This is a genomic window from Nostoc sp. (genome assembly GCF_036916975.1).
GTDB lineage: Bacteria > Cyanobacteriota > Cyanobacteriia > Cyanobacteriales > Nostocaceae > Nostoc.
This window is the reverse complement of record NZ_JBALFF010000077.1, coordinates 1-57671: the sequence shown is the minus strand read 5'-3', so window position 1 is coordinate 57671 and position 57671 is coordinate 1. Positions and strand designations below refer to the sequence as shown.

At 41.8% G+C, this 57671-nt stretch carries 54 protein-coding genes and 2 pseudogenes (1 of these 56 running past the window's edge); 28 read left to right on the top strand and 28 right to left on the bottom strand.

What is annotated here, in order from left to right:
- Both V7K73_RS18660 and V7K73_RS18655 read right to left on the bottom strand, forming a co-directional pair.
- Positions 1 to 446: the 5' portion of a S1 RNA-binding domain-containing protein gene (locus V7K73_RS18660; RefSeq protein WP_334882053.1), read on the bottom strand. 457 nt of this gene lie to the left of the window's left edge; 446 of the gene's 903 nt are visible here — the first part of the coding sequence; it begins with the start codon at positions 444 to 446; the stop codon falls past the left edge of the window.
- Positions 447 to 595: 149 nt separating this feature from the next.
- Positions 596 to 1336: a dienelactone hydrolase family protein gene (locus V7K73_RS18655; RefSeq protein ID WP_334882052.1), complete on the bottom strand. Its 741-nt coding sequence runs from the start codon at positions 1334 to 1336 to the stop codon at positions 596 to 598.
- A 293-nt stretch (positions 1337 to 1629) separates the two neighbouring features.
- On the opposite strand from V7K73_RS18655, the gene V7K73_RS18650 reads away from it, so the two are divergent.
- Together V7K73_RS18650 and V7K73_RS18645 are read left to right on the top strand one after the other, a co-directional pair.
- Positions 1630 to 2613 (top strand): GntR family transcriptional regulator, encoded by a 984-nt coding sequence (locus V7K73_RS18650; protein WP_334882051.1) that lies wholly within the window; start codon positions 1630 to 1632, stop codon positions 2611 to 2613.
- 341 nt (positions 2614 to 2954) lie between these two features.
- On the top strand, positions 2955 to 3542 hold the full coding sequence (locus V7K73_RS18645) for a Uma2 family endonuclease (protein WP_334882050.1): 588 nt from the start codon (positions 2955 to 2957) through the stop codon (positions 3540 to 3542).
- A gap of 49 nt (positions 3543 to 3591) precedes the next feature.
- Here V7K73_RS18645 and V7K73_RS18640 read toward each other — a convergent pair whose 3' ends face one another.
- The 3 genes from V7K73_RS18640 to clpP all read right to left on the bottom strand — a co-directional run bounded on the left by V7K73_RS18640 (position 3592) and on the right by clpP (position 6599).
- Positions 3592 to 4512 (bottom strand): alpha/beta fold hydrolase, encoded by a 921-nt coding sequence (locus tag V7K73_RS18640; RefSeq protein ID WP_334882049.1) that lies wholly within the window; start codon positions 4510 to 4512, stop codon positions 3592 to 3594.
- A gap of 104 nt (positions 4513 to 4616) precedes the next feature.
- Positions 4617 to 5957 carry an ATP-dependent protease ATP-binding subunit ClpX gene (gene clpX / locus V7K73_RS18635; RefSeq protein ID WP_334882048.1) on the bottom strand — a complete coding sequence of 447 codons (1341 nt, stop codon included), beginning with the start codon at positions 5955 to 5957 and terminating at the stop codon, positions 4617 to 4619.
- Between the two features lie 9 nt (positions 5958 to 5966).
- Complete coding sequence (clpP, locus tag V7K73_RS18630; protein ID WP_334882063.1) at positions 5967 to 6599, bottom strand: ATP-dependent Clp endopeptidase proteolytic subunit ClpP; 633 nt, start codon at positions 6597 to 6599, stop codon at positions 5967 to 5969.
- On the opposite strand from clpP, the gene V7K73_RS18625 reads away from it, so the two are divergent.
- Positions 6550 to 6744, top strand: a complete 195-nt coding sequence (locus tag V7K73_RS18625) for a hypothetical protein (RefSeq protein WP_334882064.1) — start codon at positions 6550 to 6552, stop codon at positions 6742 to 6744. The genes clpP and V7K73_RS18625 overlap by 50 nt on opposite strands.
- A gap of 292 nt (positions 6745 to 7036) precedes the next feature.
- Here V7K73_RS18625 and tig read toward each other — a convergent pair whose 3' ends face one another.
- Complete coding sequence (gene tig / locus V7K73_RS18620; RefSeq protein ID WP_334882047.1) at positions 7037 to 8473, bottom strand: trigger factor; 1437 nt, start codon at positions 8471 to 8473, stop codon at positions 7037 to 7039.
- 918 nt (positions 8474 to 9391) lie between these two features.
- Here tig and V7K73_RS18615 point away from each other — a divergent pair.
- The 4 genes from V7K73_RS18615 (at position 9392) to yhdJ (ending at position 14492) form a co-directional block, all read left to right on the top strand.
- The gene (locus V7K73_RS18615; RefSeq protein ID WP_334882046.1) at positions 9392 to 10459 is read left to right on the top strand and encodes an aspartate-semialdehyde dehydrogenase; all 1068 of its coding nucleotides are present in this window, start codon (positions 9392 to 9394) and stop codon (positions 10457 to 10459) included.
- Positions 10460 to 10568: 109 nt separating this feature from the next.
- A complete protein-coding gene (gene dapA, locus V7K73_RS18610; protein WP_334882045.1) occupies positions 10569 to 11453 on the top strand; it encodes a 4-hydroxy-tetrahydrodipicolinate synthase in 885 nt (294 codons plus the stop codon).
- Between the two features lie 269 nt (positions 11454 to 11722).
- Positions 11723 to 13495, top strand: coding sequence for a ribonuclease J (locus tag V7K73_RS18605; protein ID WP_334882044.1), 1773 nt, complete (start codon positions 11723 to 11725; stop codon positions 13493 to 13495).
- 109 nt (positions 13496 to 13604) lie between these two features.
- Positions 13605 to 14492: an adenine-specific DNA-methyltransferase gene (yhdJ, locus tag V7K73_RS18600; RefSeq protein WP_334882043.1), complete on the top strand. Its 888-nt coding sequence runs from the start codon at positions 13605 to 13607 to the stop codon at positions 14490 to 14492.
- 167 nt (positions 14493 to 14659) lie between these two features.
- Here the strand turns inward: yhdJ and V7K73_RS18595 are convergent, their stop codons facing one another.
- Complete coding sequence (locus tag V7K73_RS18595; protein WP_334882042.1) at positions 14660 to 15853, bottom strand: anion transporter; 1194 nt, start codon at positions 15851 to 15853, stop codon at positions 14660 to 14662.
- Positions 15854 to 16386: 533 nt separating this feature from the next.
- Between V7K73_RS18595 and V7K73_RS18590 the strand changes: the two genes are divergently transcribed.
- Positions 16387 to 16764 carry a Mo-dependent nitrogenase C-terminal domain-containing protein gene (locus V7K73_RS18590; protein ID WP_334882041.1) on the top strand — a complete coding sequence of 126 codons (378 nt, stop codon included), beginning with the start codon at positions 16387 to 16389 and terminating at the stop codon, positions 16762 to 16764.
- A 148-nt stretch (positions 16765 to 16912) separates the two neighbouring features.
- Here the strand turns inward: V7K73_RS18590 and V7K73_RS18585 are convergent, their stop codons facing one another.
- Positions 16913 to 18787, bottom strand: coding sequence for a caspase family protein (locus V7K73_RS18585; RefSeq protein ID WP_334882040.1), 1875 nt, complete (start codon positions 18785 to 18787; stop codon positions 16913 to 16915).
- 200 nt (positions 18788 to 18987) lie between these two features.
- Here V7K73_RS18585 and V7K73_RS18580 point away from each other — a divergent pair, with 200 nt between their 5' ends.
- The 3 genes from V7K73_RS18580 to V7K73_RS18570 all read left to right on the top strand — a co-directional run bounded on the left by V7K73_RS18580 (position 18988) and on the right by V7K73_RS18570 (position 20587).
- Entirely contained in the window at positions 18988 to 19455 is a 468-nt protein-coding gene (locus tag V7K73_RS18580) for a hypothetical protein (RefSeq protein ID WP_334882039.1), read from the top strand.
- Positions 19456 to 19569: 114 nt separating this feature from the next.
- The gene (rpmF, locus tag V7K73_RS18575; protein ID WP_094328804.1) at positions 19570 to 19743 is read left to right on the top strand and encodes a 50S ribosomal protein L32; all 174 of its coding nucleotides are present in this window, start codon (positions 19570 to 19572) and stop codon (positions 19741 to 19743) included.
- Between the two features lie 238 nt (positions 19744 to 19981).
- Positions 19982 to 20587 carry a sulfite oxidase-like oxidoreductase gene (locus V7K73_RS18570; protein WP_334882038.1) on the top strand — a complete coding sequence of 202 codons (606 nt, stop codon included), beginning with the start codon at positions 19982 to 19984 and terminating at the stop codon, positions 20585 to 20587.
- 312 nt (positions 20588 to 20899) lie between these two features.
- On the opposite strand, the gene V7K73_RS18565 is transcribed toward V7K73_RS18570, so the two are convergent.
- From V7K73_RS18565 to V7K73_RS18515, 11 genes are all read right to left on the bottom strand, one after another.
- Complete coding sequence (locus V7K73_RS18565; RefSeq protein ID WP_334882037.1) at positions 20900 to 22282, bottom strand: aldehyde dehydrogenase; 1383 nt, start codon at positions 22280 to 22282, stop codon at positions 20900 to 20902.
- A 186-nt stretch (positions 22283 to 22468) separates the two neighbouring features.
- Positions 22469 to 23623 (bottom strand): hybrid sensor histidine kinase/response regulator, encoded by a 1155-nt coding sequence (locus V7K73_RS18560; protein ID WP_334882036.1) that lies wholly within the window; start codon positions 23621 to 23623, stop codon positions 22469 to 22471.
- 349 nt (positions 23624 to 23972) lie between these two features.
- Complete coding sequence (locus V7K73_RS18555; protein ID WP_334882035.1) at positions 23973 to 24344, bottom strand: type II toxin-antitoxin system VapC family toxin; 372 nt, start codon at positions 24342 to 24344, stop codon at positions 23973 to 23975.
- Positions 24344 to 24553, bottom strand: a complete 210-nt coding sequence (locus tag V7K73_RS18550; RefSeq protein ID WP_334882034.1) for a hypothetical protein — start codon at positions 24551 to 24553, stop codon at positions 24344 to 24346. The genes V7K73_RS18555 and V7K73_RS18550 overlap by 1 nt, the downstream gene beginning before the upstream one ends.
- A gap of 125 nt (positions 24554 to 24678) precedes the next feature.
- The gene (locus V7K73_RS18545; protein ID WP_334882033.1) at positions 24679 to 25632 is read right to left on the bottom strand and encodes a transposase; all 954 of its coding nucleotides are present in this window, start codon (positions 25630 to 25632) and stop codon (positions 24679 to 24681) included.
- Between the two features lie 3 nt (positions 25633 to 25635).
- Positions 25636 to 27351 (bottom strand): urease subunit alpha, encoded by a 1716-nt coding sequence (gene ureC / locus V7K73_RS18540; protein WP_334882032.1) that lies wholly within the window; start codon positions 27349 to 27351, stop codon positions 25636 to 25638.
- Between the two features lie 13 nt (positions 27352 to 27364).
- Positions 27365 to 28033 (bottom strand): Coq4 family protein, encoded by a 669-nt coding sequence (locus tag V7K73_RS18535; RefSeq protein WP_334882031.1) that lies wholly within the window; start codon positions 28031 to 28033, stop codon positions 27365 to 27367.
- A gap of 31 nt (positions 28034 to 28064) precedes the next feature.
- Positions 28065 to 28379, bottom strand: a complete 315-nt coding sequence (locus V7K73_RS18530) for an urease subunit beta (RefSeq protein ID WP_334882062.1) — start codon at positions 28377 to 28379, stop codon at positions 28065 to 28067.
- A 14-nt stretch (positions 28380 to 28393) separates the two neighbouring features.
- Positions 28394 to 28696, bottom strand: coding sequence for an urease subunit gamma (gene ureA / locus V7K73_RS18525; RefSeq protein WP_334882030.1), 303 nt, complete (start codon positions 28694 to 28696; stop codon positions 28394 to 28396).
- Between the two features lie 40 nt (positions 28697 to 28736).
- Entirely contained in the window at positions 28737 to 29576 is an 840-nt protein-coding gene (locus tag V7K73_RS18520) for an urease accessory protein UreD (protein ID WP_334882029.1), read from the bottom strand.
- A 247-nt stretch (positions 29577 to 29823) separates the two neighbouring features.
- Entirely contained in the window at positions 29824 to 31125 is a 1302-nt protein-coding gene (locus V7K73_RS18515; RefSeq protein ID WP_334882028.1) for a dihydrolipoamide acetyltransferase family protein, read from the bottom strand.
- 595 nt (positions 31126 to 31720) lie between these two features.
- On the opposite strand from V7K73_RS18515, the gene V7K73_RS18510 reads away from it, so the two are divergent.
- Positions 31721 to 32191 carry a hypothetical protein gene (locus V7K73_RS18510; protein WP_334882027.1) on the top strand — a complete coding sequence of 157 codons (471 nt, stop codon included), beginning with the start codon at positions 31721 to 31723 and terminating at the stop codon, positions 32189 to 32191.
- A gap of 165 nt (positions 32192 to 32356) precedes the next feature.
- Here the strand turns inward: V7K73_RS18510 and V7K73_RS18505 are convergent, their stop codons facing one another.
- Positions 32357 to 32806 (bottom strand): YlqD family protein, encoded by a 450-nt coding sequence (locus V7K73_RS18505; RefSeq protein WP_012412623.1) that lies wholly within the window; start codon positions 32804 to 32806, stop codon positions 32357 to 32359.
- Between the two features lie 42 nt (positions 32807 to 32848).
- The gene (locus V7K73_RS18500; protein ID WP_334882026.1) at positions 32849 to 34828 is read right to left on the bottom strand and encodes an AMP-dependent synthetase/ligase; all 1980 of its coding nucleotides are present in this window, start codon (positions 34826 to 34828) and stop codon (positions 32849 to 32851) included.
- Between the two features lie 229 nt (positions 34829 to 35057).
- Between V7K73_RS18500 and V7K73_RS18495 the strand changes: the two genes are divergently transcribed.
- Positions 35058 to 35303, top strand: a complete 246-nt coding sequence (locus tag V7K73_RS18495; protein ID WP_334882025.1) for a hypothetical protein — start codon at positions 35058 to 35060, stop codon at positions 35301 to 35303.
- Positions 35304 to 35411: 108 nt separating this feature from the next.
- Here V7K73_RS18495 and V7K73_RS18490 read toward each other — a convergent pair whose 3' ends face one another.
- Positions 35412 to 35834 carry a CVNH domain-containing protein gene (locus V7K73_RS18490; RefSeq protein WP_334882024.1) on the bottom strand — a complete coding sequence of 141 codons (423 nt, stop codon included), beginning with the start codon at positions 35832 to 35834 and terminating at the stop codon, positions 35412 to 35414.
- A 477-nt stretch (positions 35835 to 36311) separates the two neighbouring features.
- Here V7K73_RS18490 and V7K73_RS18485 point away from each other — a divergent pair.
- The 7 genes and pseudogenes from V7K73_RS18485 to V7K73_RS18455 all read left to right on the top strand — a co-directional run.
- Positions 36312 to 36833: pseudogene (locus tag V7K73_RS18485) on the top strand (RidA family protein); the annotation flags it as partial.
- A gap of 12 nt (positions 36834 to 36845) precedes the next feature.
- Positions 36846 to 37100, top strand: a complete 255-nt coding sequence (locus tag V7K73_RS18480; RefSeq protein WP_334882023.1) for a hypothetical protein — start codon at positions 36846 to 36848, stop codon at positions 37098 to 37100.
- The gene (locus V7K73_RS18475) at positions 37097 to 37519 is read left to right on the top strand and encodes a type II toxin-antitoxin system VapC family toxin (RefSeq protein ID WP_334882022.1); all 423 of its coding nucleotides are present in this window, start codon (positions 37097 to 37099) and stop codon (positions 37517 to 37519) included. Before V7K73_RS18480 ends, V7K73_RS18475 begins: the two co-directional genes overlap by 4 nt.
- A gap of 310 nt (positions 37520 to 37829) precedes the next feature.
- Positions 37830 to 38303, top strand: coding sequence for a hypothetical protein (locus tag V7K73_RS18470; RefSeq protein ID WP_334882021.1), 474 nt, complete (start codon positions 37830 to 37832; stop codon positions 38301 to 38303).
- Positions 38304 to 38498: 195 nt separating this feature from the next.
- Positions 38499 to 38792, top strand: a complete 294-nt coding sequence (locus V7K73_RS18465) for a hypothetical protein (RefSeq protein WP_334882020.1) — start codon at positions 38499 to 38501, stop codon at positions 38790 to 38792.
- 42 nt (positions 38793 to 38834) lie between these two features.
- The gene (locus V7K73_RS18460) at positions 38835 to 41714 is read left to right on the top strand and encodes a pentapeptide repeat-containing protein (protein ID WP_334882019.1); all 2880 of its coding nucleotides are present in this window, start codon (positions 38835 to 38837) and stop codon (positions 41712 to 41714) included.
- A gap of 190 nt (positions 41715 to 41904) precedes the next feature.
- On the top strand, positions 41905 to 42051 hold the full coding sequence (locus V7K73_RS18455) for a hypothetical protein (protein ID WP_334882018.1): 147 nt from the start codon (positions 41905 to 41907) through the stop codon (positions 42049 to 42051).
- 85 nt (positions 42052 to 42136) lie between these two features.
- Here the strand turns inward: V7K73_RS18455 and V7K73_RS18450 are convergent, their stop codons facing one another.
- Positions 42137 to 42793: a (2Fe-2S) ferredoxin domain-containing protein gene (locus tag V7K73_RS18450; protein WP_334882017.1), complete on the bottom strand. Its 657-nt coding sequence runs from the start codon at positions 42791 to 42793 to the stop codon at positions 42137 to 42139.
- Between the two features lie 60 nt (positions 42794 to 42853).
- Positions 42854 to 43111 carry an Asr1405/Asl0597 family protein gene (locus tag V7K73_RS18445; RefSeq protein WP_334882016.1) on the bottom strand — a complete coding sequence of 86 codons (258 nt, stop codon included), beginning with the start codon at positions 43109 to 43111 and terminating at the stop codon, positions 42854 to 42856.
- A 386-nt stretch (positions 43112 to 43497) separates the two neighbouring features.
- Between V7K73_RS18445 and V7K73_RS18440 the strand changes: the two genes are divergently transcribed.
- From V7K73_RS18440 to V7K73_RS18425, 4 genes are all read left to right on the top strand, one after another.
- Complete coding sequence (locus V7K73_RS18440; RefSeq protein ID WP_334882015.1) at positions 43498 to 44052, top strand: Dps family protein; 555 nt, start codon at positions 43498 to 43500, stop codon at positions 44050 to 44052.
- A gap of 559 nt (positions 44053 to 44611) precedes the next feature.
- Positions 44612 to 47878 (top strand): carbamoyl-phosphate synthase large subunit, encoded by a 3267-nt coding sequence (gene carB / locus V7K73_RS18435; protein WP_334882014.1) that lies wholly within the window; start codon positions 44612 to 44614, stop codon positions 47876 to 47878.
- Positions 47879 to 48490: 612 nt separating this feature from the next.
- The gene (locus tag V7K73_RS18430; RefSeq protein WP_334882013.1) at positions 48491 to 49447 is read left to right on the top strand and encodes an RNA polymerase sigma factor, RpoD/SigA family; all 957 of its coding nucleotides are present in this window, start codon (positions 48491 to 48493) and stop codon (positions 49445 to 49447) included.
- A gap of 234 nt (positions 49448 to 49681) precedes the next feature.
- Entirely contained in the window at positions 49682 to 50026 is a 345-nt protein-coding gene (locus tag V7K73_RS18425) for a DUF760 domain-containing protein (RefSeq protein ID WP_334882012.1), read from the top strand.
- A 478-nt stretch (positions 50027 to 50504) separates the two neighbouring features.
- On the opposite strand, the gene V7K73_RS18420 is transcribed toward V7K73_RS18425, so the two are convergent.
- Entirely contained in the window at positions 50505 to 50711 is a 207-nt protein-coding gene (locus V7K73_RS18420) for a hypothetical protein (RefSeq protein WP_334882011.1), read from the bottom strand.
- A 49-nt stretch (positions 50712 to 50760) separates the two neighbouring features.
- Entirely contained in the window at positions 50761 to 51165 is a 405-nt protein-coding gene (locus V7K73_RS18415; protein WP_334882010.1) for a hypothetical protein, read from the bottom strand.
- 163 nt (positions 51166 to 51328) lie between these two features.
- On the opposite strand from V7K73_RS18415, the gene mutT reads away from it, so the two are divergent.
- The 4 genes and pseudogenes from mutT (at position 51329) to iscB (ending at position 54819) form a co-directional block, all read left to right on the top strand.
- Entirely contained in the window at positions 51329 to 51754 is a 426-nt protein-coding gene (mutT, locus tag V7K73_RS18410) for an 8-oxo-dGTP diphosphatase MutT (protein ID WP_334882009.1), read from the top strand.
- A 164-nt stretch (positions 51755 to 51918) separates the two neighbouring features.
- Positions 51919 to 52383: a CBS domain-containing protein gene (locus V7K73_RS18405; protein WP_334882008.1), complete on the top strand. Its 465-nt coding sequence runs from the start codon at positions 51919 to 51921 to the stop codon at positions 52381 to 52383.
- A gap of 78 nt (positions 52384 to 52461) precedes the next feature.
- Positions 52462 to 53127 carry a phycobilisome degradation protein NblB gene (gene nblB / locus V7K73_RS18400; RefSeq protein ID WP_334882007.1) on the top strand — a complete coding sequence of 222 codons (666 nt, stop codon included), beginning with the start codon at positions 52462 to 52464 and terminating at the stop codon, positions 53125 to 53127.
- A gap of 408 nt (positions 53128 to 53535) precedes the next feature.
- Positions 53536 to 54819 (top strand): annotated as a pseudogene (gene iscB, locus V7K73_RS18395) (RNA-guided endonuclease IscB).
- A gap of 389 nt (positions 54820 to 55208) precedes the next feature.
- Here iscB and V7K73_RS18390 read toward each other — a convergent pair.
- Both V7K73_RS18390 and V7K73_RS18385 read right to left on the bottom strand, forming a co-directional pair.
- A complete protein-coding gene (locus V7K73_RS18390; RefSeq protein ID WP_334882006.1) occupies positions 55209 to 55874 on the bottom strand; it encodes a PEP-CTERM sorting domain-containing protein in 666 nt (221 codons plus the stop codon).
- A gap of 441 nt (positions 55875 to 56315) precedes the next feature.
- The gene (locus V7K73_RS18385) at positions 56316 to 56834 is read right to left on the bottom strand and encodes a DUF456 domain-containing protein (protein WP_334882005.1); all 519 of its coding nucleotides are present in this window, start codon (positions 56832 to 56834) and stop codon (positions 56316 to 56318) included.
- Positions 56835 to 57671 lie beyond the last annotated feature (837 nt).

Here is a 57671-nt window from a genome sequence, read left to right as displayed (position 1 = left end):
CGCGGAATAAATCCCCGCAAGGAGAGAATATCAACGGTGACACCACCTTTATTTACCCCCATAACCCTAACTTGCACAGTCTGAGCATTTTCTTGCATTTCGGCCAGTCGTTCCCAGATGTGCTGAATTTCCAACTGCTTTCGAGAAAGGGTGACTTGACCTTCTGCATCCTGATCTCGGATAATCAAAAATTGCATTTCCTCTTGCAATGGCAGCACCTCCGATAAATCGGTAACTGCTCTCAAAGAAGCCTCATCGCGTGGCAGAAAAGCTGACGACTTACCACCAATATCGACATAAGCTCCATCATGGTCAAGTTGGAACACTTTGCCATGTACAACCTGTCCCTTTTGAAACTGATAGTCGTGTTTTTCTAGTGCTTTGGCAAAATCGTCCATCGTAAATGACGAATTGGCTGTTTGAGAAAGTTTCGATTCGGAATTCATGACTTTTGAAGATTAATTGTTATTTGATATGGTGCAACTGGGGTTTAGATTGTCATTTATCACTTGTCATTTGTCATTCGTCAGTTGTCTTTTATTACTCACTAATGACTAATGACTAATGACTAATGACAAACTTGGCTGTGTATGCTTCAGTTCAGTTGACTAAAGAGTTGTTTGACTTGCTCCCAAGCATCAGCAGCAGCTTTAGGATTATAACTGGCACGACGGTCACAGAAAAATCCGTGATCAGCTCCATCGTAGCGAAACACACGATGAGGAATTTTATATTTTTCTAACTCTGCTTCAATTTCATCTACTTGTTCGCCTGGGATGCTAGCATCTTCTGTACCAAAGAAGGCATAGAGACTACCCGTTATTTCTCTGGTGCGGGTGAGAGTAGGAGCGCCACCTCCTGGTGTAAGGGTGGTAATTGAAGTGCCGTAGAAGGAAGCTGTAGCTTTAATATCTGGCAAGGTGGCTGCAAGATATGCAATGTGACCACCAAAGCAGAAGCCAATACAGCCAAAACCATCTTTTTTCACTTGAGGCAGATTTTTGAGGTAGTCAATTGCTAGTTGAATATCGCTCAATAACTCTGAGGCTTGAGTTTGCATGGCGTAGTTTCTGCCCGTTTCAATATCTTCGGGTGTGTATCCGGTTTCAAAGCCAGGAGCAATTCGTTGAAAAAGTGCAGGTGCGATCGCAACATACCCAAGTTTGGCAATCCGTTCTGTAACTTCCCGAATGTGAACATTCACACCAAAAACCTCTTGTAATACCACAACTCCTGGGTAAGATCCAGATTTTTTTGGCTCTGCTACATAAGCAGACACTTGAATATTATCGTGCAAAAGATTAACCGTTGTGGTAATTATTGCTTGCTCTGTCATAATAATTTTTACTGGTGCTATGTGATTAGCCGTGTGTTTATTTGATATAACTATGCCATTATGTCTAGTTTTTTCCAATTAAATTATCAATTACCAATAATGAACGCATTAGAAATTTCTACGAGAAAAACTTTATATGTAAATAAAATTTTTTATATGTAATAAATGCAGCTAGACACCAAAAGAGTGCTGAGTTAAAAGTGCTGAGTAGGAAAGCAATACTCCCCACTCCCGACTTCCCACTCCCGACTTCCCACTCCCGACTTCCCACTTAGTATTCAGGAGGTTTGCTGATGATTCAATTCCGTATTCAGCCAGACAGCGAAATTCCCGCATCAACGCAGCTGTTTAATCAAATTCGGTTTGCGATCGCTTCTCGGCAATATCCCCCTGCTTACAAATTGCCAAGCACAAGGGCATTAGCAATGCAAACTGGGTTACACCGTAATACCATAAGCAAAGTTTACCGTCAACTAGAAGAAGATGGATTTGTTGAAAGTATGGCTGGTTCAGGAATTTATGTTCGTCCCCAAGGTCATGAGGGCGGTAGTAGACTGCAATCACCAATACTCAAACAAAATCCTGATGCATATCAAGTTGTCCAGAAAGCACTCGATGATTTGCTCACCCAAGGATGTTCACTCAATCAAGCCAGAGAGCTATTTTTAGCAGAAATTGACTGGCGGTTGCGTTGTAGTGCGCGGGTACTGGTTGCAGTTCCATCTTATGATATGGGTGCTGGTGAGTTGATGGTCTATGAATTAGAGCGATCGCTAAAAATACCAGTCCAGTTGGTAGCAATGGAAGAATTAACAGCTGTGTTAGATAAAACTACCTCTGCAACAGTAGTCACAAGTCGGTATTTTATCAGTAATGTGGAAGCGATCGCAGCCCCTAAAGCTGCACGGGTAATTCCTCTAGATATCTACGACTACAGCAAAGAACTCAGCCTCTTGAAAACCCTACCAAAAGAAAACTGTGTAGGCATAGTTAGCCTCAGTTCCGGGATTGCACGAGCAGCAGAAGTCATCCTCCACGGTTTGCGAGGGGATGAACTATTAGTGATGACTTCCCAACCAAAAGATACTTATAAACTTCAAGCTATGGTTAAACGGGCTGAGGTAATCATAACTGATCAAGCCAGTTTTGCAGCCGTACAAGCAGCCGTACAAGCATGTGATGAAGATATTATTCGTCCACCGAAGCTGATTAAGGTTGAAAATTATATCGGCGCTAACTCAATTAACTTGCTAAAACGAGAACTGGGTTTGGGTTAATCCAAAGATAATTAAAAGAGGGGAAGAATTGCATAGGCAAACACACCTAACAAATAACTCAGGATTATGATTGTAGAAATGCAACCCTATCTTGGTTTGGTAAAAGCACTCAAGTAGATGTATGTCTGCTGTTTTGTGACACTCAGCTATGCCTCTAAACCCTTCAAAATGCAGGATAAAAACATCTATATTGATTCAGCTACTTACTTAGGACTTACGCAAAAAATCTCTCAAACTCTGATTTCTCTGTGTCCTCTGCGCCTCTGCGGTTTGTTATTCCGTAACTAGTGACGTAAGTCCTATTACTAAATCATCCAATAAAGAAACTGTTAGGAGGCAATATGAGTATCCCAATTCTAGACAATCCCATACAAGAGAAACTAGTCACCGTCGCAGATGTTTCTTGGGAGGAATTCAAAGCTATTGAGGCACAGTTAAAAGACAACCGCAATGTCCGACTTTCCTATTTGTCAGGAATATTAGAAATTATGTCGCCCATTGGTGAAAAACATGAGTACGTGAAAAAAACTCTCGGCTACTTGCTAGAAGCTTACATGAGAGAGTTAGGAATCCGGTTCTACGGTCGTGGAGGTTTTACTCTAGAAGAACCTGGGTATGCTTCTGGCACACCAGATGAATCTTACTGCATTGGTAGCAATAAAGAAACGCCAGACATTGTTATTGAAGTTATTGTTACTAGTGGCACCATTAACCGAAAAGAGTTATACAAACCCAAGAAAGTACCTGAAGTTTGTTTCTGGAAATCTAACCAGATAAAAATATTCCATTTAAATGCGGCTGGCGAATATGAACAAGTAAACCGTAGTAGTTTCTTCCCAAATTTAGACCCAGCTTTGTTGCTGCAATATATTGGATATCCTGACCAGTACGACGCTGTTGCGGAATTTGTGCAGGCTATCCGAAAATAGCATCTTGGGATATTAAATTGTCATCAATCAGCAACACCTGAAAAATAAGTTAACTTCCTTGTGGTTCTGATATGGAAACTTGCAAAAACTCTTGTACTAATCGCAAGTAAGTTGGTGTATCTTCCAACATCGGGAAATGGGCTGTGTTAGGAATCATCACAAATTCCACTTTGTCACTCAATGCAGCAGCTTGACGCCCCATCTCGGCTGGAATAATCTTGTCATACTCCCCCGCCACAAGTAGAGTCGGCACTGTCAGCTTGGCAAACTCTTGCGGCATCACTTCAGATTGAGCCTTACTGACTGAAGTAAAAATTGTCCCTAAAGCCGCATCGTAATCTGCTTCGAGAAAATCTTCCAAAAAAGCTTGCCGCTCAGAATGTGGTATAGAACTATGCAGAAATCTAGCCATAAACATCTGGTCAACAAATGGAATTTTGCTTAACCACTTGGGACGGAATTTTACTACATAGCCACCAAATTTATGAAAAGCACTAAAAGATTTTTCGTCGTACTCAAAAACACCGCTACAAGTTAAAATTCCTCGTTCCACTCGTTGGGGATAGCGGTTAAAAAATAAAGTAGCAACAGACGCGCCCATTGAATGAGCATTGATATAAACACGCTGAAGATGCAACCCATCTAACAAAGCTGCCAAATCATCAGCGTATTCCTCTAATTCATAGGTTAACTCTCTAATTGCCTGTGATTCTTCCTGGGGGGACTCAGATTCGGCAACAGTTTCACTTGCTTCGGCTATGGTTGGCTTGCCACCAGAACGGCCAAATCCCCGCATATCGTAGAGTAAACAATCAAATTGCTCCGATAAAGCATTCGCGGTATTTTGCCAATATCTAGCCGAACCAGCCCAACCGTGCATGAAAATCATCACTGGTTTTACCAAAGAACCAGATGGTTTTTTCACCCATTCGTAGTAATGCTCAACGCCACGAACATTAATATAAGGCATTAGTCATTTGTCCTTTGTCAGTTGTCATTAGTCATTTGTCCTTGGTACATAATTATTATTCCTTAGTTTTTGCCCAATGACTAATGACCAATGACTAATGACTATTAGGCTGATTCTGGTTTGGGTAGTGAAGATGGATGTATTATCAGTTCGGCAGTCGATCGCTTCTCGACCATTTCCCGTGTTACTGTACAACGTGTCACATCTTTACGGGATGGTAACTCATACATTACATCCAGCATCAGTTCTTCGACAATGCCCCGCAGCGCTCTAGCACCAGTTTTACGGCGGTAGGCTTCTTGAGCGATCGCTCGTAAAGCATCTGGTTTAAAATCTAACTGCACATTATCCATCTTCAGCAGTTTTTGGTACTGCTTGACTAAGGCGCTGCGTGGCTGAGTGAGAATCGCCATCAACGCTTCTTCATCTAGCGGATCTACTACTGCTACCATTGGCACGCGCCCAATAAATTCGGGAATCATGCCAAATTTTACTAGATCATCTGGTGCTAAATGGCGAAGAGTATCTGCTGCCCGTTTTTCTTTCGATTGGCCTTCTCCAGGTTGCACAAAGCCTATTGCTTTTTTGCCAACTCTCTGATCCACAACCTTTTCTAAGCCTACGAAAGCACCACCACAGACGAACAATATATTACTTGTATCAATCTGGATGCAGTCTTGATAGGGATGCTTACGCCCTCCTTGGGGTGGTACATTGGCGATCGTTCCCTCTAACATTTTCAGCAAGGCTTGCTGCACGCCTTCGCCAGAAACATCGCGGGTAATTGACGGGTTCTCACTCTTGCGAGCAATTTTGTCAATTTCATCAATGTAAATAATTCCTCGTTGCGCTTCCTCTATATCCAAATCTGCCACCTGCAACAGTCGCAGCAAGATATTTTCCACATCTTCTCCAACATACCCCGCTTCTGTCAGCGTCGTAGCATCAGCGACGGCAAAGGGTACATCCAGGATTTTTGCTAGGGTTTGCGCTAAGAGAGTTTTGCCGCAACCAGTCGGGCCAATTAACAAAATATTAGACTTTTGCAGTTCTACAGCATCATCCGCCCCACCTTTGCCACTGGCTTTAGACTGAATCACCGCCAACCGCTTATAGTGATTGTAAACGGCTACTGACAGGACTTTTTTGGCTTCGTCTTGACCAATAACGTGTTCGTCTAGATACTTTTTAATCTCTCTTGGCTTGGGTATTTGATTAAACGAAATACTAGAAGATTGAGTCCGCCGTTTTTGAGGTGGTTCTGCTCTTGGTGCCGGTTGTGCTGCCGCACCATTCGTATCGAGTAACTCCTCGTCTAGTATTTCATTACACAAGTCAACGCATTCATCGCAGATGTAGACTCCCGGCCCCGCGATTAATTTACGCACCTGCTCTTGAGACTTGCCGCAAAACGAACATTTTAAATGGGAGTCGTACTTAGACATACCAGCCTCTTATTTCAGAATGGTGACGTTTTCCCCTGCTGTGGGAAGATTTTGCCTGGAAATGACCTGATCAATCAAACCGTAGTTCTTGGCTTCTTCTGCCGACATGAAAAAGTCGCGCTCAGTATCTGCTTCAATTCTTTCTATGGGTTGACCAGTATGATGAGCCATTAACTCATTCAACTTAGCCTTAATGTAAAGAATTTCTCTGGCTTGAATTTCAATGTCAATGGCTTGACCTTGAGCGCCACCAAGTGGTTGGTGAATCATAATCCGGGAGTCGGGCAGAGACATTCGCTTACCGGCAGCCCCTGCTGTCAACAAAAATGCCCCCATGCTCGCGGCTAATCCAAAACAGATGGTAACAACATCAGGGCGAATTTGTTGTATTGTATCATAGATTGCCATCCCTGCGTAGACCGAGCCACCGGGAGAATTAACATACAGTTGGATGTCTTTTTCTGAGTCTTCAGCGTCTAGAAATAACAACTGAGCCACAATTGAGTTAGCTACAGTATCATCTATTGGCGTTCCCAAAAAGATAATCCGCTCTCGCAGCAGGCGGGAGTAGATGTCGAAAGCCCTTTCTCCCATGCCAGACTGTTCAACCACCATCGGCACGATGTTGCTAGGGCTGTTCAACTGGGAGTTAATGTTGATTCGACTTTGGTTGCTGATGGGGTTATTTCCCGACTGCGATACAAGCATACAAGCTTTCTTTGACGATAATTTAGGACAAATGTTTCAGCAGCAGATGCTGCCTTTTCAGCCAATGATATTTTTATAGGTACGTGTTAACCATTATGCCTCATATAATTTCCTCTCGTGTAACACAGTATCAAGCTCAGGCGATAACATGTGTCACAATTTGCTGAGAATTCATTAATTCTTTAATTATTCTCTCTTCATCCCTGACTGTTCAGGAGTTAAGAGTTATGGGGCATTGGGCATTGGACAATAATTATATAGTTCTTCTCCCTCTGCCTCCCCTGCTCCCTTCTCCCTAGTCTCTTTTAACTTACCCATTTCACCAGTACTTTAACTCAGAACTGGTGAACTCATGGCTGTGGGATTTTTAATTATCCTTCTGTGACTTCTGTTGAAGCTTCGCTGATTTCTTCCTCTGTCTGAGGTGCATCAGCATCAGCATCTGATTCTACGGCTTCCGTTTCCTCTATGGGATTCAACGAGCCTTCGGGTACAAGTTCAACTGAGGAGTGTTCTAAGAGCCAATCGATGGTTTTTTCGGTTAATAGTTCGTTTTCCACGATTGAGCGGAGTTTGTCTTCATCAACGTCTTGTTCCTCCGGGTACTGTTCCAAAAGTTCTGTGACTTTGGCTGCGATTTCTTCTGGTGTTACCTGAATAGATTCGCGTTTACCGACTTCGCGCAACGACAAGAAGCGTTTGATGCGTTCAATTGCCTCAGTACGCGATCGCTCCCGCAATTGAGGAATAATATCTTGAGTAAACAACTTTTTTACATCCAATCCCTGCTGAGACAGGCGCATTGCTGTTTGCGTTAGCATTGCATCCACTTCTTGCTCAATCATGGTTGCTGGTAAGTCAACTTCTACGTGCTTGAGCAGTTCCGTTAACAACGCTTCCTGTTTATTTGTTTTTGTTTTGTCATCCGCCTCTTTTTGATATCGCTCTACCAAAGAAGCGCGTAACTCCTCTAAGGTTTCAAAATCGCTGATTTCTTGGGCAAAATCGTCATTTACTTCTGGTAATTCCTTTTCCTTGAGTTCTTTAAGCGTCACTGTGAAAGTTGCCGCTTTTCCAGCTAAATCTTCGTTAGCATAAGGATCTGGGAACTGTGCTGCAATTTCTCTAGTTTCTTCGGGATTCATCCCCAATATTCCCGAAATAAAGCCTGGAATAAACTTATCTTCCTGCAACTCAACTTGAAAATCAGTTGCTTCGGCTCCGGGAATCGGTTCTAGTTCGGCTGTTTCGTCTTCGCCCTCAATGGCGAATGAACCTTTAAAATCGACTACGGCAATATCACCGATTTGGGCTGAACGTCCTTCAACAGGAATCAATGTCGCCAATTCTTGACGTTCCTTGTCGAGGCTAGCGTCCACTCGTTCTGGCTCGTACTTGACTTCTTCAGCTTTAGCTTGTAAATCAGTGTACTGAACTAGATTCACTTCTGGCTCTACATCGACAGCAGCCGAAATTATTAGAGGTTTTCCAGGTTCATAATTCTTAATTAAATCTTCAAAGGAGGAGCGCAATTGTGGCTGACCTATTGCTGGGATAGCTTCTTGTTTAACCGCTTGCTCAATGCCGTCTTGAATTAATTCTTCCAGCGCTGCTGCCTTGATACGAGTTGTACCCAGCCGTTGTAGCAATATTGGCCGAGGCACTTTGCCTTTACGAAACCCAGGAATATTGGCAGTACTCGCTAAGTTTTTAATGACCTGTTCGTAAGTTTGCTTGGTAATTTCCGGCGTAATCTCTATTTCCAGGCCAATTTGGCTGGCGGGAAGTTTTTCCTGGGTAACTTTCATGCTTCGTCTCTAGTTTTCTGGTATTTTATACTCCAAGTACACACAAGATGCAATAATTGTTTGCGTTTATAGCTTGATGTGTCTTAAGGGAATGGGATGCCAAAAGGCTTTATGACATCCAAGGTTGGATGTTTGTCTTGGGGCAAAGATCCAGTTTACTGCCAATCACCAAGGACTTGACATTTTAGCTTCATAACAATTTAGTTAATGGGGGCATGGGGCATCCCAACTCTTGGAGACGCACTCGCGTTCGGCTTCGCTCAGGGCAAGTGGGCATTGGGCATTGGTTATTAATTAATTCTTGTCCCTCCTCCCTTATCTCCCCCTGCTCCCCAGTCCCCACTCCCTCTGAAACTTAGGAATTAATTATCCAGTGGGCTAACGCCGTGATATCCTGGTTTTCAGCGACTGGTTAGTACTCCCAACTTAAAGTTATAGTATTGAGTCTAGCTACTTACTTAAGTTGTGGTACAAGACCCCATCTATCACCTAACCGTATAGCTCAGTTCTATGCTGTGGTGATTTATATCCACTTCGATCTTAGTATATTCATCATTTTGGTAAGCAACTTTGAAGCGAAGACGTTCGTTGCCTTGCAAGTATGATGCCTGTAAAACGCTTAAGTGCAGATATCTCCATTTTTCTGCTAAATGGCTGTTTGTTGTATAATAATATATAGTTTAAATCGATGGAAAAATTGGATAGCCATTGTTGGAGAGTGCAACATAACTTAAATTATTAAATAACCAAGAAAATAAATGTATAAATATTATTTAGAGATTGACAAAAATAGACTAAATTAGAGAGAAATATAAACCTAATTGAAAATGTATTTCCAGGCTGCGATCGCTAGATAAATATAAGTAAATTTTCAACTGTTCCAAATTGCAAAAAAACCTCTTAAAGGAGGAAGTGAGTTTGTCTAAATCATATCGTGTAGCTATTTTGGGGGCGACTGGTGCCGTTGGTACAGAGTTGCTGGAATTATTAGAAATCCGTAATTTTCCGATTGCTGAGTTAAAGCTATTGGCATCAGAGCGGAGTGTCGGGCGATCGCTGCGCTTTAAAGGAGAAAATATCCCAATAGAGGCAGTGAGCGATCGCGCCTTTGAAAATGTGGATATAGTACTAGCTAGTGCGGGTGGTTCCACATCCAAAGCTTGGGCAGCAATTGCTGTTGAAAAAGGCGCAGTGGTAATTGACAACTCCAGTGCCTTTCGGATGAACCCGGAAGTTCCCTTAGTAGTGCCAGAGGTGAATCCACAAGCCGCAGCTAATCACCAAGGCATTATTGCCAACCCCAATTGCACGACAATTTTAATGACTGTAGCAGTCTGGCCATTGCATAAAATTAAACCAGTGCAACGCATCGTAGTTGCAACCTACCAATCTGCTAGTGGTGCTGGTGCTAGAGCAATGGCAGAAGTTAAAAGGCAAACAAGCGCTATACTACAAGGACAGCCGCCAGTAGCTGAGGTATTGCCTTACCCACTGGCATTTAATTTATTCCCGCATAACTCACCATTAAACGATTTGGGTTATTGTGAGGAAGAAATGAAAATGGTCAACGAAACCCGAAAAATATTTGGTACGCAGCAAATCAGAATCACTGCAACCTGTATACGGGTTCCCGTACTTCGAGCACACTCAGAAGCCATTAATTTAGAATTTGAGACTCCCTTTAGTGCAGAGGAAGCCAGAGAAATTTTAAATTCCTCCCCTGGAGTGAAATTGGTAGAAGATTGGAAAAGTAACTATTTTCCGATGCCAATTGAAGCAACTGGTAAAGACGAAGTTTTAGTGGGAAGGATTCGTCAAGATATTTCTCATCCCTGTGGCTTGGAATTATGGTTGTGTGGTGACCAAATCCGCAAAGGCGCAGCATTAAATGCAATACAAATTGCCGAATTGCTGGTAGAAAAAAATCTACTAAAACCGGCGAAAGCTTACGTTTCCAGCGAGCCATTAGTAAAGATAAACAACTAATGGAAAAGAGCAAATGTGCAAATTACTGTTGAAAGAAATTTGCAGATAGGTTATTACAAGAGAAAACCACCAAGATACAAAAACATGGGTAATCAGGAGTGAAAAAAGGGTGGGAGATTTTGGCAATGTTTTAACCGCTATGATTACGCCGTTTAAAGCAGACGGTAGTGTAGATTATGATGTAGCGGCAGAACTGGCAGCACATCTAGCTAACAACGGAACAGATACATTGGTGGTGTGCGGCACAACCGGAGAATCCCCTACCCTAAGTTGGGATGAGGAATACCAGTTGTTTGTTGAGGTATTGCAGTCGGTGGCAGGAAAAGCCAAGGTGATTGCAGGTTGTGGTTCAAATTCCACCAAAGAAGCGATCGCAGCCACCCAAAAAGCGTCTAAAATAGGAGTACATGGTTCCTTACAAGTTGTTCCTTATTACAACAAACCGCCACAAGCGGGATTGGAAGCGCACTTTCAGGCCATAGCACAAGCCTGTCCCGACTTACCGTTGTTGTTATACAATGTCCCCGGTCGTACCGGACAAAACCTTCAGCCAGAAACAGTTGCCCGGTTAGCTGAGGTTAGCAATATTGTCGGAATTAAAGAATCCACTGGTAGTATAGATCAGGCAAGCGAAATTCGTCGCTTGACACCAAAAGAATTCCACATCTACTCTGGTGATGATTACATGACTTTGCCCTTGTTAGCGATCGGGGCAAAGGGCGTGGTAAGTGTGGCTTCTCATCTGGTAGGAAACCAACTACAGCAGATGATCCAAGCTTTTAATGCCGGGAAAATTGAGGTAGCAAGCGAGATTCATCTGCAACTCTTCCCGTTGTTTAAAGCTTTATTTCTCACTTCAAATCCCATTCCGGTGAAAAAAGCACTGAAACTTCAAGGTTGGGAGGTTGGTTCAACTCGTCCACCCTTATGTGAAGCCGATTTAGAAGTAACTCAAAAGTTAGAAGCGGTTCTGAAAGAACTTAGTTTAATCTAGCCATCACTCGGTTAAACGCTGTTAATCTGCTGGTTTCTAAAGATAGATATAAACAATGTTCATAAGTTGAAATTTAAAAATCTGTGCTAGGACTGATAGACATACTATAAATTCTTCAGTGTACAGTCGATTTTATTGAATAAAAAATTGAAATCTTCAATTAAAACTTGATTGCTTTGGGACTGAATTAAGAGACAAATGATGTTGTCTTAAATACAAGTTCGTTAACTATCAACTAAATTAACCACAAGTAACAATCTAAGGAGAAAATGGCTAAAAACGAAGCTAATAATTCCGCCTTGAAAATTATTCCTTTGGGCGGTTTGCACGAGATTGGGAAAAATACCTGTCTTTTTGAGTATGACGATGAAATTATTCTGTTAGATGCAGGATTGGCTTTTCCCACAGAGGCGATGCATGGAGTAAATATTGTTCTGCCAGATACGACCTATCTGAGAGAAAATCGCCACAAAATTAAAGGGATGATCGTTACTCACGGTCATGAAGACCATATTGGCGGGATTGCTTTCCATCTCAAGCAATTTGATATCCCGGTGATTTATGGGCCAAGACTAGCAATGGCAATGCTAGAGGGTAAATTAGAAGAAGCAGGAGTGCGCGATCGCACAGAAATCAGAACAGTTCTACCACGCGACGTGGTGCGGATTGGCAAAAACTTTTTAGTAGAATATATCCGCAACACCCACTCCATTGCTGATAGTTTTACAGTTGCCATTCAGACTCCCCTTGGTGTAGTCATTCACACAGGGGATTTTAAAATTGATCACACCCCAGTGGATGGTGAAAAGTTTGATTTGCAACGGTTAGCAGAACATGGAGAAAAAGGCGTTCTTTGCCTCCTAAGTGATTCTACTAACGCTGAGATACCAGGGTTTACACCTTCGGAACGTTCAGTTTATCCCAATCTAGAGAGAGTATTTAGTCAAGCCACTGGGCGATTATTTGTCACTACCTTTGCTTCTAGCGTGCATCGCATCAACATGATATTGGATATCGCCAAGAAGCAAAACCGTGTAGTGACGATTGTCGGGCGTTCCATGCTGAACTTGATTGCTCATGCCCGCAATTTAGGTTACATCAAGTGTGAAGATAATCTGCTGCAACCATTGCACGCAGTCCGCAATCTACCTGATGATAAAGTACTGATTTTAACTACAGGTTCTCAGGGTGAAACGATGGCAGCAATGACCCGCATTGCCAACAAAGAACATCCTCACATCAAAATCCGTGAAGGAGATACAGTAGTATTCTCTGCTAACCCAATTCCCGGAAATACGATCGCAGTAGTCAACACCATTGATAAATTAATGATTCAAGGTGCGAAAGTGGTCTATGGTCGGGATAAAGGGATTCACGTCTCCGGTCACGGCTGTCAGGAAGAACAAAAACTGATGATTGCCTTAACTCGACCCAAATTCTTTGTGCCATTTCACGGCGAACATCGGATGCTAGTGAAGCACGCAGAAACGGCTCAGAGTATGGGCATTCCCGCAGAAAACATGATCATTATTCAGAATGGTGATATTGTCGAACTGACTGACGATGCGATTCGCGTCGCTGGTAAAGTGCCATCTGGCATCGAATTGGTGGATACTACTAGTTCGGGTATGGTAAGTGCCAAAGTGCTGCAAGAACGGCAACGCATGGCTTCAGAAGGCATTATTACGATCGCAGCTGCCATTGATTGGAATGGTAAACTATTGGCAAAACCAGAAACTCACCTGCGGGGTGTAGTTACAAGTGTAGAGCGATCGCTCCTACAAACCTGGGTAAAACAACGGATTGAAGAAATCCTCACTGTGCGCTGGACAGAATTTGCTCCTAGCGAAGGTCAAGCAGCAGATATAGACTGGGGTGGATTGCAAGGAACTTTAGAACGAGAATTGCAACGTTCCATCCGTCGAGAATTGCAATGTCAGCCATCTGTGACTTTGTTGATGCAAATTCCTGATGAGCCACCCGTGAAAGTTGCCGATGGCAGAAGACGCCGGACTCGGACTGCTGCTCAAGTGGCATCGTAGAAAATAAGCTCACGCAGAGGCGCAGAGACGCAGAGTTTTTCTGAGGGTCTTTGCGCTTTTGTGTGAGATTGAGAGAAAGCATTTTACTTGTAAACCAAGCCGATTGCTAATGTTTGAACGATATGGAGACGTAGGGCATACTATATTTCATGGTGATGCTCTCAATATTTTATCCAATCAGATTGCTTCTGGATCTGTAGATATTGTTTTCATTGATCCTCCTTATAACATAGGGAAAAAATTTTCAAATTTTCATGACAAATGGGAATCGGATGAGGAATATGTAAACTGGGCATATAAGTTGCTTGATGAGTGCATTCGAATATTAAAGCCGAATGGAACTCTATATGTTATGACAAGTACCCAAGCAATGCCATCTTTTGACCTTTACTTAAGAAAAAAAATGGTAATTCTTAGCCGAATTGTTTGGCATTATGATAGTTCTGGAGTTCAAGCGACAAAATACTTCGGCTCAATGTATGAGCCAATACTCCATTGTGTAAAAGACAAAAGTAGTTACATTTTTAACTCAAATGAGATCAAAATAGAAGCAAAAACAGGCGCACAGAGGAAATTAATTGATTATAGGAAATCCGTACCAAGTTTATATAATACAGAGAAAGTCCCTGGTAATGTATGGTATTTCCCCCGTGTAAGATTTCAAATGAAAGAATATGAAAATCATCCATCCCAAAAACCTGAATCATTGTTAGAAAGAATTATTCTTGCAAGTAGTAATGAAGGTAGCCTTTTACTTGATCCATTCGCTGGTACTTTTACATCTGCTGCTGTAGCAAAACGATTAAGGCGAAATTCTATCAGCATAGAGTCTCAAGAAGAATACATCAAAATAGGTCTTAGACGAGTTCTAGGATGGCAAGAATATAAAGGAGAAAAACTGTTATGTCCGCAAAAGAAAAATACCCAAATAAATAGAACTGGGCAAAACCCTGATATTATACAACGCAATCTTTTCAATGTAGACAGTACAGCATGAATTTATAACAATCGTCATAAGAGATGTAAAAACCAATAGATACTCGATTAGCGAAAATCTTATAAAAGTTACTATTGAGAATGCTTAATTAAATATTGCTGAGGCAGTTAAAGAGATTATTGATACTTATTTATTTTGTTGGTTTTTTGTTATCAAGCCACACATCCTCAATGAACCCATAAGTACACTAAAAGTAGAGTACACACCGTTAGTGGCGCTCCAAACCTTAGATGTTCCCAAAAAGTTAGCTTGTAACCTAAATCAGTAGCAGCTTCTACAACTATCAAGTTGGCGACTGAACCAAACAAAGTCAAATTACCAGCCAAAGTTGATCCGGCTGCCAATAATAGCCAATACTTAGTGTCACCTGAAGGAACTAGGGGATGCAATAAGAGTACAGCCGGAACATTAGAAATTAAATTAGATAAAACAACAGTTACACCCAAAAAACTCGCAGCAGAGTTGATTGCATGGGTAAATGGCTGGAGTAAATTCAACTTTTGTGTGACTCGCGTCAAAATAAACAATCCAGAAAACATTACCAGCAGATTCCAATCAACCTTTTGCAAAATGCGTTGCGGTTTAATGCGGCGAGTGATTAGCAACAAGCTAGCAGCAACTAAAGCAGACTCCCCTAACGGTAAACCGATAGTAAATGCAATTAGTAACCCAATTGTGATAACTAATGTTTTTTTAAATAAGGGTTTAAAAATACGTTGATTGTCAACTGTTACTTCTTGGCAAGGTTTGACTGAGCGCACATCTGGGTAAAGTAGCCACAGTAATATTACTTGAATTATTAAGCCGACAAGGGCAACTGGAGCTAATACACGTAGAAAATCTAGATAGGAGATACCTGAAAAGGAGCCAATCAGGATATTTTGGGGATTACCGCTCAAAGTTGCTACCGAGCCTATATTAGTTGCACCTGCGATCGCTAGTAAATAAGGAATCGGATTTAACCCCAAAGCTTGAGTCAGGCTCAAAGTTAAGGGTGTGAAAATCAACGCTATAGTGTCATTGAGAAAAAAGGCGGAGAGAATACCACTACCAAAAGTTAAAGCAATCAACAAACCTACAGGGCTGCGAGTGATACTCAATATCACCGAGAGCCATCGCCTAAAAAACCCTGCATAGGATAGGTTGGCATTAACTACCATCATGCTCAAGAGAAATACGATGGTATTGGCATCAATAGCCTGCCATGCTTCCTGTAAATTCAGAACACCTAAAGCAATTAAAAAGGCAGAACCAACCAAAGCAATAGTAGCGCGGTTCATGCGTAAACCAGGAATGTAGCCCAATGCTAACCCCAAATAAGTTAGCCCTAAGACGCTATAGATTGCAAATTGGAGAAGCATCACTTTCTTTACCCAGACTTTGCTACGACCGATGTTTCATGGGGAGCCGCTCTGCATCTTAATGATGAAAGCCTAACCTACCAGGCTTTAAACCGCAGCAACGTCTACAGACTTCTCTCTATTTCTACGATATTTAGCCAGCAATAAAAAGGATGCTCTTAGCTGGAGAAGTGGCAATACGGGGGTGAAAGATGCTTGCTAGGATATTACTGATATTTTTACTGAGCAAAAATGCTCTCAAAAATATCTGATATTAAGTTCTGTAAATGTTACACTAAAACCTATCTAATGATGGATGTCTTTATTAAAATTTAAACTACATCAAGTTATGAACAAGATCGTAATATTACACTACCGATCCCCAGAAAATTGCGATTAACTTGACGTAGTAATCAAATAGGTTCTGACTTAAGTCGCTAATCAGGTATTACATTATATCGCGGTCAGAACGAGATTATTCCGGGAAACTTCGTTGCCACATTGTATATATTCATCAAAAAGATGAATAGCCTCAATAACACAGAGGATTAACCATGAAGGTATTCAACAATACCACAAAAAAGATTTTTCTGGCAAGCTGGGTATCAATTAATCAAGCAGATACTAGTGACCATCAAGTAACCCAGCTAAACCCTTCTATTTCCAAGCCTGACTGGGATATTCTCCAACCTTTACGACAGCGTTTAGAAAACATTCAAATCAGCGATCGCCAACTAGCTCACCGCTTGTGCAAACTGATTCCATCTCAGTGTCCCTTTGAGCGAGATGTCAAATTATTTGGGAAAACCTTGTTTCACATTCCGCCCATGTGCAAGCTCAACCCCTTATATGAAGAAGTTGTTGGTTTACGTTTCCGAGCAATGTGCTATCTAGCCGATGAATGCGGCGAAGATGTATCGCAGTACTGCTGAGGGAAAAGTTAGGAGTGAGGAGTGATGAGTGAAGAATTAAAACTCCAAACTCCAAACTCCAAACTCCAAACTCCAAACTCCAAACTCCAAACTCCAAACTCCAAACTCCTAACTCCTAACTCCTAACTATTTATTAGCTATTTATTAGCTATTTTTTTTGCCATTTTTGAATGGCATCCTGAGCATCTTCGTAAGCGCCTGTCTCCTCTGGTACTAAAGCAGCAGTCGCAATTGCAGCATTAAGTTCTCCTTCGGTGGCGCGACGCTTGGCCAGGTCTAATATTTTCTCACTCCATTTATTGATCGATTTTTGGGCAGTATCGAAGCCTGGTTGATCCGGTGGTACTTTTTTGGCAACTTCGATCGCCCGATTGTAGGTAGATGCCTGTCCAGACTTAATTAAGGCATTAGCTGCATCTAAAAGAGTTTTGTTACTTACATACTGTTTGCCCTCTAACCGCCACAGGTTAATTGTTGCTTGTGCTTTGGCATAAGGAGCTTCATCTTTGGTGATTAATCGTGCGGCTGCAATAGCGCTAGCATACTGTCTTTGTTTAGCACGTCCCTCTGCTAAATCTAAAATCATTTGGCTCCAAATCTTAATATTCTCCTGAGCTTGTTCGTAGAGTGGTTCACCAGGTTGAATTTTTCGGGCTGTTGCGATCGCCATGCCCAAATCGCTAGCCTGAGTTTGTCTGAGCGACATTTTCGCCAGGTCTAATACTGCTTGATTGCGATTTTTTGACTCGGAACTAGAAGTTATTTGGGCGCTAGATTGGTTTTTAAATCTAACTGGTGGAGTGCCATCGCTTGGTAAATTCTCGATAACCTGGCGATCGCTCGCCGCACCATTGGGCGATGTGCTTGATATTTGCTTAATTTTAAAAGTTTCTTGATTACGGAGAAAAACTACAGCGATTAAACCTGCTACTAGCAGGCTGCCTCCGCCCCATAAAATAAACTGTTTCCAAAAAGGAATGCTTGGCTGATTGGATGGCAATCGAGAGACGTAACCTTTAGAGGAATTGGGAATAAATCTTCCCTTGGGATTCACTCCTAAAGAAGTTTCCGCCATTGGCTGGGAAACTAAGCCAGTACCTGACTCCTTGACTTGTTGACCTTGAGATTTTTCGACCTTGGGAGCCTTCACCTGTTGGGAGGAGTTCACATTAGGTTCTCCCCATCTGCCCCGTTCTGCTGAAGTTTTAGAATCGTCAAGGGGAGGAGCCGCACGGGCAACAGCAAAGGATTCTTCGGGATAAATCATCGGTTCTGATTGCAAGTCACTTTCCATTGCCAATTTTGGCAAAATTACCTGCGCCCTTGATGGGATTATAGTGGCAGGGTTTTGGACAGGACGCCAGTGGTGGTGACATAATTTTGGCACGATCAGGCTTAGGTAGCTTTCTAAATCTGCCAAATTGCTACCGTTACCAGAACGTAAAGCTTCTAACAAAGCTGCTGTAAAGAATCCGTGACCTAATTCGCTACTTTCATGGGAAAATTGCTCTGGTTGACAAGAAAGAATTGTTGCCAGTTGTAGTTCTTGAGCTAATTCTATTGTTTCTTCACCAACCGGAGCATCCGCTTGAGTGCCAAAAGCGCGGTTGATATCGAGTAGTAACAATACATTTAGTTCAGCAAGTTGCAGACTTTGCATTAGCGATCGCAATTCTATGCCAGTCTCTTGCACTTCGGGGTTACCTTCTGCTGGCATTAAGTAATCTTTGCCCTTGTAGTTGACCCCATAACCGCTAAAAAATAACCACAGATAATCTTCTGGTTGCCAACTTGTCGCTGCCAAATCCTCAAGCAGCAGCAAAATATTCTCTTTAGTGGGATAAGTTGATCTATCCCCAATCGGCGGCGAGGTATCCGTCATTAAAAGACAGTGTTTGGGGAGAAAACCTGCCTCTGTCACCAAAAAATCCTCTAGTGCCTCAGCATCTTCTTGAGCACAACTTAAAGGTTGAAATAACTGATATTGATTGATGCCAATCGCGATCGCCCAGTAATTTGCCATCCCGCTCTGTGTCAGTTATTGTTTGCTTGTCTTAAAATTGCGGTTGGCTTTGTCAAAAAAACAAAGCTAACCTATGTTTTATAGTCTAGGTGATTCTGATCGAATCTTCAGTTAAAATGTAATTTTTATTACGTTTATAGACCGGAAAATACCTTTTACCTAAATTCAATAAAAGATTATCAATAAGGAGATAGAAGGTTATGAGCAAGATTTCTGCTCACCTACCATCATCGATCACTCCCTTTTCAGTTATTAGCCAAATTGCCAGAAGAATCCGGATAATTCCTTTAGTAGTTTTGCTCATATCTACTGTTCCTGCGTGGTTTTTGACGGAAGCGATCGCACCTCAGGCTGTGCGGGCTTACACCGCTAGAGTTGATCTAGCTATTGACCGCTTGCCAGATGAAAACTATGAAACCGTTCTCAGAAGGGCGGAAGCAGCCGCGAGAGCATCTGCTCAACGGAGTTTTGACCAAGATATCTTGGTGACAGATGTTTCAATAATTGTGTCCGTACAAAATCAGGGAGCGATCGCACCAGTTCTGGCATTAGATGTCAGCCGTCCCCAATGGCGATCGCGTCCCGATGCTCAAAATTGGGCGACTTACTTTAAAACTGCGCGATCTCTACTTTTCTTAGAAAATAGCCAGAACTTACCCAAAAAATAGCCGAAACCTTTATATTTCAGTAGGGGCAATTCATTAATTGGGTTTACTGTTGCCCTTGGCGTCAGTGGATGGACTAGAATAGTAAGGTTGTCAAGAATTGCGATATCTGCTGACATGGCTGTTCCTAAGAAGAAAACTTCAAAATCAAAACGAGATAAACGTCGAGCTACCTGGAGGCACAAAGCCGTCGTCGAAGCTCAGAAAGCCCTGTCTCTGGGCAAATCAATTTTGACTGGACGTTCTACATTTGTATATCCAGCTGCTGAAGAAGAGGAAGAAGAATCTTAACAATTCAAAATTCAAAATGAAAGACATTTTCAGACGGGGGTTTAAACCCCGACTGAAACTCACAAGCTCATTTAGATCGAAAAAATTGGTAGTGAGTAATTGCGACTATCCATTAGCTATTACCTATCATTCACGAGTAACGATCAAGTAATCAGATAAATAGTAAAACATCTGGTGCTGTTGGCAACTCAGCAAAAAAGCTTGTATACATCTTGAGAAAACTTATTTTTCTCTAACTATGCTAGGAAAATATTTTCAGAAACCAGGGAAAGAAGAGAGCGATCGCGTCCCTCCTGGTCAACACTTAGCTAAAGGTTTCCCCGTATTAACTTACGGTGCAACTCCCCAAGTCATCATTGAAGAATGGGAGTTTCGAGTTTGGGGTTTGGCAAAACCTGCTACCTTTAGTTGGTCAGACTTTATGGCGCTACCTCGACACGAATTCACAGCAGACTTTCACTGTGTAACGCGCTGGTCTAAACTGGATGTCAAATGGACTGGCATTAAAGTAACAGATTTCATGGGTCTGATTGAGCTAGACCCTAAAGTAGCCCATATTATGGAACACTGCTATGGCGGCTACACTACCAATATTTCTATAGAAGATTTTATGCGCGAAGAAAACTTCTTTGCTTTTAAAGTCTTTGGTGAAGACCTTCCATCTGAACATGGTGGCCCGATGCGGCTAGTTGTTCCCCATCTCTACGCTTGGAAAAGTGCTAAGTGGATTAATGGTTTAGAATTTTTAGCTGATGAAGAACTTGGTTTTTGGGAGCGTAATGGCTACCATCGCCGTGGTGAACCTTGGGCTGAGGAGCGTTATAGTAATGCTTTTGGGTTTTAGGAGTTAGGAGTTAGGAGTTAGGAGTTAGGAGTTAGGAGTTAGGAGTTAGGAGTTAGGAGTTAGGAGTTAGGAGTTTGGAGTTTGGAGTTAGGGACTTCCAAATAAAAAAATGTTCCAAAACTGACGCAAAAACTCTCTCTATTTCTTCTCTCTGCGTTCTCTGCGCGGCAGTCGCTCATGGGGGAAACCCCCAAGACCGCGCTGCCTTGTCTCTGTGGTTCGTTTCTTGGAATAATTTATTTCTTGGAAGTCCCTTAGGAGTTAAAAATTCATAATTCATAACTTATAACTCATAACTCCTAACTTTTACTTTCAACCTAGAAGTTTCTTGATTAGAGGCAATTTGCCCTGGTATGGAGCGTATCGCCATTTTAAATCGAGCCAGAAGGAGTTTTGCAATACACTTTTGTTATGGGAAAAGGTGTCAAAACTAGCTTTACCGTGATAGTTGCCAATACCGCTATCTCCCACGCCACCAAATGGTAAAGAAGAGACACCAACTTGCATCACTGTGTCGTTAATACAAACTCCGCCAGAGGAAGTTTCCTGCAAAACTCGATTTTGTAGGTTTTTGTTTTGAGAAAATAAGTATAACGCTAAGGGTTTAGGTCTAGAGTTAATCAAGGCGATCGCTTCTGCAATGTCAGTATATTCAATGATGGGTAGAATCGGGCCAAAAATTTCTTCCTGCATTACAGAATCTTCTAAGGAGACATTATCAACCACCGTGGGGGCGATATAACGCTCTGAAGGTTGATTTTCCCCACCGATGATAACTTTACCATCTTTGAGAAAGTTAACCAACCTATCAAAGTGTTTTTGACTGATAATTCTGGCATAATCAGGACTGTTTACAGGATTATCGCCATAAAATTCTTTTACGCATTTTCCCAGCCCATCTATTAAATCTTTTTTGATTTTTTTATTAACTAAAAGATAGTCAGGGGCGATACAAGTTTGTCCAGCATTAATAAATTTGCCCCAAGTAATTCGTCTGATAGTCTGTTCAAGATTAATGTCACTATCTACGATACAAGGACTTTTGCCACCCAATTCTAAAGTAACTGGTGTGAGATATTTTGCTGCTGCTGCCATAATAATTTTGCCGACAGATGTACCACCAGTAAAAAAGATATGGTCAAACTTTTCTGCCAATAGTTTTTGACTTGCTTCCACGCCTCCTTCAACTACTGCAATATAAGCAGGGTCAAAATGTTTGGCAATCATCTTAGCAATGACATCAGAGGTATGAGAAGCAATTTCTGAAGGTTTGATAATTGCACAATTCCCGGCTGCGATCGCACCTACTAACGGTGAGATAATTAACTGAAATGGATAGTTCCAAGGCCCAATAATTAAGACAACTCCCAACGGTTCTGGATAAATTCTCGCCGAGTAGGAAAAAAAATCTAACGAAACTGCTGCTTTTTTTGGCTTAGTCCAGTTTTGAAGATGTTTTATAGCGTAATCAATTTCCTTAATTACGCCGATTTCTGTAAGATAAGTCTCCAGTTCTGGTTTATGTAAATCTGCTTGTAATGCCTCTACTATTGACTGTTCATGCTCAATAATTGCTTGCTTGAGATTTTTCAGCTGCTCAATGCGAAAAGTGACATCTTTACTTTTGCCACTATTAAAAAAATTACGCTGATTTTGGATAATATTGCCAACGTTAGATAATTCAGTGGTAATCATTGTTTTGTACCCTAAAAAACTATTGATTTAATCTTAGCGTTGCTATGTGAGTATATTTGATTCGTTATTTTTTAGTATTTGACTTTCTCGCTAAAACATTTATTTTAACATTTGGCTAGAGAGTCATTAAGTTATAAATTATGAATTAAAAGGGTAAACTATTGGATAATTCATAATTTATAATGGCTAATTTTCTGATTTTTTAGTAGGTAGAAGGACAATAAATACACTACCTTTGCCCAACTCAGAATTTAGCAAAATAATGCCTTGATGCGCCTCGACAATCCGGCGAGCAAGGTAGAGTCCTAAGCCACTACCAGAACTCTTGTGGCTACCTTGGCGAAATCGTTCAAATATGGTGGCTTGTTCTTCAGGGAGAATACCTGGGCCTGTATCCGCTATTTCAATTCTAATGTAGTCAACAGAATTGGATATCTCAGAGAACTGAGATTGACTACTTTTATCAAACTCGCGTTGAGAAGTAAAATGAATAGTCACAGACCCAGAATTAGTAAATTTAATCGCATTGCCTATAAGATTGGTGAATAGACGATGCAATTCTAAACGATCGCCCAGTACTGTTTTTGTGCTTGACTCCTCAGTAAAGTCTAAATTTAGGGACAGGGCTTTGTCTTGAGCTAGAGGTGCTAATTCTCCAGTCATCTCCTCTAGCAATTGGCCCAGATTAACTGGTTGAAATGCCAAAGTTTTGCGACCTGCTTCAAAGCGATAAACTTCTAATAAGGTATTGACCATAGAAAGCAGGTTGATGTTGCTACGCGCCATGATGGCGATTACTTCCTGCATTTGCGCTGATAATGTTCCCAACGCTCCTTGCTGAAATAGCATTAACATGCGATCGGCGGCTACCAAGGGAGTGCGTAAATCGTGGGTGAGGCGGGAGACAAAATCTTCTCGCTGACGGGCAATTTCATCACGTTCATCCATACTATGCTTCAAACGTAGGAGCGATCGCACTCTTGCCAGCAATTCATCTACTGTTACAGGTTTACGGATAAAATCATCAGCACCCAAGTCTAATCCGTGGGCAACATTGGGCGTATCGTGGGCAGTTATCAGCAATATGGGGATATATTGTGGCAATTTCATATCACCGCGAATGTGCTTGGTGACTTCGTACCCATCCATATCTGGCATCATTAAATCCAGCAGAACCAAGTCACAAGGAGAAGCTTTCAATTCTTGCAAGGCGGAAATCCCATTTTCTGCGGTGCTAATGGTGTAACCTTGTTCCTCTAAAATAGTTTTGATCAAAAACACGTTATCAGGAGAGTCATCAACAACCAGAATTTTGTCAGAGCCAGAAGATTGTGAAGTCATTATAGATGCATATAGTTTTCTTAGATATTAACGTTAGATATACTTTCTCTAAAAGGTTGTTTGAAAAATCTAATTTATTACTCGCTGGGTGACTAAGTAGGTAGGCAAGATAAAACCAAACTATGTAACGAAAAGTAAAATCTCTGTATTTGGCTCGTAGTTGCGCTTTAGCGCATCTTTATCCGGATGCGCTAAAGCGCAACTACGAACCAGTGATGATTATTTGCGCCCACTTACTTAGAAGTGTTGGGAATTAGTTAGAGCTTGTACTGTGGCGATCGCTACCCCAGAAGGTTACATCCAAGGCACGGACTTTTTTATCTAGCCTCAAAACAAGCGATCGCTCCAATTACACAATTTGCACTGACTGAGTGTTAATTTCTGTTAAATTAGCCAATCTTACATCATTTGTAAATAACATTGCATTTAAATATTTTGCAGTTGCTACAATTATTGCGTCAGGAAGCCTAAGTCTATATTGTTTGCGAAATGCAATTGTTAAATTCTTAATATTATTATCAATACCAACAACCGTAATTTTATTTAAAAAATCAATAATTTGTGTTTCTTCTTCTAGACTTATACTCGGATAAGAGAGCAATTCAATTTCAGTAATCACTGAAATAAAATATTGTCCTGATGGTAGTGGGTTTACCAAACGACCACCCAAAAAATACAAGACTATATTTGTATCTAACAAAAATAAAGGTTGTGTCAACACTACTCATCCCTAGTTTGCTGCTGATATTCCAAAGGGTCTTGAGTTAGTTGAATTACACCTGCGTACTGGTTTAAATTAAAGTCTTGTTTTTGTTGTGATTGATGAACTTCTAATATCTTCTCAATTTGCTGCCAGTCCTGATAATCAATCAACACTGCTACTGGATGCATGGCTTCATCAGTCACAATTTTTTTCTTAAAAGGTAGCATAATTTTCTATATCAGATACAAAGTTTTACTATTTGATTGTAACTCCAAGACAGAAAATCAATGAGGGCAACTTTACTCTCATCTTTAAGAGAAATATCTGACAAAAAGCCGCTCGATATCTACGCTCATTCTCCAGAGGTGAGATTATCTAAAACTTGCTGAAATTCTGCTGTGGAAGGAATTGCGATCGCACTTTTATGAAGCATTTTGAGTACAGATGGTTCTTCTATCCTATTGATAACTTCGACAATGGAGCTTGGCACTTCTCCAAATCGCGTTTCTAGGACTGTAATAATGCTTTCTCTCGCATTTTCGACAATTCCTTCTTCTTTTGCTAGCCTTTCAATACTAGTTACGTACCGCATTCTATCTGCCTCCTCGTAACTTCTTACTTCCGTTTTAAAACTAAGTGCCAACTCTTTTGGCAAAACCATTATCCAGTCGATAAACCGAAATAGTTCCCGAATATCTTCCCGGCTATATCCCCGTTCATACAGCCGTCTGACTAGGCTTAGTTTCCACTGTAGCCGATTTTGTGGGTTTCGTTGCGTTGCCTTGGTCTTGAGATGCGCCATCACAATTACACCAAAGGGGTTGGTTGTTTGCTCTAAGGTTTCCCACCCTTGCTCATAGTCCAACAGTTTCGCCACAGGAAACTCTAAACTGACGCGACATCCGCCCAGCTGATAGCTGTAGCTCTTAGGTCGCCAATTCACTTGTTCATCTGCTAAAACTGCTAAACTAATGACTCGCTTTTTATGGCGGTCAAACAAGCGGTAATTATATGTGTACATCCGTTCGGCAAATTGGCTGTCATATTGCCCTTGAACTTCCACATGAACCAATACCCAAGCTTCTTCTCCATCCAGTAGCCAAACTTTTGCAACTTTATCGACCAAACGCCGCCCAATTTCTGCATCCGGTTCTAGCTGTTGCAGTTCTGTGTCCAGAAATTCATAAGGTCGCGTCCAGTCGATTTCGGCATAAGCTTGGGTGAAAAAGAATTCCAAAAAGCGGGGAAAATATAGCTCAATAACTTCTTTCCAAGGACTATCATAATCAGTAAGTTGCTCAGTCATAAATTAAAACAAAAAGTACCTCTGTGCCATTGGTAAAACTGTTGCAGGTTCACAAATCAGCAACTCACCATCAGCCCTGACTTGGTATGTTTCTGGATCTACTTCAATGTGGGGTAATGCATCATTCAGCTTCATATCCCCCTTACTCAATTGGCGTGTTCCAGAAACTGCAACTGCTGCTTTTTGTAAACCTAGCTGGCTAGGAATTTCATTCTCTAAAGCTGCTTGCGAAACAAAAGTTAATGATGTAGCATGACGCGCCCCGGCAAAACTACCAAACATCGATCGCATATACACTGGTTGCGGTGTGGGAATACTGGCGTTAGCATCGCCCATTTGCGCCCATGCAATCATTCCGCCTTTAATGACTATCTCTGGTTTCACGCCGAAAAATGCCGATCGCCACAAACATAAATCTGCTAATTTCCCCTCTTCCACCGAACCGACATAATCAGCAATTCCGTGAGCGATCGCTGGGTTAATAGTATACTTAGCAACATATCTTTTTGCCCTAAAATTGTCTGCTTTTTGCTCAGTTCCTTGTGGATTAAGACTTCCCCGTTGTACCTTCATTTTGTGAGATGTCTGCCAGGTGCGGATTATCACTTCGCCTACCCTTCCCATTGCCTGAGAATCGGAAGAAATCATACTAAATGCGCCTAAGTCGTGCAAAATGTCCTCGGCGGCAATGGTTTCTCGGCGGATGCGAGATTCGGCAAAAGCGACATCTTCAGCGATCGCAGGGTCGAGGTGATGGCATACCATCAACATATCCAGGTGTTCGTCTAAGGTATTGACGGTGTAAGGACGTGTGGGGTTGGTGGAAGATGGTAGAACATTAGCTTGGCTGCAAACTTTGATAATATCTGGTGCGTGTCCACCCCCTGCGCCTTCGGTGTGGTAGGTGTGGATGGTACGATTCTTGAAAGCGGCGATCGTATCTTCGACAAATCCGGCTTCATTCAGAGTATCAGTATGAATCGCTACTTGGACATCATATTCATCGGCAACACTAAGACAGGTATCAATTGCTGCGGGTGTGGTTCCCCAGTCTTCATGTAGTTTTAACCCCATTGCACCGGCGGCTACTTGTTCTACAAGTCCTTGGGGTTGACTGGCGTTACCTTTGCCCAAAAATCCTAAGTTGACGGGAAAAGCATCAGCCGCTTGCAGCATTCGGTAAATATTCCAAGGTCCGGGGGTGCAGGTAGTGGCATTTGTACCCGTAGCTGGGCCAGTACCGCCGCCGATCATGGTCGTAATGCCGGAGGCGATCGCTACTTCAATTTGTTGGGGACAAATAAAATGAATATGGGCATCGATACCGCCAGCAGTGAGAATCATTCCTTCACCAGCTAAGGCTTCGGTTCCCGGACCGATAATGATATCTATATTGTCTTGAATATAAGGATTTCCAGCTTTACCAATTTTGAAAATCTTGCCATCTTTAATGCCGATATCTGCTTTGACAATACCCCACCAATCGAGAATTAAGGCATTAGTAATTACTAAATCTACAGCACCATCGGCGTTAGAAATTGGGGATTGTCCCATACCGTCGCGGATGACTTTACCGCCGCCAAATTTCACTTCATCGCCGTAAGTGGTGAAATCTTGTTCAACTTCAATAAATAATTCTGTATCTGCAAGTCGGATGCGATCGCCTACTGTTGGCCCATAGGTTTCGGCGTAGGCGCGGCGATCCATTCTGTAATTCATTATCTCATTCCTTTTAATTTAAAATATCTGAATCAATTCCTAATTCAGTTCTCCATTCTAATAAAGGTTTATCCCAATGTTCTTCCCACTTTTGCGCTAATAATGGTTTTGCTTTTGAACCCATTGCGTAACCGACAGCTATCTGTTCTAATAAATTAGGGAGAACATCTGGCGCTTTCACGAGGATGGATAATAACCCGCCTCCTACTAAGAAAACAGCTAAATTTCTCCGGGTTTGGGCTAATTCAAAAGCCTTAAGACCTAGTTCTCCCAGTCCATCAGTTTTAAAACCTGTAACTACATGCCAAATATCATGAGTCTGACGGCTGCGTAACAGCACATAACTCACATCGTCTTCTACTTGCATTTGACGATAAAAACCGGGGTCAAAACCAGATTTTTTAATATAAGATGCGTAGGCATATCCTAATGAGTCTTCAGGATATTGCAGTAATACTTCGATATTAGGATATGGTGCAATATAACGTTCTTGAATCAACAGTGATACTTGCGGTTGACTTTTTAACCACTCAACAGCTAATAAGGTTGCCTGACTGTAACGCAACTCATCTTCCAGATTATAAATATAGTCTAGATTAGTTGGTTCTCTAAACAGACACACCATTGATTTCAATATAGTTTTAAAATCACGGCTGATACGTCGCTGTTCTGCTGTTAACATATAAAATCCTCAATGAATGTCTGAGTCTATTTTAGATTCGTGGCAAGTTTCCGTTAATTTTGGCGTTGAAGCCGTAGATTTGGCGAGTACCAACGAGGGGGATTAGAGTTATTTGTTTTTCGTCGCCTGGTTCAAAACGAACTGCGGTTCCAGCGGGGATATCGAGGCGCATTCCTCGCGCTTGTTCTCTGTCAAAGTTTAAGGCTGTGTTAACTTCATAAAAATGATAATGGGAACCAATTTGTATGGGGCGATCGCCTGTATTTGACACTTGCAATTTTATAGTAGGACGACCAACATTTAGTTCAATTTCACCTGCTGGTGTAATAATTTCTCCAGGTATCATCATAAATTCCCAAATTAACGAATTGGATTATGTACTGTCACTAACTTTGTGCCATCAAGAAAGGTAGCTTCAACCTGCACTTCATGCACCATTTCTGATATCCCTTCCATGACATCATTTCGCGTTAATAAAGTTGTACCATAACTCATTAATTCAGCTACAGTTTGCCCATCTCTTGCACCTTCTAAAATGGCAGCAGAAATATAAGCGATCGCTTCGGGATAATTCAGTTTTAAACCCCTTCCTTTACGTCTTTCTGCTAATAAAGCAGCAGTAAAAATTAATAGCTTATCTTTTTCCTGCGGCGTAAGTTGCATTTCTATCTCCTCTGTGTTCTCTGCGCCTGGAGCGGTTCGTTCAAACCTGCCACACTCTTGGTATACAATTACCACGATTCAAAAAAGAAACTCGCAGCAATTGCCAAACATTAATAAACCAGTTTCTCACCTCAGATGTAGAAGTACCGCGATATCGACACAATAACCCATGTTGTAACCTCGTAACACCCGCTTCTCCTTCCCCATCCCATAAATTTCGCGTTTTTTCGACAATTTCTCCTGAAACTGCACCACCAACCCAAATTAAACTACCTACTATTGGTTTTCCAGCCAAACCGTGTGAACTGTGAAAAGTTTCTTCGCTACCCGGTAAGTATTGGCGATCAATCCATAAAGGAACATTTTGTTGCCAAATTTCGGTGTGCGATCGCCATTCTCCAAGGTAAAATTTTTCTCCTCTAGCAGTGCGACCAAATCGGGTAATTTCCCAACCTAACCAACTGCCCCCGGTTGCTAATTCTACCCGTAAATCTTGCCGATAAATCGCCCCGTTAAATAAAATTGTCTCTTGCGGTAGCCATTCTAAACAAGCACCAGCATCAACTTGCATCTGGATGGTTTGCGTAGCTTGTAAGCCATTGCTGCGGTATATCTTGCTTGCAGCAGCCGTGGTGATTAAGGCTTGGGCTTGGGCTTGGAGGTGGATATTGGAGGATAAGCGATCGCCTCCCACAACTCCCCCAGCCGTGTGTAAAATAACGCTATGACAAACCTTTTGCCCTTCTGGATAAAAAGGGCGTTGTACCTTTAGGGGGGCTTGTTGGTGATTGTAAATTAACTGAGTTGCACCCTGGCGATCGGCATAAACTAAATTAAGTTTGCCATGCCAACCTTCTGCTATTTGCGGATTGCAGGTCATTTATAAATTCAATTAGCTTAATAAATAACTGTTTATCAGGAATCCTACTAAATTCTTCTTTTCAAACTGGCGATCGCCTTGGATTTAAGCATTGGTTTTGGTGTGAGTACAACCCATAAAACTAATTCGCAATTCGCAATTCGCAATAAAAAATTTAAATTTAGGCATTATTTATTGTTAGCGCTACTCTACGAAAAACTGCTATTCGCTGATAGCGCTAACTTTTAAATTTGGTGTCTTTTCAAAATTACATTGTCAAAGATTGAGGATTCGTCTCAATCAATTTCGCTAAATCTTGCAAGAACGCCGCAGCATGAGCACCGTAAATAATCCGGTGGTCAGAAGTAATATTTACTTGCATTTGTTGCCGCACGGCAAATAAACCATCGGGTGTTGCTACTACTTGCGGACGAGATGCCCCGATCGCTAAAATTGAACCTTGTCCAGGCGGTAAAATCGCATCAAATTTATCTACGCCAAACATCCCCAAATTCGATAGGGTAAAAGTACCACTGTTGTATTCTTGGGGCTGTAGTTGTTTTGCTCTGGCACGTTCTACCAAAGATTTCCAAGTCCGCGATAGAGAATAAATATCTACTGCGTCTGCATTTTGCAGCACAGGTGTAATCAATCCGCCATCATCCATCGCCACAGCTACAGAGATGTTGATATCAGAATGATAAACAATACCCTGGTCTGAGTAACTAGCATTTAACAATGGGTGTTTTTGCAACGTCACGGCTACAGCTTTCGCCAGTAGCGTTGTCATGGTTACACCTTTGGATTTAATTTGTTTATAAAGTTTGTCTAACCCATCAGTGGTAATTGTATAACCGACACGGAAGACAGGCACGGATATGGTAGCTACCATGTTCCGCACTACGGCATTTTGGAAGGTAGTTAGAGGCACGATTTGACCAGGAACAGCCGCTACTGCTGGCGTGGGTGCAGGTGTGCGACGTGCTGGGGGTGCAACTGGGGCGCTGGTTGGTACAGGCGCTGGTGGGGCAGATGGGGCGCTGGTTGGTTGTTTGCCCTTATTGGACAATGCTTCTACATCTTCGGCGACAATGCGACCGTGGGGGCCACTACCTTGGAGTGTAGTTAAATCAACTTTAAGTTCTTTGGCTAACTTGCGGGCCCGGGGTGAAGCTACAAGCCTTCCTTCTTTGTGGTTAGACCCGTTTTGAGATGCTAAGGCAGGTGTGGCGGCTGAAGCTGTGGCGGGGACTGGTTCAGGGGAAGCGGTAGTAGTAGCAGCCGCGCCGGAGGAATTGGCAAGAGATTTGGCCTGTTCAATTTCAGCTTCCGTTTCGGCGATGAAGGCGATCGCAGATCCTACAGGCGCAGTTTCACCAGCTTCAACTATGATATGAGCAAGAAAGCCTTCATAAAAGGTTTCTACATCCATATCTGCCTTATCTGACTCTACAACCACCACTGTTTCGCCTTTTTCCACTTTGTCCCCTGGCGATTTTACCCAGGAAACGATTTTGCCTTCGGTCATGGTAGAACTCAGCGCCGGCATAAATACTTCGTGAATGCTCATAGGGTGGTTTGGAAATCAATGGTTTATGGAGTTTAACAGTTTTTATCAGATCGAATTGTATCTTGGTGGGAGAGTTTTGGACTGGAGATTTTATATTTTAGGTTCGGGATTGGGGATTGGGGACTTGTACTGAGCGAACGCGAGTGCGTCTTGTAAAGAAGCCGAAGTATTGGAAATGCGGCATGAGGAAGCTGTGGGGCGAGTTCCAAACTCCAAACTCCAAACTCCAAACTCCAAACTCCAAACTCCTAACTCCAAACTCCTAACTCCAAACTCCTAACTCCAAACTCCTAACTCCAAACTCCTAACTCCTAACTCCTAACTCCTAACTCCTAACTCCAGGAACCTAAATATAACTTAGAGGTCTATAATACAGAGCTATCCTCAATGGTTAACCAATATCTCGATCTGGTTTTAGTGGTTGACTTTGAACAACCATCATGAGTTTCTTAAGGATTAAATGGGATTGCTATTTATATTCCTCATAACCACTGCTTAAAATACAGGAGCTTCTCACAGGTAGAGGATATGGGATACAGTTCAATCTAGAATTCAAAATTGGTCATAAACCTATTTGAAATTCCTGTTTACTTTTATGTCGGCAAAGTTGAAAATCTTTTTGATTGTGATACTAAGTATCTTTGCGACTGCTGGCGCTGGAGTTTATATCATCCGGGGCCAGCCATCTGCACCGATTGTTGAGACTACTGATGCACAAACCCAGCAAGTCGCAGCAATACATCAGTCTCAAGAGGTTGTGGCATACCCAGAGCGTTCCGATTATAAAACTATACCTCTAGAAAAGCTCAACTCATCTCTCCAAGGTAGCGATCCTGCTACCCTCGCCCTGAATGCCTTTGATGACATAGGATCAGTAGGAGGAACGCGAAAGGTAGAGGTAGCTTATCCACAACGAAATCAAGCCTTTGTGACGATTACGCAAATCAAAGGGGGTGATGATTCAGTTGGTATAAAATATCGAGTTGAGATGAATACTTTCGGGCGATCGCTTTTTATTAGCTCACCTCCAGTCTGGCAAATTGTTTGGGCTGGAGTCAGGAGTTAGTTAGGAGTGAGGAGTGAGGAGTGAGGAGTGAGAAGTGAGGAGTGAGGAGTTAGGAATTTAAACTCATAATTGATAACTCATAACTCATAACTCATAACTCATAACTCATAACTCATAACTCATAACTCATAACTCATAACTCCTAACTCATAACTCCTAACTTTATTAAATGTCGCCGCGAATTTCTTCTACAACGCCATCGCGCAGAACAATTTCTACCTGCATTTTGCTAATCAGGTTATCACCGATCTCTACCCGGAAAAAGCCTTCCATTTGGAATTGGTTGACTTCCTGATCTTGCTGAAGAAACTGCACTTGCTGGAGGTTTTGCAGCAATTGATTTTTCTGCTCTAGAAATTCACTTTTCTTTTGATTGACTTGGAGTTGGATATTGTCAATTTGTTGAAGAGTCTGGGGGCCTGGTGGTTGCAGACTCTGCTTTTGAATTGCCGCGATCGCTCTTTGTCCTTCTACGTCTAGCTGTTGCAGTTGCTGATCGAGTTGATTGATTTGCGTTTGCAACTGCTGTTGTACTTCCTCTTTCCAAAGGGGAGTCACAATAACTTTGACGTTAACAACACGTTTCAGGAGCAAGTTAGATTTGGAGACATCCATAAATATTTCACGTTCACTCTTACTAGTTGGGAGGTGGAATCATCAGGCAAACATGCCGTCAATAATATCGTGATAGCGTTCCGTGACGACGTGTCGGCGAACTTTTAGTGTTTGTGTCATCAAGCCATTTTCGATGGAAAACGGTTCCAGAATCAGTTTAAACGTTCCGATGCGGTCATCCGGTCGATAACCTGGACGATTTTGCACTTCCCGATTTAATTCTTGGCGAAATAAATCCTGGATCATTCTACTCTCGAAGTCAATTTTTTGACTATCTGAAGCAGCAACCTGATCGTTGTGGGTATCCAGTGTCAAATTCTGACTTGCTGCCCACCATTTTTCTAAGGCTTCGACATTGGGGACAATTAAGGCTCCCAGGCTGCGCTGATCTTGGCCGACGAGCATAATTTGATCGATGTATGGCGATCGCAAACACACGTCTTCAATCGGCTGTGGCTCAATGTTTTCCCCATTAGTCAATACAATCGTATCTTTTGCTCTGCCAGTTAGCACCAAATCGTCTTGTGGTGTCAGCCAACCCAAATCGCCGCTATCAAACCAACCTTCAGCATCAATTGCTTTCGCTGTCGCTTCGGGATTTTGGTAATAGCCTTGCATAATCTGCGGCCCCTTCAACAATACCAAGCCTCGCTTCTCTACTGGCAAAGGCGCTTTTGTCTCAGGATCTACGATTTTAGCTTCTGTAGCGGGTAGTGGTTGCCCTGATGCACCAATCAAATTTCGCCAAGGACGCCGCACATGGGTAACAGGAGAAGTTTCTGTCAAGCCATAACCTTGCAAAATCTGCACACCAATAATTTCAAAGAAGTTATCTATGTGTCTGGGAAGCGCACCGCCGCCGCTAATCATCTGCTTAATTTCTCCTCCTGTAGCTTCTCGCACTTTGGCATAAACCAGTCGTTCTCCCAGAGCATGGAGGGGTAATAAAGCAGATGCTTGGATCTTAGCTGATAATCGTTCGGCGGCTGAAGCATGAAGATTATTTAAACTCAATCCTTGAACAACTCGCCGCGCTTTGATATATTTCTCGCTATTGCCCATTAAAAAGTTAATTAGACGTTGTTTATTTGCTGGTTGCTCACGGAACTGTTTTTGCACTCCTTCATAAATCGATTCCCACAGGCGGGGTACACCCACCATGTAGTTGGGTTTAAATTGTCTCAAATCTGCTTTTACCGAGCGCAAGTTGGTATAAACTTGCGTGCAACCTTGAGAGAGTAAATAATATTCAACACTTCGTTCGTAGCTGTGCCAGGAAGGTAGAATGCTGAGAACGATATCGCCTACATTTGGTTGCAATACTGTCCCCATAGTTATCACTTGGTGGAGCAAATTGTTATAAGACAGCATCACACCCTTGGGTTTACCTGTGGTGCCAGAGGTGTAAATTAGGGTTGCCAGAGCGTCACGATTTTGCTTGACTGGCACAAAATTATGATTTTTCCCAATTTCGATCAACTGGGTAAAGTTCAGCAACTTTAGGCTTTCATCTGTTGGTGGTGTTTCATCCGAAAGTAATATTATTACCTGAATTGGTAAATCTTTGAGACTATGTTGTAATTTTTTAAGTGTCTTTAAATCCTCAACTACTATTGCCGTACTGCCACTATTAGCAATGATAAAGAGCAGTTCTTCTTTTTCGGCTTGGGAGCTACGCACCGCATCAACGGCTCCAGCAGTCATGATGCCTTGATCGGCAATGAACCAGCGAGGACTGTTGTCAGAAATTAAGGAAATGCGATCGCCTACCTTTACTCCTAACGCCTGCAACCCAGCAGCAAATAGTTGCATTTGCTCTGCCAACTGGGTATAAGTAATCACAATTTCTGGTTTAGCGTGAGGGCTGCGGAGGGCGACAACATCACCAAATCGTCCAGCTGCTAAAGGCCAAATTTCTGGTAGCGATTCCACATTTGTGTAATCTACCAACCGCTTTAATGCCTCACGTTCTTGTTCACTGATGTTAGATAAAAAAGAAGACGTGGTTTGGGTTTTTGACATAACACCTTACCTAAATATCGTAAATGGATCGTTTTCCAGCTTATTTTGTTATTAGGCTACAATAACCGTCCTTATTATCCACATTCTCTTCTGTGTATGATAATTCCAGGAATTCCACGTTTATATTTACAAAAATTTATGTTAAAGTTAATTTACATAGACTGCAAGCAATGATTGTGTTTGCAGCTAAGAACAGCGATCGCCTACGTTTCACAGGAGATGATTACCTATGAATTTGATAGACCCTATAATGCTAACGCTGCTCAACATTGCTGCTTGCATAGCGTTACCTAAGCTTTTAGCTCTTTTTCTGGCTCAGAAAACCAAACTTACTGAAGCGTTGCCGAATGGTTCCAAATTACAAGCAGCTAAAATCAAACTTACCAGTTTTCCTTATTGTACAGCTTATGGATTGACAGGTAGCCAATTCTGTAAATTTAGTCCTAATTTCTGTCCTAATTGTTCTCCGAATTGATGGACAAATTGCCAGTAAATTATTTTAAAATTTAGGTGAGGTAGTTTATCTACTTCACCTAAATTTTGGCAACACAACCAACGTTAACGCAGGGAGCCTAATGTCTACCTATGAATAACGCAAAACTCCATTATTATTGTATATTCCCTTAATCAGAATTGATGTTGATCTATATCTGCCATCAATTCTGCGACAACTTGCCGTTAAGGTAGCTCCAGCAACATCAATATTCCGACAGGAAGCTTGATAACTACTAGCGGATCTGGGATTACTAGTATAAAGCAAAATTCCATTACCATTAAATATTCCCCGAATCAAGATTGATGTTCGGTTGTATGTGCCATTAATTCTGCGACAACTTGCCGTTAAGGTAGCTCCAGCAACATCAATATTCCGACAGGAAGCTTGATAACTACTAAGATCGGTGGGTGCTGCTTTTGCAGCATTAATAGGAATTGTAGCGATGATTGCACCACAAGCCGCAAGAGTCATTAAACGTTGTGAACAACTTAGCTTGGTGAAATAAGACATGAGTTTCCTCCTTTGAGAAATTAAGTTTTATTGCCCTTTTTTTACATGAAAAAGGACAATATAAATACTACCATCTGTGTTCAATAGGTAAGTATGAAAATTTATAACTATATCATTGTGAGTACAACGTTCGCGTAGCATCTCATCGAGAAGCAATCACAAAGACTTTGACGATTTTACATTTTGTTACACGGTGAGCTTACAAGTTTGCTGATGCTTGAAGTAAGATGCCCTAGCGCTCTTTTATATCTCTGAATAGAGAAAAATAAGATGATGAGTTTAAATCTTTTTCAAAGCCTTGCTTTATCAGCAAAATCTAATTCCTCGGCTAACTCTTTTAATATTTGATATCATGTCCGCTTGATTACTTATTAAACCCGAATCACCCCACCCCGATCGCATTTTGGGTGATTATTGGCGATATCGGCATTATGGGATACGTCCAAGGTTGGGGTAAGAGGGACGAACCGCGAAGGCTATGGTGTCAACTTTAAAGATGCAGACCTAACTGGTGCGATAATGCCAGATGGAGAGGTTTACAAACCGATCGCTTCTCAGATGGAAATCGATAAGCAAGAAACATCGTTAGAGAAAGTAATATATATGACTCGTAAAGTAATTAATACTGATAACGCACCTGCTCCAGTCGGCCCTTATAATCAAGCGATCGCAGCTTCAGGTCAATTTGTATTCATCGCTGGACAAATTGCCATCGATCCTCGCCTTGGTGATGTCGTCTACACTGAGGATGTCAAAAAGCAAACCCAGCAGGTATTAGCTAATCTTGAAGCCATCCTCACAGCAGCTGGTGCAACTTTTGAAGATGTGGTGAAGACCACTGTATTTTTAGCTGATATGAATGATTTTGCGGCGGTGAATGCCGTTTATGCTAAATATTTCCCGGAAGATACAGCCCCAGCGCGGGCTTGTGTTCAGGTATCGCGCTTACCTAAAGATGTGTTGGTAGAAATTGATGCGATCGCTGTAATTAATGGTTAGAAAAAAGTATCAATGAGCAAAATCTTAACGGTTACATTTGATGGTTCTGTTTTCCGACCAGATATCCCACTGGATTTAGAACCAAATAAGCGCTACGTAATTACTATCGTTTCTGAAGATATTAACTCATCTGAAACTAAAGCGGCTGATGTGTGGGATGTATTAGAAGATTTAACCGGGACAGTTGATGCACCCGAAGATTGGGCAAGTCAACATGACCATTATTTGTATGGCACACCAAAACGTCAGCCTGAAATTAACACATGACGGGTGAGCAAATATTTTTAGACACTGTTTTTATCCAAGCCTTACTGAATGCACGCGATCAATACCATATCAAGGCTAGAACGCTGTTACCGCTTGTCCAAAGCGCCGTGGAAGTATGGTTAACTGAAGCTGTTTTAATTGAAGTTGGTAATGCTTTGAGTGCTTTTAATCGCACAGCAGCGATCCGATTTATCCAGCAGTGCTATCAAACACCAAATATGTCTGTTGTGAGTGTAGACACAGAACTGCTCAACCGTGCTTTACAGCTCTATCAGTCCCGTTTAGACAAAACTTGGGGGCTAACTGATTGTATCTCGTTTATTGTCATGCAGGATCGGGGCTTAATCATTGCAGCAACAGCCGATCAACACTTTATCCAAGCAGGTTATCGGGCGCTTTTACTGGAAACAGAAGCTTGAGTTATCATGACTTGAAAAATTAGAACTTCAACAGCAGAGTTGGGAATTGGCAATTGCAAGTATTTTTGACCAATTATTCCTTGATGGTACAGAGCAACTAAATTCATTTATGGATAGATAAATTTTAAACTTTGCTTGGTTCAGAGCTACCGGATAAATCCGGGGGCATTAATTGCGAATTGCGTTCGCGGAGCGTGCCGGAGGCTCTATTGCGAATTGCGAATTGGTTTGACTGTTCCCCTCTGATAAATGCGATCGCTTCTACAACTTTGGGAATACTGAAATTAAGTACCCTAAAGGAGTATTAAAAATGCCCAAAAATCGCATCAGTGCCAAGCTATCCCCAGCAGACAAAGAAGCAGTCATGCAAGCGATCGCTACAATTAAAGAAAAGTTACCATTTTTGATTGATTTGACCCCTGAAGACCGACGCACGATAGTCAAGATGGGAGATAAAAGTCAGGCTTTTGTAAGCATTGCCTTAGAAGTGGCGACACAGAACCCTAACTTTTTGCCTCGTTCTTTTGATTTAGAAGAGATGCGGCGGGACTTGGAAATATATGACGACTTGTATCCGGTGCTGTTATCTCTAACCCAACTGCAAGAACTGGTAGATGATACGTGTATAGCGGCTGGTAGTGAAGCTTATGCAGCAGCATTGGCAATTTATAGCTATGCCAAAGCTAGCGGTGATGTTACAGGTTTAGATGCAGTAATTGATGAGATGGGACGCAGGTTTAGCCGCCGTTCCAAAAAAAAGAAACCCGAAGCCGCAGCCAGCTAAAGCATAAAATAGCCGATGCCTGCGGCGGGCTGCGCCTACGCAGCAGTTATTAATTCTGTACAATACAGCTTCTTTCTAGGGGTATAACAATGTTATGCCCCTTTTACGTTTTGTATCCCAAAATTCTTGTAACCTGCGGAGGCAGGTTTTGTTTGTGTAGCCGCGATTTCTAATCGCTAAGGCATTTTTGAGCCTTTGAGCCTGAACGTTAAGCCTTTGAACCTCAACGTTGAGCCTTTGAGCCTGAACGTTAAGCCTTTTATCCTCAGCATTGAGCCTTTGAGCCTGAACGTTAAGCCTTTTATCTTCAGCGTTGAGCCTTTGAGCCTGAACGTTAAGCCTTTGAGCTTGAAAGTTGAGCCTTTGAACCTCAACGTTGAGCTTTTGAACCTCAGCATTGAGCCTTTGAGCCTGAAATTAGAAGTTTATCTAAATAAATTATTAAATTTACTACTGGTTTTCAAGAAAAATCTAATAAAACCTTGTTGAAATATATTAACTCAGTACATCTACCAGCGTCATACAACAACTATGAGCAATACTTCTGGATTTTCAGTCAGCAAACCTGTTGCATTATGGAATAAACCCATTAAAGCTAACTTTAAAGAACTATTCAAATCACTAGGGAAAGGTGTGATAAATGGGGCATCGGGTCAGTGGGGAGAGGTAGCCAAAGATGCTGTGGAAGCTACAGCAGCACTAGGTTTAGGATCAGCACCAGGGGAAGTTGCTTGGTTACTAATTTACCGTTCTTTGGTAGAAGCAATAGAGAGTTTGGTAAAAGGAAATCAAGAGTTACTGTTTGAAAAACCAAACGAGAGTGATCTTGACCTATTGTGCGATCGCCTCAACCATTCCCTAGAAAGTATAGAATTGCGTATTGACCAAGATTTTTTTAGCCGTCCCAAAGATTTGCCGATTCTGGAACCGATTAAAACTGCTTTTGCCGACTGGTTAAAATACTTTAGCGTCAATCAGGCACAGGCACTAACAATTAGTCATCGTCTTCCTACCTATTTTGTGTTTGCTTTACATGAAGAGTGGGCAAAACATCCAGAAAAATATGCTTCTTTAAAAGAACTGAATACCCCCTTTACTCCAGCCAATGAACGGGAACAGTCATGGCAGCGTTATTTAGCTTGGCTACAAAAACAGGTTGAAGAACCGATGTTTTTAGAAGCCTTTGGTTTAAAACAGGTTTATGTTCCTTTACACGCCTACTATAAGCAGAAAATTGGGGGTGAAAAGTCAGAAGAATTTGAACGCCGGATAAGAGAAGATGATAAATATCAGCGAATTGTTCTTGATTTAGAAATTGAACTAGAAGCTTGGTTAGAAAAAGGCGATCGCAATGATGCCATTAGAGTGATTAGTGGTGGCCCAGGAAGTGGTAAATCTTCCTTTGCCAAAATCTTTGCAGCTAATCAAGCAGAAAAAGGGAAAATTCCGGTTTTATTTATTCCTTTGCACCATTTTGAACCCTCCAATGATTTAGTTGAAGCAGTTGCTAAGTTTGTGCGAGACGATAGCTTTCTTAGACATAATCCGTTAGATAAAGATAAAGCTGATTCACGCTTACTCATTATCTTTGATGGTTTAGATGAGCTTGCCATGCAGGGCAAAATTGCCACTGAAATTGCTCAACAATTTGTGCGGGAAGTACAAAGAAAAGTAGAGCGGTTTAATAGGTCTGAAACTTGCTTACAAGTATTAATCGGCGGACGGGAATTGGTAGTGCAAGCAAATAGTAGCGACTTTCGGCAACCACAGCAAATATTGCATATCTTGCCTTATTTTGTTACTGAAGATGAGAGAACCAATTACATTGATGACCAAAACTTGTTGGAACAAGATCAACGTCAGATTTGGTGGCAGAAATACGGCTATGCTAGCGGACGGGGATATGATTGCTTACCAGAGGAGTTAAACCAAAATAACCTTACAGAAATTACTGCCCAACCCTTGCTAAATTACTTAGTAGCGTTGAGTTTTGACCAGCAAAAGAAATTTCCTATAGACGGCAACCTAAATGCAATTTATGCAAATTTGCTCACAGCCGTTTATGAGCGCGGTTGGGATGATCGTCGTCAACATGCGGCTATTCGTGGAATTGAGGAAAAAGACTTTGTTCGCATCCTCGAAGAAATTGCTTTAGCTTCCTGGCATGGAGATGGACGAACAACAACAGTCAGAGAGATTGAAGCCCATTGTGAACACAGTAGTTTAAAGAGTCTTTTAGAGAAATTTCAGGAAAGTGCAAAGTTAGGCGTAACTCGTCTTTTGACTGCCTTTTATTTTCGGGAGAGTGGAGTTAAAGAACAGGAAAAAACTTTTGAATTTACTCACAAGAGTTTTGGTGAATATTTGACAGCAAAACGCATTGTGCGAGAAGTTAGACTCATTCACAAAAAGCTAAAAGATCGCCAGAACGATCCAGATGAAGGATGGGATGAACGCGAGGCTTTAAAAAGGTGGGCAATTCTGTGCGGTGCATCTGTTATGGATGAGTACCTTTTTAACTTTGTTGTGGATGAAATGCCTTTACAAAATCCATTGGATGTTAGCGATTGGCAGCAGACATTATGCGATTTGATTGGTTTTATGTTGCGTCATGGAATGCCGATGGAACGCTTGACTCCCAGACCTGATTTTCAAGAAGAAAATAGACAAGCACGAAATGCAGAAGAAGCGTTGTTGGCTCTCTTAAATGCTTGCGCTAGAGTGACAAAGACAGTTTTAAAGATTCAATGGCATACTCCTGAAGCTTTCGGTATCTGGATTTCTCGCTTGCAAGGGCAAAGAATCGATACTTATGCTAATGATGTATTTTACTTAAATTGCCTGAGTTTTTTGGATTTACAAGGTTGCACTTTAATTTTGAAGGACTTTCTAGCGGCGAATCTTGAACGGGCGAATCTTCAAGGGGCGAATCTTCAAGGGGCGAATCTTCAAGGGGCGAATCTTGAATGGACGCATCTTGAATGGACGCATCTTGAATGGACGCATCTTGAAGGGGCGAATCTTGAATGGGCGAATCTTGTAGGGGCGACTCTTGTACGGGCGAATCTTCAAGAGGCGAATCTTCAAGGGGCGAATCTTGAAGAGGCGCATCTTGAAGAGGCGACTCTTGTACGGGCGAATCTTCAAGGGGCGAATCTTGAAGAGGCGCATCTTGTAGGGGCGAATCTTGAATGGGCAAATCTTGAAGGGGCGAATCTTGTAGGGGCGAATCTTGAATGGGCAAATCTTGAAGGGGCGAATCTTGAAGGGGCGATTCTTGAAGGGGCGAATCTTAAAGGGGCGATTCTTGAAGGGGCGATTCTTGAATGGCCAAGACTTAAACCGGCAAATTTTGAGGGCAAAAATTTAGCAGACTTGAATGAGGATTCAGATTCAGACTCCGATGAGTGACTTCCAAGAAATAAATTACCCAATCTTGTGGGGTGGGCATCTTGCCCGCCCTTGTATATGGGCGGGCAAGATGCCCACCCCACAATAAGTAGTTGAGTATTTTTTTATTTGGAAGTCCCTAAGTGACTTACAAACATTAAAAATTTGTAGAGTGCATTACATTATTAATGCATCATTCTAGATACTTTCGATGCGTTACGCTGCTGCTAACGCACCCTACCAAACCAGCGAACGTAATTGTATAAAAATATTAAGCGATCGCTACTACTACTTTGCCCTTCTCATGACAAATCGTAGGCGATCGCTTAATTTGAAACTCTTACAAATACTGGGCTAAAGCCGAATGCCGAGTATTAATGGAACACACTTAATGAAGATATTATGAACCTTTTGCATTCAATTGTCAAGATTTCGCTAACTTTTCAGCAAAACTTAGTATTAAATATCGCCGGTTCCTTTAAATTCTCTGGCTGCGTTTCTAAACTCTTGTCAGCAAAATGCTTATCCATCAATGCCGGAACATCTGTAGCTTGAATTCGGCTATGGCGCGTTTTATCTGGCATAACTAAGTTTGGCCCAGCTTTACAATTCTTCATACAACCAGTACCCTTGATTGTAACTTGGTCTTCTAAACCGCGATCGCTTAAAGCCGCCTCCAACGCCTGACAAACTCCTTTAGCACCGCGTTTCATACAATCAGACTTTTGACACACCAAAATCGTGCTTTTAGTCTTAGCTGGTTTTACCTTGACATTATCAATAGATGGGGGTTCAATTGGTGCAGCGATGGTTTGAACTGTCGCTATTTCAGAACGCGCCGCCATCACACGTACAGCTTTGAGTGTAACTTTGTCTTTTTTTATATCGTATTCTTTATAACCAACAACTTGTAACCAAGTACCTACGGGTAGCTGCAAATCAAAAGCAGCCCGTAAATTTTTAGCAAGTTTAATGTAGCATTCACCCTCATGAGTACTTAGCAGTAAACCTTTAAGCTTATAGCCATCTTTAATAACAAAATCTATAAATCTGCCCTCAAGGCAAAACTCTGATACTTCCATACTGTGAGATGCACCCATTTTTTAACCTCTTTTTAATTAATACAAACTATCAAGCAAGATATTCTCAGTAGCTAAAGATTAGAACTGTTGGTAGCGATTTTTCCAGCAACACTCAAGATTCCAAATCTGGTCTTGACGGGAGGCCGTTAATCGCCGTATCACACTCCAAAGTTGAACAACTGTCATAGGAGAAGCAATTTCAACTTGCAATGGCTGGTTAGGCGCACAACTACAGGGAATGTCTAACTCCTTTAGACGTTGATAGACTTGCCAGCGATCGGCCCAATTCACCTCTAGAAGGTGGTTGCTTTCTACTTCTGAACTAAACGATTTCAAGAGAATTACCCTCAAAGTGCAACAAACTTGCAGTAACTACCGCCATTTAACTCTCTGCTTTTTGAAAATCTAAGGAGTTTCACGTCTTAAAACCAGCATACCTTAAGTGCAAAGAATTCTCAATAATTTGGGAAAAAAAATCAAATTTTTGCAGCTATCCATATTGAGATGGGAGCATACATATTTAACCTGGTTTGTCAATGATAATGATAAAAATATGCAATTTGATGAGTGTGCGATCGTCTAGCAAACAATAAACTTGAGATTTTTAGTAAGCAAAAATACAAAATCTTGTGATGGCGAATTGGCTTGCTCTTATTATTAAAATGTTAATATGTTAAGAATAAGCAGTTAAAATCTATAACTGTTAAAAAGAGAGGAATACAATGGCTGAAACGCAAACTTTGTTACGGAATTTTGGTAATGTATATGACAACCCTGTGTTGTTGGATCACAGCGTAACTGCTCCAGTGACAGAAGGATTCAACGTTGTCTTAGCTAGTTTCCAGGCACTATACTTGCAGTACCAAAAGCATCATTTTGTAGTTGAAGGCTCAGAATTTTACTCTCTGCATGAGTTTTTTAACGAAAGCTACAACCAAGTACAAGACCACGTTCATGAAATTGGAGAACGTTTGGATGGACTGGGTGGTGTGCCAGTAGCGACCTTCAGCAAATTAGCAGAATTAACCTGTTTTGAGCAAGAATCTGAAGGTGTATATTCCTCTCGCAAAATGGTGGAAAATGACCTAGCTGCCGAACAAGCAATCATTGGCGTAATTCGTCGTCAAGCTGCTCAGGCAGAGAGTTTAGGCGATCGGGGTACACGCTATCTGTACGAAAAGATTTTGTTGAAAACTGAGGAACGTGCATATCATTTATCTCACTTCCTCGCTAAAGACAGCTTAACTTTAGGGTTTGTCCAAGCTGCTCAAAGTTAAAACTCTCATAATCTAGATTTGTCTACTTAGACTGAAACAAAAAGTTAGCAGCACTAACTCTTAAAATATTATAAAAAATGGCAGAGAATGGTATTCGTATCTCTCTGCCATCTTTAATCTAACTAAACATATTTTCATAATAGTTAAAGTTGCACATTTTTAGCAAGTACTTAGATAGTTAATAAAAATTATTAGTTAAGAAATTTATTAATATTTAATAATTAGATAAATTCATGCCATAATAAATAACTATTTATTGCCAAATTCCATTAAATTAAATAGTAAAGATTCGCAAAAAGTTTAAAATTTTTAGCATCCGAATTAAATAAAATTAGAAATACAAAATAATCTTGGGAATTGGGCATGAGCAATTGGGAAGAGGCAGAGGGGCAGGGCTAAGGGTGCAGAGGAGAGAAATTTTCCCCCTGCTCCCTGCTCCCTGCTTCCTCATCTTCGCTTTACGATCAAACTTAGAAAACTTAATAATAAAAAGCACGACAAGGGGTAAAGACCCTTAAAATGATCAGGATTTGTATTCTCGTACTCCAAGGCAACGACTATGCCCCGCCGTGATGACCTCCGGAAGATTCTACTGTTAGGCTCTGGCCCAATTGTAATCGGACAAGCCTGTGAGTTTGACTACTCTGGCACTCAAGCCTGCAAAGCGCTGCGAGAAGAAGGGTATGAAGTGGTTTTAGTCAACTCCAACCCTGCAACAATTATGACCGACCCGGAAACGGCCGATCGCACTTACATTGAGCCGTTGACACCAGAATTGGTCGAAAAAGTCATTGAGAAAGAACGCCCTGATGCTCTTTTACCAACGATGGGAGGACAAACCGCCCTCAACCTCGCCGTTGCTTTAGCCAAAAATGGGGTGTTGGAAAAGTACGGCGTTGAGTTAATCGGCGCTAAACTACCAGCCATCGAAAAAGCCGAAGATCGAAAACTTTTCGGTCAAGCAATGGCCAGGATTGGGGTAGCTGTGTGTCCCAGCGACACAGCGGAATCTTTAGAAGAAGCCAAAGCTGTTGCTCGCCAAATTGGTACTTATCCCCTAATTATTCGTCCAGCTTTCACAATGGGTGGAAGTGGCGGCGGTATTGCTTACAACCAAGAAGAATTTGAAGAAATGGCACAGGTAGGTATAGATGCCAGCCCCGTCTCCCAAATTCTCATTGACCAGTCTTTACTGGGCTGGAAAGAATATGAACTCGAAGTAATGCGTGATTTGGCAGATAACGTAGTGATTATCTGCTCCATCGAAAACCTTGACCCTATGGGCATCCACACCGGAGACTCAATTACCGTCGCTCCCGCGCAAACCCTCACTGATAAAGAATATCAAAGGCTGCGGGATATGGCAATTAAAATCATCCGCGAGATCGGTGTGGAAACTGGCGGTTCTAATATCCAGTTTGCCGTCAATCCGGTTAATGGGGATGTGGTTGTAATTGAGATGAACCCCCGCGTTTCCCGCAGTTCGGCTTTATCTTCCAAAGCTACGGGTTTTCCCATTGCCAAAATTGCCGCAAAATTGGCTGTGGGCTACACCCTGGATGAAATTCAAAATGACATCACCAAGAAAACTCCGGCATCCTTTGAGCCGACAATTGACTATGTGGTGACAAAAATTCCTCGCTTCGCCTTTGAAAAGTTCCCCGGTTCTGACCCAGTGCTGACAACCCAAATGAAATCAGTCGGGGAAGCAATGGCAATTGGGCGGACATTTAACGAATCCTTTCAAAAGGCGCTGCGATCGCTCGAAACCGGACGCGCTGGTTGGGGTTGCGACAAAGCCGAAAAATTACCTAGTGGTGAACAAATCCGCGCCCAACTACGGACACCTAACCCCGATCGCATTTTCTCTGTGCGTCATGCTTTGCAACTAGGAATTACTGCTGAGGAAATCTACGAACTAACTGGTATTGACCCGTGGTTTTTAGATAAATTTCAGCAACTACTAGATGTTGAGAAATTCCTGAAGCGGACACCCTTGCACCAGTTGACAAAAGAGCAACTTTATGAAGTGAAGCGAGATGGATATAGCGATCGCCAGATTGCTTATGCCACCAAAACCACCGAAGATGAAGTTCGCGCCTACCGCAAGTCACTAGAAATCATCCCAGTTTACAAAACCGTAGATACCTGCGCGGCTGAGTTTGAAGCGTTTACCCCTTACTATTATTCTACCTACGAAGAAGAAACAGAGGTAATGCCCGCAACCAAACCAAAAGTATTGATTTTGGGTGGTGGTCCCAACCGCATTGGACAGGGAATTGAGTTTGACTATTGTTGTTGTCACGCCGCTTATGCTTTGAAAAAAGCCGGGTATGAGACGATTATGGTCAACTCCAACCCAGAGACAGTTTCCACAGACTACGATACTAGCGATCGCCTTTACTTTGAGCCTTTAACAAAAGAAGATGTCCTTAACATCATTGAAACTGAAAATCCAGTTGGGGTAATAATCCAGTTTGGCGGACAAACACCGCTAAAGTTGGCTATTCCTTTACAAGAATTCCTTAACAATGACACATCAGGACTCCTCACTAAAATTTGGGGTACATCACCAGATTCTATCGACATGGCAGAAAACCGGGAGCGGTTTGAAAAGATTCTCCAACAGCTGAATATTGCTCAACCACCCAATGGTATCGCTCGGACTTATGAAGATGCGCTGATTGTCGCTAAACGCATTGGCTATCCAGTGGTAGTGCGTCCCAGTTATGTGTTAGGGGGACGGGCGATGGAAATCGTTTATTCCGATACTGAGTTGGAACGCTACATGACCTTTGCGGTACTAGTGGAACCAGAGCATCCGATTTTAATTGATAAATTTTTGGAAAACGCCATTGAAGTCGATGTAGATGCGATCGCCGATCATACCGGACGGGTAGTAATTGGTGGTATTATGGAACACATCGAGCAGGCGGGGATTCACTCAGGAGATTCTGCTTGTTCTTTACCTTCGATTTCCCTATCACCAGCAGTTCTCAATCAAATTCGCACTTGGACAGTGCAGCTAGCGCAAGCGCTGTCAGTTGTGGGTTTGATGAATATTCAATTTGCCGTTGTCGGCGCAAGCAGTTATTCTCCCCAAGTTTACATTTTAGAAGCCAACCCCCGCGCCTCGCGTACAGTCCCATTTGTTTCTAAAGCAACGGGCGTACAGTTGGCAAAACTAGCATCCTTAATTATGTCAGGCAAAACCTTAGAGGAGCTACATTTTACCGAAGAAGTCATTCCCACACATATTGCTGTAAAAGAAGCAGTATTACCCTTTAATAAATTCCCCGGAACTGATACAATATTAGGCCCAGAAATGAGATCCACTGGTGAAGTGATGGGGATTGACAGCGACTTTGGCCGGGCTTTTGCTAAAGCGGAAATGGGTGCTGGGGAGCGTTTACCACTAAGTGGAACTGTATTTGTATCAATGAGCGATCGCGATAAAGCATCTGCCGGTGCTGTGGTGAAGGAGTTTATCGATTTGGGCTTTACAGTGATGGCTACCATTGGTACACGGCGAGTTCTTCTCGAACAGGGGTTAAATATTGAATTAGTGTTAAAACTGCATGAAGGCCGTCCCCACGTCCTAGATGCAATAAAAAACCAGAAAATCCAACTTATTATCAACACACCTTCGGGGGAAGAAGCCCACACTGATGCTAGGTTAATCCGCCGCACAGCTTTAGCTTACAAAATTCCCATCATTACTACCATCGCCGGTGCCAAAGCTACCGTTGCCGCCATCCGTTCTTTACAAAATACAACCTTGGACGTAAAAACCATTCAAGAATACTGTCCGATTGCGAGGGAGTAGGGAGTTAGGAGTTAGGAGTTGGGAGTTGGGAGTTGGGAGTTGGGAGTTGGGAGTTGGGAGTTAGGAGTTAGGAGTTAGGAGTTAGGAGTTAGGGATTGGCGAGATGAGGGAGACAAGGAGAATGCCCAATGCCCAATGCCCAATGCCCAAGAAAATTAAGTAATTGTTATAAGAGAATGACTATAGTTCTCATTAGAGATACTTTTACAAATATGAGGAAAATTATTTGAACCTGAGAATTTCTTAAATTGACTTCTAGTCAGCCTGGAGAGAAAGGGCGACATTGCCTGATCTGGAATAACCAGGAAATTTAATGTCGCCATATAGCCAAAGTATTCTCATAAATGTTACAATTATTAATAAGGTTCCAATAGAAAAATGTTTAAGAAGCTACCTTTTATCTAACTGTAGATACTTGCAATAAGTAGGAAATAACTGTAACTTTTAGCAGTTAAGAAGCCTAAATTTGATTATTATGAGCAGCCGAGTTTCTCGGATGCGTAAGTTGCAAACCATAGCATAGGTTCCCAGTCTGACTGGGTAGCACCCTAAAAAAGCATCTATCCCTTAATGACCCTACCGCCAAACCCATCATTACCAAAGAGTAGCGCCATGAAGACCGCTCAGACAGCCACAGACCTCGTGCGGACTTACCTGCGTGAGATTGGCCGTGTGCCACTCTTAACACACGAGGAAGAGATTTTCTATGGTAAACAAGTGCAACGTTCTTGCACTTTGCACGAATCAAGAGAATCTCTTGCCACCCAGTTAGGTCGTCAACCGAATTTAGAAGAGTGGGCTAAAGCGACAAAGCTAGAACCAGCAGAGTTGAACGAAGCGATCGCTGATGGTGAGATTGCCAAGCGTAAGATGGTAGAAGCCAATTTGCGGCTGGTAGTCTCCGTTGCCAAAAAATACATAAAGCGCAACGTCGATTTACTGGACTTGATCCAAGAAGGTAGTATTGGTATGCAACGGGGCGTAGAAAAGTTTGACCCTACCAAAGGGTATAGATTTTCTACCTATGCCTATTGGTGGATTCGGCAAGCTATTACTCGTGCTATAGCCGAAAAAGCCCGCACTATTCGGCTGCCTATCCATATCACTGAAAAATTAAATAAAATTAAAAAGGCACAGCGCCAATTGTCTCAAAAATTGGGACGCGCTCCCACAGCTGGTGAGCTAGCTGAAGAATTAGAATTGACCCCCAAACAAGTGCGAGAGTATCTAGAAAAGGCGCGTTTGCCCCTTTCCTTGGATTTGCGGCTGGGTGATAATTACGACACCGAACTCGGAGAAATGCTGGAAGATCCAGGAGCATCTCCAGAAGAGTTTGTCATGCAAGCTTCCCTATCTTATGACTTAGATCGCCTGATGGGGGATCTCACGCCACAACAGAAGGAAGTGATTACGCTGCGCTTTGGCTTAACTGATGGACAAGCCCTGACGCTGGCTAGAATTGGTGAAATCCTGAACATCAGCCGAGAACGAGTCCGGCAAATTGAGCGGGAAGCTTTAACTAAACTTCGCAAGTCTAAAGCCAACATGGGTGAATATTTGGCAAGTTAGTCATTAGTCATTTGTCATTAGTTATAAACAAAGGACTAAAGACCAATGACTACTGACCAATTGGTGAGAAAATACGCTGACTTTGGTACGGTTACGCCTACTTCTACTCTTAAGCTTGGCTGTTACATTAGTTGACAGGAAGACAAAAGAGCTAGCTAAGTCTAATCCAAAACAGACATTTAATATTTAAATAACAAGCACCGCAGCTAGCAGTGGTAGTTCAGGAGCTAAAAAATGAATAACTCATCCAATCGTGTCTCAGAATTTTTCAATAGCGAATCAGAAACTAGTGATTTACTATGGCAGTATGTTAAATCCTTGAGTCCTGAAACAGTTACCCAACTATCTAAACCCACGTCTGCCGAAGTTTTTCAGGTAATGGAACGGAATATTACAGGACTATTGGGTAATCTACCTTCAGAAAACTTTGGCGTTACTGTAACTACCAGTAGAGAAAGTCTGGGTCGGCTTCTGGCTTCTGCTATGATTAGTGGTTATTTCTTGCGGAACGCTGAACAGAGAATGGATTTTGAAATCGCCCTACAAGGAACTGAAACTAACAGCAGCGAAATTGACTAGAAATGTAATAGTAAATTCAATATTCTTGTTGGGTTTATAGCTAGTCACAGTCATGGCGATACGAATTTAAAATAAGCCTCTGCGAAATCTTTGCTTCTAATTCCCAATCATGCATGAGCTAAATCTTTTTAAAATATCCAAAACAGTGACAAATTAAGGTTGAAATTTTAACGCAGAGGAACGCGGAGGTTGGCGCAGAGTAGCGCGAAGTTTTTGGATTTGCTTATCTGTGAACCTTTTATAATTTGGTAATTAGTTCAAATAGAGGCGTATTGCTAAATGATTAATACAGATTTGTGGATAAAGTAATAGCGCTAGACGACCTTTGCAATCAATGTAAACTCGGCAGAGTTCAAACTAGTCTGCCGAGTTTTGTTGTTAGGGATTACCAAGAAATAAATTATCCAATCTTGTGGGGTGGGCGTCTCACCCGCCCCACAAGAAATAGTTGGATATTTATTTGGAAGTCCCTTAGAAGTTAGTATCCCTCGTCATCCCGTATTAACTGCTCTAGAGTATCTACCCATACGTTTTCTTGACTATCTAACGCCTTTGGATCAATTATTTTTAATTGTTGCTTAAAATCTTTGATTTCTTCTTCAAAGTTTTTGACTAACAATAAATTTTTACCATAGGCAACTATAGAAGCTGCAAGTTTTTGAATGCTTGAATTAAAAAAACTCATTGATAAATTGTTTGGATTAATAGATACTATTTCACCTTGATTCTCTAAATTAAGGCAGATTCGATAAGATAAAGCTACTTCTGATATTAAATAAAAAGTATTCATCGACTCCTAATATTCTTACCTTTCTACCTATATCTGATAAGCTAGCATTGTTATCCAAACCAATTTCACTGAGAAAAATCATTCTTCCTATTACTTGAGAAGCACTTACATAACCAATAGTGTAAAGTTGTCCTAAATGCCTTCTTGCAGATTCATCAATTTGAATATCTTCGGAAATTGGCTCAAAATCCATTGAAAATCTAAAATGACTAACTATATATGGGAATCCTATCTTCAAGATAAATTCTCTGGTTTCACTAGGAAGGCTAATGTTATTTACCCTCTCTGGATTTGCGTACACTAGATTTTTTTTGCCAAACAACTCAAGTATTTCATGTTCTGAAATCATAATTTACATTTACTTTAAGCTATTAGAAATCTACACAATTTTTTCCAATATTTTAATATTTTAGTGTTATCTAATAATTATTCATACCACCTCCTTTGTACAGGTATGAATAGTACATGGATGTACCATTAGCAAAAGTAGTTCATCATCTCCCCAATTAACCATGAGTGAAACCAGTTCTTTCGCACCGCATAAAATCATTGGTGTTGCAGTAATTTGGAACGAGCAAGAGCAAATTTTAATCGATCGCCGTCGAAAAGAAGGAGCAATGGGTGGTTTGTGGGAATTTCCTGGTGGCAAAATTGAGCCTGGTGAAACTATCAGCGAGTGTATTCAACGAGAAATTTCCGAAGAACTGGGAATAGTAATTGAAGTAGGAGAGCATCTGATTACTATTGACCACACCTATACAGACTTGCGCGTTACCCTCACAGTACATCACTGCCGCCATGTTACAGGTGTTCCCCAACCTTTGGAATCTGATGAAATTCGCTGGGTAACTTTGGAAGAACTGGAGGAGTTTACTTTTCCTAAAGCAAATATTCAAATTATTGCTGCCTTAAAAGGGATGGGGAGTGGGGGGAGATGAGGGAGATGAGGGAGATGAGGGAGCAGGGGAAGAAGAATTATTAATGACCAATGCCCAATGCCCTGCTTGCCCAATAGCGTAACAATCTATTAATTGCATTAGGTTGAGTCCCGCAATTTTCTACAATAGGCGCAGGGACTTTGATTAATGGTGTCAATAAATAAATGCCTAAAAGCGTTGCCGATGTGATGAGCCGCGATCCTATTGTGGTCCGGGTGGAAACTCCACTGAATGAAGCTATCCAAATTCTCGCAGAACGCCACATCAGTGGATTACCTGTTGTTGATGATGTCGGTAAATTGGTGGGTATTATATCAGAAACGGATTTGATGTGGCAAGAAACTGGTGTTACTCCACCTGCATACATCATGTTTCTTGATAGCGTTATCTATTTAAAAAATCCTGCTACTTATGAACGTGATTTGCACAAGGCTTTAGGGCAAACCGTTGGGGAGGTGATGAGTAAAAACCCGATCACTATTTCCCCTGATAAAACTTTAAGCCAAGCCGCTACCATTATGCACGATCGCAGCGTTCACCGCTTGCCAGTACTTGACGACACGAATCAAGTAATTGGTATCCTCACTCGTGGTGATATTATTCGGGCAATGGCAGCAAGTCAAGATTAGTCATTTGTCATTTGTGGAGAGTTTTTTGACTGTTGACTAATGACTATTTTTTACACCTTTGAAAATCAGGATAACTAAATGAGTATTACTCCAGAGTCTGTTAAGCAATTGCTCAGTTCTGAGAATTTAGGCGATCGCTTACGTGCTGTAAATCAAATCCGCGAACTCGAACCTGCGATCGCTTTTGAATTAATTCAAAGTGCTATTGGCGATAGCAATTCCCGTGTCCGGTACTCGGCAGTGAGTCAAATGGATACACTTGGAACACAAGATTTACAGTTATCCTTGGATATCTTGCGCGATCGCTTGCTTCATGACTCCGAAGTAGATGTACAAGCAGCAGCAGCAGACTGTTTGGGCGCTCTGAAGTTACATGAAGCTTTTGAAGACTTGCAGCATGTTTACCATACAACTGGTGAATGGTTAATACAATTCAGTATCATTGCTACATTAGGAGAGTTAGGCGATCCACGAGCTTTTGAACTACTCAAAGAGGCACTTTCATCAGAAAACGAATTAGTCCAAACTGCTGCTATTAGTTCTTTGGGTGACTTGGGAGATTTACAAGCAGTTCCTTTGTTGGCTCCCTATGCTACCAATCCAGATTGGCAAATTCGTTACAGACTTGTACAAGCTTTGACTCGTTTGGGTAGTGCAGAAGCTAAATCTATTTTAGAAACTCTGGCTAATGATGAAATGGAAGCGATCGCAACTGAAGCAAAACAATCTTTGCAATCAGTTTAAGTCTAAGTAAGTAGGCAGGATAAAACCAAACTATGTAACGAAAAGTAAAATCTCTGTATTTAGCTCGTAGTTGCGCTTTAGCGAAGACAGCGCAACTACAAGCCAGTGATGATTATTTGCGCCCACTTACTTATCTCGGATTTAAAAAATTCACCAATAAATAGATTTGTGTCAGAAACCCCACGCATAAATGCGGGGGCGCAGAAATTGCCCCAATCTGACCAGTCTAAGTTCTTAACTGAACTACGTTTAAGGCAAGAGTTTAAAGACCTACCGGGGGATGCGTAGCTAGTCCCTCGCTCTAGAACTCAAAAGTTAAACAGGTCTAGATGGGTTAAGCCAGTGCTTTTGAGATAGTTACCGACCTTAAACATTGACGAAGCTAACTTTACCCGCAAGGAGGGACTTATGTCCAAAGTATTCGTTATCGACCAAAACAAACAACCGCTAGATCCAATACATTCAGCACAGGCGAGGCAGTTATTACGAAACAAAAAAGCAGCAATTTATAGACAATTCCCATTTACTTTAATCTTGAAAGATCCACGGTCTAAATCTCCTGGTTCACCTTTGAGGATAAAAATTGACCCCGGTGCTAAAACAACTGGAATAGCATTAATCAACGATGCTTCAGGGGAAGTTGTATTTGCAGCAGAATTGAAGCATAGAGGTTTTGCAATTAGAGATGCTTTGACATCTAGAAGGCAATTAAGACGTGGTAGACGCGCTAGGAAAACCCGGTATCGTCAACCAAGATTTTTAAACAGAACCCGTCCACCAGGATGGTTAGCGCCAAGTCTACAAAGTCTAGTTGAAAATATCAAAACTTGGGTTGATAAGTTACGTCGATTTGCACCAATTACAGCTATTAGTCAAGAGTTAGTACGTTTTGATATGCAACTAATGTCTAACCCAAACATTCAGGGTGAGGAGTATCAGCAAGGTACTTTACAAGGCTACGAAACGAAAGAATATCTACTCGAAAAATGGGGTAGCTAATGTGCTTATTGCGACATTAAAGATGTCCCTTTTCAAGTTGAGCATATTCACGCGAGAGCCAGGGGAGGATCTAACTCAATCACAAACCTTACTCTAAGTTGCGAAAAATGTAATGTCAAAAAGGGGATAAAAGACATCAAAGACTTCTTGAAAAAAGACCCTTCAAGATTAGAAAAAATCATGAAGCAAGCAAAAACACCGTTGGCAAATGCGGCAGCCGTTAATACAACACGCTGGGCTTTGTTTAGAGAGTTAGAATCAACGGCATTACAAGTAGAAACTGGTTCAGGCGGTTTAACCAAGTTTAATCGCAGCCAACAAATCCTCCAAAAAACTCACTGGTTAGATGCGGCGTGTGTCGGCAAGTCAACACCAGTATTAATTATTAAAGGTATTAAACCATTGTTAATCACATCCAACGGACATGGTACTCGTCAAATGTCCGGTACTGATAAATTTGGGTTTCCTAGTCGTCACCGCACAAACAAACAAATCCATTTTGGTTTTCAAACTGGAGACATCATTAAAGCTGTCGTCACTAATGGCAAGAAAGTAGGCGATTATTTTGGGCGCGTGTTATGTCGGGCTAAGGGTAGTTTTGATATTGTTACCAAGGGCGGAAGAATATCGGGTATTAGCCACAAATATTGCTCACCAATTCATAAGAAGGATGGATACAGTTATGCTTTTTGAAACTAACTTGACGGCGTTCGCGCAGCGTGCCGGAGGCTCTATAAATTCGCCTGCGCCTTCCCCCCATACATAAATGCAGGGGCTTCCACGGCGCGAAGAATTTGGTGACAAAAGAAAAAATTGGGAGCATCCCAAATGTACAAAAACCTTGATAGCCCTCATCCCCTAACCCCGAATCCCAAATATGGGATTCGGGGAACTAGAATTATGCCTCCCCTCTCCCAAATATGGGAGAGGGGCTGGGGGTGAGGGAAAAGATTTAAGTAAAATTGGGATGCTCCCAAAAAATTCGACTTGGTTGGTAAAATTTTGCATTCCAGCCAAATCGAATAGAAAATTAGAGTTACTTTTAGTTGCTAAAAGTAACTTTTTTATATTTAGGATATGGTCTATTGAACGAAACTTTTGCGTCGGCGAGACATAGCCATTACTCCAACGACTGCACCCAAGCCTAGTAATGCAGCTGGTTCGGGAACTGTAGTTACCGCAAAACCTGTGAAACTTCCAGAAATTGTTTGACCGTTATCGTAAGCTGCTTTTGCATCAGTGTAAGTTCCTTTTGGATCAATGTCTTGAACAGCAAAAGTGATATATCCTTTGGCTTTACTTCCATCTTCAAAAAGTCCATTGAAACCCAAGTTTATATCTATTCCTCCATTTTGTGAAGTAAAAGCTGCTGGATCGAGACTGGTCAAACTAAGCAGTTTCTTTCCGTCCAAAGTACCAACATCAATAAACGCGGAAGGTGAAATAAATGGATTTATTTGGAAGCTTTTGATAAAACCTGTAAAATCAGATGCAAAATCTCCTGTCTGTTCTGTAAGCAAAATTGCTCCTTCGTTGGGAAGGAAGTTTACAGAGGTTTTGCTAAGAGTGGCTTTGGTTGGTGCATTAACGCCGTTTAGAGAAGTGCTGTAGTTAAATGAACCAGTATATGCTTGAGCAGAACCAGCAGAGGTAAACAAGCCAGCAGCAGCTAAGGGAAGTGCAGCAGCAACAGCTAATGTTGCATTTAGTAATTTAAATTTAAAATCAATCATTGTAGTTTGAGACACGTAGTAATAACCTTAAATTAGAACAATTACTTTACTTTTAATCTCAGTAATTTCCAGAAATTACTGTCAGTGAAAGCAAAACTTGCCTAATGTAATTGTCTCTATAAAATCACATAGACTTAGAGCCTGCAATATTTACTGAATGGTCTTTATTACATCTTTAATTACTGAGCTATCTTCATAAAATTTTAATTACTTCTATAACTGGTCTTCGTGTTTTTTCATTACATAGCGTTGAAATTCTTTATAATAGCTTTAAATCTAATTAGATTCACTTAAGTACACTGAATAAAATTAGCGTTTTTTATTCTTGCAGATTACTCAACTATTTTTTAGCTATAGCGTGTTAGCCCAGAAAGTACGGCACTACAAGCTTGGAATGATGCCGTACTTTTGTCTAACACACCCTACAAGACTACTGTTAAGCTATTTCTAGCTTTGCTAAGAGCCAAATACCTGGGGCCAAGTTGTCACAACGAAAACTACAACTGCTGCGATCGCTAACAACCCTTGAATCAAATTTCCAACCAAAGAGCCGACTACAATTCCTATACCGGCTTTAATCGCCAACCGGAATTCACGTCGGTAAAAATACTCACCGATAATTGCTCCCAAAAGCGGGCCTAGTAAAATTCCTAACAGTGGGCCACCAAAAGGCAATGTTGGTAATAATCCCAAAAATCCCACCACCAAACCGAGAATTGCGCCAATTTGCCCCCACTTACTAGCTCCAGCTTGTTTTGCTCCCACATAACTAGCTAAAAAATCCACTCCGACACTAAGCAGTAAAACTAGAACTGTCACAATTAAGGGAATCTTGATAGCTGCAAAGGAACTACTAACGATTCCCCAGACGATAATTGCAATTAAAATTAAGCTGCTACCAGGAATGGCAGGAACTACAGCACCGATAATACCCACAAGCATTACAGCAAGTAATAGCCAATAAATGATTTGCATAGATAGAATTGTAAATTTCTAAATTTCCTAGTCAACTTAACGCGAAACGGGCGGTTATAAACCGCGTCTACACAAACAAAACCCACCTCCGTGGGTTTCAAACCCTTAATTTTACCTTAGAAATGCGGAGGCGGACGAAAGCCTGTGTAGCCGTCTTCTCAAATTGCCAGAGGCTAACACTTTGGGGGTTTTCCCCATGAGCAACTGGCCTGCGAATTCTATACGAATGGCTCTAAGGGACTTGTAATGACAAACGGGCGGTTAGAAACCGCGTCTACACAAACAAAACCCACCTCCGTGGGTTTCAAACCCTTAATTTTACCTTAGAAATGCGGAGGCGGACGAAAGCCTGTGTAGCCGTCTTCTCAAATTGCCAGAGGCTAACACTTTGGGGGTTTTCCCCATGAGCAACTGGCCTGCGAATTCTATACGAATGGCTCTAAGGGACTTGTAATGACAAACGGGCGGTTAGAAACCGCGTCTACACAAACAAAACCCACCTCCGTGGGTTTCAAACCCTTAATTTTACCTTAGAAATGCGGAGGCGGACGAAAGCCTGTGTAGCCGTCTTCTCAAATTGCCAGAGGCTAACGCCTTGGGGGTTTTCCCCATGAGCAACTGGCCTGCGAATTCTATACGAATGGCTCTAAGGGACTTCTAATGACAAACGGGCGGTTAGAAACCGCGTCTACACAAACAAAACCCACCTCCGTGGGTTTCAAACCCTTAATTTTACCTTAGGAATGCGGAGGCGGACGAAAGCCTGTGTAGCCGTCTTCTCAAATTGCCAGAGGCTAACGCCTTGGGGGTTTTCCCCATGAGCAACTGGCCTGCGAA

Coding starts and splice junctions, on each gene's coding strand:
- V7K73_RS18530 (WP_334882062.1), bottom strand. CDS start 28,379: ATGATACCTGGAGAAATTATTACACCAGCAGGTGAAATTGAACTAAAT.
- V7K73_RS18425 (WP_334882012.1), top strand. CDS start 49,682: ATGAATAACTCATCCAATCGTGTCTCAGAATTTTTCAATAGCGAATCA.
- rpmF (WP_094328804.1), top strand. CDS start 19,570: ATGGCTGTTCCTAAGAAGAAAACTTCAAAATCAAAACGAGATAAACGT.
- V7K73_RS18655 (WP_334882052.1), bottom strand. CDS start 1,336: ATGACAGAGCAAGCAATAATTACCACAACGGTTAATCTTTTGCACGAT.
- V7K73_RS18645 (WP_334882050.1), top strand. CDS start 2,955: ATGAGTATCCCAATTCTAGACAATCCCATACAAGAGAAACTAGTCACC.
- V7K73_RS18520 (WP_334882029.1), bottom strand. CDS start 29,576: ATGACCTGCAATCCGCAAATAGCAGAAGGTTGGCATGGCAAACTTAAT.
- V7K73_RS18550 (WP_334882034.1), bottom strand. CDS start 24,553: ATGCTACCTTTTAAGAAAAAAATTGTGACTGATGAAGCCATGCATCCA.
- tig (WP_334882047.1), bottom strand. CDS start 8,473: ATGAAAGTTACCCAGGAAAAACTTCCCGCCAGCCAAATTGGCCTGGAA.
- V7K73_RS18440 (WP_334882015.1), top strand. CDS start 43,498: ATGGCTGAAACGCAAACTTTGTTACGGAATTTTGGTAATGTATATGAC.
- V7K73_RS18565 (WP_334882037.1), bottom strand. CDS start 22,282: ATGATTACCACTGAATTATCTAACGTTGGCAATATTATCCAAAATCAG.
- V7K73_RS18560 (WP_334882036.1), bottom strand. CDS start 23,623: ATGACTTCACAATCTTCTGGCTCTGACAAAATTCTGGTTGTTGATGAC.
- V7K73_RS18640 (WP_334882049.1), bottom strand. CDS start 4,512: ATGCCTTATATTAATGTTCGTGGCGTTGAGCATTACTACGAATGGGTG.
- V7K73_RS18510 (WP_334882027.1), top strand. CDS start 31,721: ATGTCGGCAAAGTTGAAAATCTTTTTGATTGTGATACTAAGTATCTTT.
- nblB (WP_334882007.1), top strand. CDS start 52,462: ATGAGTATTACTCCAGAGTCTGTTAAGCAATTGCTCAGTTCTGAGAAT.
- V7K73_RS18415 (WP_334882010.1), bottom strand. CDS start 51,165: ATGATTTCAGAACATGAAATACTTGAGTTGTTTGGCAAAAAAAATCTA.
- V7K73_RS18580 (WP_334882039.1), top strand. CDS start 18,988: ATGAGCAAGATTTCTGCTCACCTACCATCATCGATCACTCCCTTTTCA.
- V7K73_RS18495 (WP_334882025.1), top strand. CDS start 35,058: ATGAATTTGATAGACCCTATAATGCTAACGCTGCTCAACATTGCTGCT.
- V7K73_RS18470 (WP_334882021.1), top strand. CDS start 37,830: ATGCCCAAAAATCGCATCAGTGCCAAGCTATCCCCAGCAGACAAAGAA.
- V7K73_RS18475 (WP_334882022.1), top strand. CDS start 37,097: ATGACGGGTGAGCAAATATTTTTAGACACTGTTTTTATCCAAGCCTTA.
- V7K73_RS18605 (WP_334882044.1), top strand. CDS start 11,723: ATGGCTAAAAACGAAGCTAATAATTCCGCCTTGAAAATTATTCCTTTG.
- V7K73_RS18480 (WP_334882023.1), top strand. CDS start 36,846: ATGAGCAAAATCTTAACGGTTACATTTGATGGTTCTGTTTTCCGACCA.
- ureC (WP_334882032.1), bottom strand. CDS start 27,351: ATGAATTACAGAATGGATCGCCGCGCCTACGCCGAAACCTATGGGCCA.
- ureA (WP_334882030.1), bottom strand. CDS start 28,696: ATGCAACTTACGCCGCAGGAAAAAGATAAGCTATTAATTTTTACTGCT.
- V7K73_RS18625 (WP_334882064.1), top strand. CDS start 6,550: ATGCCAGACTGTTCAACCACCATCGGCACGATGTTGCTAGGGCTGTTC.
- V7K73_RS18500 (WP_334882026.1), bottom strand. CDS start 34,828: ATGTCAAAAACCCAAACCACGTCTTCTTTTTTATCTAACATCAGTGAA.
- V7K73_RS18505 (WP_012412623.1), bottom strand. CDS start 32,806: ATGGATGTCTCCAAATCTAACTTGCTCCTGAAACGTGTTGTTAACGTC.
- V7K73_RS18430 (WP_334882013.1), top strand. CDS start 48,491: ATGAAGACCGCTCAGACAGCCACAGACCTCGTGCGGACTTACCTGCGT.
- mutT (WP_334882009.1), top strand. CDS start 51,329: ATGAGTGAAACCAGTTCTTTCGCACCGCATAAAATCATTGGTGTTGCA.
- V7K73_RS18385 (WP_334882005.1), bottom strand. CDS start 56,834: ATGCAAATCATTTATTGGCTATTACTTGCTGTAATGCTTGTGGGTATT.
- V7K73_RS18585 (WP_334882040.1), bottom strand. CDS start 18,787: ATGGCAAATTACTGGGCGATCGCGATTGGCATCAATCAATATCAGTTA.
- V7K73_RS18570 (WP_334882038.1), top strand. CDS start 19,982: ATGCTAGGAAAATATTTTCAGAAACCAGGGAAAGAAGAGAGCGATCGC.
- V7K73_RS18450 (WP_334882017.1), bottom strand. CDS start 42,793: ATGGGTGCATCTCACAGTATGGAAGTATCAGAGTTTTGCCTTGAGGGC.
- V7K73_RS18545 (WP_334882033.1), bottom strand. CDS start 25,632: ATGACTGAGCAACTTACTGATTATGATAGTCCTTGGAAAGAAGTTATT.
- V7K73_RS18405 (WP_334882008.1), top strand. CDS start 51,919: ATGCCTAAAAGCGTTGCCGATGTGATGAGCCGCGATCCTATTGTGGTC.
- V7K73_RS18535 (WP_334882031.1), bottom strand. CDS start 28,033: ATGTTAACAGCAGAACAGCGACGTATCAGCCGTGATTTTAAAACTATA.
- clpX (WP_334882048.1), bottom strand. CDS start 5,957: ATGTCTAAGTACGACTCCCATTTAAAATGTTCGTTTTGCGGCAAGTCT.
- V7K73_RS18650 (WP_334882051.1), top strand. CDS start 1,630: ATGATTCAATTCCGTATTCAGCCAGACAGCGAAATTCCCGCATCAACG.
- V7K73_RS18490 (WP_334882024.1), bottom strand. CDS start 35,834: ATGTCTTATTTCACCAAGCTAAGTTGTTCACAACGTTTAATGACTCTT.
- V7K73_RS18455 (WP_334882018.1), top strand. CDS start 41,905: ATGCGTTACGCTGCTGCTAACGCACCCTACCAAACCAGCGAACGTAAT.
- carB (WP_334882014.1), top strand. CDS start 44,612: ATGCCCCGCCGTGATGACCTCCGGAAGATTCTACTGTTAGGCTCTGGC.
- V7K73_RS18460 (WP_334882019.1), top strand. CDS start 38,835: ATGAGCAATACTTCTGGATTTTCAGTCAGCAAACCTGTTGCATTATGG.
- V7K73_RS18595 (WP_334882042.1), bottom strand. CDS start 15,853: ATGCTTCTCCAATTTGCAATCTATAGCGTCTTAGGGCTAACTTATTTG.
- V7K73_RS18590 (WP_334882041.1), top strand. CDS start 16,387: ATGAAGGTATTCAACAATACCACAAAAAAGATTTTTCTGGCAAGCTGG.
- V7K73_RS18420 (WP_334882011.1), bottom strand. CDS start 50,711: ATGAGTTTTTTTAATTCAAGCATTCAAAAACTTGCAGCTTCTATAGTT.
- V7K73_RS18515 (WP_334882028.1), bottom strand. CDS start 31,125: ATGAGCATTCACGAAGTATTTATGCCGGCGCTGAGTTCTACCATGACC.
- yhdJ (WP_334882043.1), top strand. CDS start 13,605: ATGTTTGAACGATATGGAGACGTAGGGCATACTATATTTCATGGTGAT.